A 57,671-nucleotide genomic window follows, 5' to 3' on the forward strand; every position below is an offset into this window, starting at 1 on the left:
CGGCGATGTTGTTGAGGGCCTCCCAGGCCATACCGCCGGTGAGCGCGCCGTCACCGATGACGGCGACGACGTGGTCGTCGCGGCGCAGGACCTCGTTGGCCTTGGCCAGGCCGTCGGCCCAGCCGAGCACCGTGGAGGCGTGGCTGTTCTCGATGAAGTCGTGCTCGGACTCCTCGCGGGAGGGGTAGCCGGACAGGCCGCCCTTCATCTTCAGCTTGGAGAAGTCCTGGCGGCCGGTGAGCAGCTTGTGCACGTAGGACTGGTGGCCGGTGTCCCAGAGGATCTTGTCCTTCGGGGACTCGAAGACCCGGTGGAGGGCGATGGTCAGCTCGACCACGCCGAGGTTGGGACCGAGGTGGCCGCCGGTCTTGGAGACCGCGTCCACGAGGAACGAGCGGATCTCCGCGGCCAGCTGGTCCAGCTGCTCCGGGGAGAGCCGGTCGAGATCGCGCGGGCCCCTGATACGGGTCAGCAGAGCCACCCGTGCCTCCTTGCGTGTTGAGCTGGTCGAGCTGCCGATTTTGTCGAGTCTAATGTTCCGCCCCGGACGGTGGTCATCGGGCGGTGGGTAATACGTCATGCCAATGGCGCAGACGCGAAGATGCCCGGCGCCGGTTGACGGCGCCGGGCATCGGGCTGGTCACACTAGGCGCGACCTGCGGTCTTCTGCGTGCGGCGGGAGACCGAGTCGATCACGACGGCGGCCAGGAGGACGGCGCCGGTGATCATGTACTGGATTTCACTCGCCATGCCGAGCATGTTGAGGCCCTGCTGGATCGACTGGATCACGATCATGCCGAGCAGCGCGGACCAGACCTTGCCGCGGCCGCCGAAGAGGCTGGTGCCGCCGATGACGGCCGCCGCGATGACGAGCATCAGGGTGTTTCCGCCGCCGAGGCTCTTGGTGGCGCCGCCGGAGAGGCTGGCCACGAAGAGTCCGCCGAAGGCGGCGAGCAGGCCCGAGAGGCCGAAGACGACGATCCGGACGCGGTCGACGTTGATACCGGCGCGGCGGGCGGCCTCGGCGTTGCCACCGACCGCGAAGACCTGGCGGCCGAAGGTGGTGCGGCGGGCGACGAAGTCGGCGACGAGCAGGACGGCCAGGAAGAGCACCAGGGCGAGCGGCAGGCCGCGGGCGCCGGCGGGCTCGTTCAGGACGTAGGCGACGACGAAGCAGAGCACCGCGACGAAGCCGGCGCGCAGGACGATCTCGCTGGTCGGGCGGGCGGGCAGGGCGGCGGCCTTGCGGCGCTTGCTGTCCAGCAGGAGCGAGCCGGCGTAGGCGAGGACGGCGACCAGGGCGAGACCGTAGGCGGCGGCCTTGTCCTCGAAGTAGTAGCCGGTCAGGTGCTCGACGACGCTGCCGGTCGGGGCGTTGATGGAGCCTTCCTTGCCCATCAGCCAGATCTGCAGACCGCTCCAGCCGAGGAAGCCGGCCAGGGTGACGACGAACGCCGGGACGCCGATCTTGGCGAAGAAGAAGCCGTGGAGCAGACCGAGCGCGAGGCCCGAGAGGACGGCGATACCGACGGCGAGCCAGTCGTTCATGCCGTTGGTCACGTTGAGCACGGCCCAGACGGCGGCGCCGACGCCCGCGACGGAGCCGACCGAGAGGTCGATCTCGCCGAGGATCAGGACGAAGACGATGCCGACCGCCATGATGCCGAGCCCGGAGGTGTAGACGGCGATGTTGGCGACGGAGCTGGCGGAGAGGAAGTTGCTGTTCTGCGACTGGAAGACGATCGCGATGACGATCAGACCGATGAAGACCGGCAGGGAGCCCAGCTCACCGCCGCGCACCTTGCGGGTGAACTCGGTCCAGTAGCCCTTGAGGCCCTCCTCGCGGACGAGCAGACGCGGGTCGACGGCCGGGATGGGCGCGGCGGACTGCTCCGCGGCGGGTGCCTCGGCGGCGGTGTCCCCGGCGGCGGGGGCCTCGGGGGCGGTGTCCCGGTCCTCGGGAGCGGGGGTCTTGGCGAGGTCGCTCACTTCGCGTCCTCCTTCGTGGCCGTACGCGCCTGGCGGCGGGTCACGGCGTTGTCCGTGGCGCCGGTGATCGCGGCGATGATCTCTTCGTGCGTGGTGTCCTTGACGTTGAAGACACCGTTGTTGCGGCCCAGGCGCAGCACCGCGACGCGGTCCGCGACGGCGCGCACATCGGCCATGTTGTGGCTGATGAGGATGACGCCGTGGCCGCGCTCGCGCAGCCGCTCGACGAGGTCGAGGACCTGGGCGGTCTGCTCCACGCCGAGCGCGGCGGTGGGCTCGTCCAGGATGACGATCTTGGGGTCGCCGATCAGGGCGCGGGCGATGGCCACGACCTGGCGCTGACCGCCGGAGAGCGCCGCGACGGGGATGCGGACGCTGGGGATGCGGATGGACAGGGTGTCCAGCAGCTCCTTGGCGCGCTTCTCCATGGCGATCTCGTCGAGGACGGACGCGCTCTTGAGCTCGCTGCCGAGGAAGAGATTGGCGACGACGTCGAGGTTGTCGCAGAGCGCGAGGTCCTGGTAGACGGTGGCGACTCCGAGGTCCTGGGCGTCGTTGGGCCGGTGGATCCTGACCGCGTTGCCCTCCCACTCGATGGCGCCTTCGTCGATGGGGTGGACACCCGAAATGGTCTTGACGAGCGTCGACTTGCCGGCGCCGTTGTCGCCGACCAGGGCGACGACCTCACCGGCGTGGATCTCCAGGTTCACATCGGTGAGCGCCTGGACGGCGCCGAACCGCTTGGAGACTCCGCGCAACGCCAGCACGGGCGTAGCGGACACGTGAATCATCTCCTTCGCCGCCTGTCCGGCGGGGATGGGGGTGCATCTGGCACTTGGGGAGCACAGAGGGGTGCGAGGAGGAGTCCGGCGGCCCCGCCCGCGCTTGCGGGGCGTGAATGGGGCGGGGCGCCGGACCGGTTCAGGAAGGCCGCGGAAGGGGCCTTGCCTGCGGGGGGTGCGGGTACCGGCTGTTACTTGATGCCGGCGGCCTCGCAGGCCGCCTTGTACTCGGCGGTGCAGATGTCCGCGGCCTTGTAGACCTTGTCGGCGATGATCGTGGAGGCGATGTTGTCCTTCGTCACGATCTGCGCGTCGTACAGCTTGGCCGGGATGCCCTTGAACTCACCGGTGAGGGAGTCGACCTTGACCGGGGTGAGGTCGTCGATCTTCTCACCCTTGAGGAGGCGCACCGCGATCTCGGCGGTGGTCTCGGCCTCCGGCTTGATCTGCTTGTAGATCGTGAACGCCTGGTCGCCCTTCAGGATGCGCTGAAGACCGGCGAGCTCGGCGTCCTGGCCGCCGACGGGGACCTTGATGCCCTGCTTGCTGAGGGCGGTGATGATGCCGCCGGCCATGCCGTCGTTGGCGGAGTAGACGCCCTGGAAGCCGCTCTTGCCGAGCGAGTCGATGGCGGCACCCATCTTCTTGTTGGCCTCGTCCGGGGACCAGTCCGGGATGTCCTGCTCGTAGACGACCTTCTTGACCTGCGTGTCGAGGACGCTGTGGGCGCCCTTCTTGAACAGCGGGGCGTTCGGGTCGGTCGGCGAGCCGTTGATCATGACGACGTTGGAGTCCTTGGCCTTGGCGCCGAGCGCCTTGACCAGGCCCTCGCCCTGAAGGCGGCCGATCTTCTCGTTGTCGTAGGACACGTACGCGGAGATGGGTCCCTCGGCGAGCCGGTCGTACGCGACGACCTTGACGCCCTGCTTCTCCGCCTGCTGCACCCAGGACTTCGTCGCCTTGTAGTCGACCGAGTCGAGGATGATCACCTTTACGCCCTGCGTGACGAGGGCGTCGAACTGCTTCTTCTGGGTCTCGGTGTCCTGCGCGGCGTTGTTGTACTGAACCTTGCAGTCACTGCACAGCTGCTCGATCTTCGCCTCGATGATCGGGCGGTCGAAGGTCTCGTAGCGGGTCGTCTTGTTCTCCGGCAGCAGCAGACCGATGGTCTTGCCGTCGCCACCACTTCCGCCGGCGTTGTCGCCGTCGCCCGCCTTGCCACAAGCCGTGAGGGCGGCGGCCATGGAGACCGCTGCCGTGCCTATGACGATGCGTCGCGTCAATGCGTTCATGTGGGTTGCCTCCCTGACGAGGCCGCGACGTTGCGGCCGAGGTGGCTGGAAGTCAACTCGGCCGCACCCTCGCCGTCAAGGAGTAAATTCTTAACGAGATGACAACGGTGCCATCCGTTCTCTAAGTGAACACAGGCGTCGCCGCGGGGAGGGCGCTCTCAAGAAGGGACGAATCACCCATCTCGCTCAGTACGAGGGCGAGGGCGCCGAGGACTTCGGCGCGCCCCCCGAGGGCCCCGGGAGCCACCGAGAGCTGCCGGGCGGCGCTGGGGATGGCATAGCGCGACACCGAGTCCCTGATGGGCGTCAGGACCAGTTCCCCGGCCTCGGCGAGGTCTCCGCCCAGCACGACCCGGCTGGGGTTGAGCAGGTTGCAGAGGTTGGCGACACCACTGCCGATGTGCCGGCCGACGTCCGCGATCACCCGGCGGCAGCCCGGATCGCCCTCCCTGGCCAGCTGCACGACCCGCTCCATGGTCAGGTCGGGGCCGTGGCTGGGCTGGAGGAGCGGCAGCACGTACCGGGCCGCGGTGAAGGTCTCCAGGCAGCCGCGGTTGCCGCAGCGGCAGACCGGGCCGGACTCGTCGAGGGTGATGTGGCCGATCTCGCCGGCGGTGCCGCCGGGCCCCCGGTAGATCTGTCCGTCGATCACCAGGCCGGCGCCGACACCGCTGGCGACCTTGATGTACGCGAGGTCCTTGACGCCGCGCCCGCTGCCCCAGACCAGCTCGCCCAGAGCGCCGAGGTTGGCGTCGTTGTCCACGTACACGGGCACGCCGAGGCGGCCGGAGAGCTCCTGGCTGGGGTTGATGCCGGTCCAGCCCGGCAGGATCGAGGTGGAGCCGAGGGTGCCGGAGGAGACGTCGATCGGCCCGGGGACGCCGAGGCCGACGCCGACCACCTTGTCGGGGCCGATGCCGGTGGTCTCGATCAGCCGTTTGACCAGGCGTTCCGCCCGGTCGAAGCCCTCTTCGGAGGAGGCGTCGACATCGAGCGGCTCCGACTCCTCGGCGAGCACCTGGTGGGCCAGGTTCCCGACGGCGACCCGCAGGTGGGTGTGCCCGAAGTCGACGCCGATGACGATGCCGGCGTCACCGCTGAGCGAGACGGCGCGGGCCCGGCGGCCGCCGGCGGAGGTCGGGGTGACCTCGACGGTGCCGCCGTCCTTGAGCTCGCGGACGATGTTGGAGACCGTGGCCGCGGAGAGGCCGGTGGTCCTTGCGATCTCCGCCTGGGTGAGCGACCCGGCCAAGCGCACCGCGCGTACGACCCGCTCAAGGTTGGCCCGATGCAGAGATGTCTGCGACCCCGGAGTCTCCATCGACTCTCTCACTCCTGCCGTTTTCTCCAACATGTGAACTCTAAGCTGAGCGTTTTGGGTTGGCCTCCGTCAAGACCTTGAGCGTTGCGAAGCTCCGATGAGCACGCAACGTACGGAAAAATCCGAATTATGCGGTATGTCGAGCATAAAAGCCGTCCACCGGTGCACACGGCGCACCGGTGGACGGCTGGTGGACCGTCCGTTGTGTGCTACTTCAGGGCGCCCGCCGTCAGGCCGGACTGGACCTGCCGCTGGAAGATCGAGTAGACGACGAGCACCGGCAGCATGGCGATCATCATGCCGGCCATGAGCGCGCCCCAGTCGTTCTCGTACCCCTGCTGCAGCGCGATCATCGCGAGGCCCTGGGTGAGGACGTACTTGTCCTCCTGCTGGTTGAGCACCATCGGCAGCAGGTACTGGTTCCACTGCCCCAGGAAGTTGAAGATGCCGATGCTGATCAGGCCGGGCTTGGCCATCGGCAGCATCACCTGGAAGAAGGTGCGGGTGTGGGAGGCGCCGTCGATCATGGCCGCCTCCGCCACCGAGGTCGGCAGCGTGCGGAAGAACGCCGTCATGAAGAAGACGGTGAACGGCAGCGAGTAGGCGATGTAGACGAGGATCAGCCCGTGGTAGGTCGCCAGCAGCGAGCTGCCGGGGAAGTCCCGCAGGACGAAGAAGAGCGGGATGACCAGCATGAAGACCGGGAAGGACATGCCGGCGACGAACAGGTAGTAGATGAGCCGGTTCCCGGGGAAGGTGAACCGGGCCAGTACGTAGGCGGCCATGGACCCGAGCACCATCGTGCCGATGACGGAGCCGCCCACGACGACCAGCGTGTTGATGAAGTACTGGCCCATGTTCGCGTCGTTCCACGCGTTGGACCAGTTCTCCCAGTGCAGGACCGTGGGCAGCCCCCACGGGTCGGTCAGGATGCCGTTGCTGTCCTTGAAGGCGCTCCACAGCACCCACAGCAGCGGTACACCGACCATCAGCGCCCACAGGACGAGGATGCCGTGGGAGAAGACGTTGAGGACGCCGCCCTCGGACGTGCGGCCGCCGGTGGGCCCGAGCTTCCGGGTGACGGTGGCGGGGGTCTCCCGCTTGGCCACCGCTTCGATTTCTTCGGTCGTCATCCGCCCGTACCCCTAGTACTCGATCCGCTCGCGGCGCCCGAGGCGCATCGCGAGCACGGCGAAGGTCATCGTGACAATGAGCATCGCGACGCCCATGGCGGAGGCATAGCCGAACTGGCTGTCGCGGAACGCCGTCAGATAGAGCCTGAGCGGCATGACGTCGGTGGCGCCGTCCGGACCGCCCATGTTCACCGACATGATCTGGACCAGCGCGAACGCGTCCAGGGCGATGATGCCCATGTACACCCAGCCGGTCTGGACCGTGTCCCACAGCAGCGGCAGGGTGATCTTGAAGAAGGTGTCGAAGCGGCTGGCGCCGTCGAGCAGGGCCGCCTCGTAGATGTCCCGGGGGATGGAGGCCATCGCCGCGGAGAACAGCACCACGTAGAACCCGACGTGGCCCCAGACCATGACCGCGCTGATGCACCACAGCGCGAGGCTCTTCTCGCCCAGCCAGGCGTTCTGCAGGGCGTCCAGCCCGACCGCGCCGAGCAGGGAGTTCAGCATGCCGTCGTCCGGGTCGGGGTTGTAGATGTTGAACCAGATGACGGCGATGATCGTGATCGAGATGACCTGCGGGAAGAAGAAGACGAACTTGTAGAACCGCGAGCCGGCCACACCGGTGATGACCTCGTTCTTGCGCCGTCTGCCGCCCACGTTGAGCATGAAGGCGAAGAAGAGGCCGAGCCCGAGCGTGACCACTGGGACGAGCGCCAGCATGTAGACGTTGTGGCGCAGCGCGTTCCAGAAGTCGTCGCTCTCCCAGAGCTTGGAGAAGTTGTCCAGGCCCGTGAACCTCGCGGTGCCCACCAGGCCGGACCAGTCGGTCATGGAGATCTGGAAGGCCTGGACGAACGGCGACACCACGAAGACGCCGTAGATGATCAGAGGCAGGGCCAGGAAGCCCACGATGAATCGGTACTTGCCGTGTTGCACGGTGCTCCCCGGCCCTTCCCTCGTCCGGTCGAACTGTCGGGTCAGGCGGTGCGCTTGAACTTGGTGACGGAATCGTCCTTGGCCACCTTGTCGCATTCCACCTGGGTCTTCTTGATCCAGTCGGCGGCCTTCAGCTCCCCCGCGAGCAGCTGGCCGGTCAGTCCACCGATCTTCTCGTCGGTGAGCGCGGGGTACCACTCCTGCAGCTGAAGGCTGATCAGGTTGTCCCCCGCCTCCTTGAACACCTTGCTGGCGGAGGCGAGGCCGGGCGAGAGGGTCATGCCCTGGGTGGCGTCCATGACACACGTCAGCGACTTCACCTTCCGGGCGAAGTTCTGCGCGTGCTTCTTGGAGAGCATGATGCGCAGCAGCTCCATACCGCCGACCGGGTTCTTTCCCTTGCTGGCGACGATGTACGGCTCGCTCGGCTCGGCGCGCAGGGTGCCGTGCGGCATCTTGTCGCCGGTGCCGTCGAAGAGCGCGCCGACGGCCATGCCGAAGTCCTTCGGCGTGGTCGGCGCGGCCTCGTTCTCGACCCAGGAGCCGTTGGGGATGAAGACGGCCTTGCCCTTGTTCCAGGCGGTCTGGGACTGGATGTGGGTCAGGCCCTGGCTGCCTTCGAGGAAGTACTTCTTGGCGGCCAGCTCCTCGTAGTGCTCGATGACCTCCTTGACCGCGTCACTCTTGGTCCAGGCGTTCGGCTCCAGGTTGTCGATGGCGATCCACCCCTCCATGCCGCCGATCTTGGCGATCTGGGCGAAGAGGTTGAAGTGCACGTAGTAGGGGAATTTGCCGGCGTACGTCCAGGGGGCGATGCCCGCCTTCTTGATCTCGCCGCAGAGCGTGACCATCTCGGACAGCGTCTTGGGGTAGGCCCAGCCCTTGGAGTCGAGGAGCTTCCGGGAGTACCAGGTGCCGTAGATGGTGAAGGCGTAGTACAGCACGTCGAAGGTGTCGCCGTGCTTGCCCTTCTCGATGGTGCTGGGGTGGATCGTGTCCCGGATCTTCTTGTTCGGGTCGTCGATCGAGGCGGCGTCGAGCAGCTCGGCGAGGTCGTGGAGCTGGCCCTGGGTGGACAGCTTGTTCATGTCCAGGTGGTCGGCGCCGGCGTTGTCGATGACGTCCGGCGGGTTGCCGCCGGCGAACCGCGGGGTGAGCTTGGGCCCCACCTGCTGGGTGCCCGTGTGCTTGACGTCCGCCCCGTAGGTGGCCTTGAAGTCGGCCTCCGCGTCCCTGGCGTACTCGTCACCGAGGCCGCCCTTGAAGATGAACGCCTCCAGAGGGGCACCCTGCTTCACCCCGAGCGGGTTCTTCGCGGACTTCTCCCCGCCGGGGGCCTTGGTCTCCTTCTCGCTGGTACCGCCGCCACCGGTGGCACAGGCGGACAGGAAGCTCATGGTCGGGACGGTGATCAGGCCGAGCGCGGCGGACCGCTTGATCAGATCGCGGCGGCCGAAGCCGCCGTCGTTGCGGGCGGACGTGGATCCCATGCTCAAGTCCTCGCCTTCTCCAGGACGCAGGCGGTGTACCGGTCGCCCGTCCGGCTCGCCTGAGGCGAAGGGCCCCGCCACCGCGGTCAGTTGCTGGGTCGTGCAGGTGCTGGGTCATTCAGTGCCGGCTCATGCCGGTCCGCAGTGAGGACAGCCACTCGGACGCCGACAGGTATAGTCCACTTCGCGTCAACTGGGCAAGATCGAAAGCAACTTCGCCCGGGAGTCTTTCCCGAGTTGAGACCTGCGGGAAATGCAGAACGAACCGGTCCGCATTCCCCGCCACCACTCTCGACAGAATGACTGAATCCAGCCTTCCGCTCCCGCCAACACCCTTGACACCCCACACCACTTACTCCCTACTGGTTCCTGCGCAGCTCGCTTGACAACGTTGTCCGGCATTCGGCAGGAGGCATGACACGGGATGCGGTGCAGACCAGGACCTCGTGACGGACACCCCCGAACGGCCGCCCTCGTGGCGGCCGCTTCTCTGCTCGTGGCGGCGACGCCGTCGGCCGCGCACGCCCTCTCCGCCCAACCGGCCGCCGTCGAACGGGAGTTCTTCTCCTCCTTCGAGGCGGACGAAGCCCCGCCGGACTGGCGCAACACCGTGGACACGGACGCCGCCGGCCGGAAGCGGGCGTCCGGAGTCGACGGTGCCTTCGCCTCCGGAATACCGGGAAACGTCACCGACAAGGTGAACGGGCTGCGCGCCAGCGGGGAGAACACCGGAGCCGGGGAGACCAAGGAGAATCTGGTCGACCTCCAGCCCTCCACCAAATGGCTCACCTTCGCCCCCACCGGCTGGGTGGAATTCGACCTGGAAGAACCGGCCAAGGTGGTGACGTACGCCCTGACGTCGGCGAACGACCACGCCCCCCGGGACCCCGAGGAGTGGACGCTCAAGGGGTCGACGGACGGCAAGGAGTGGCAAGTCCTGGACACCCGCTCCGGGCAGACTTTCGAGAAGCGCTTCCAGACGAAGACGTACGACTTCGACAACGCAACGGCGTACGCGCATTATCGGCTGGAGATGACGAGGAATCACGGCGCCGCGGACATCCTTCAGCTCGCCGACGTTCAGTTCTCGAACGGTGACACCTCTCCCCCGGCCCCGCAGGACATGCGCTCGCACGTCGACCGCGGGCCGGCCGGCTCCCCGACGGCCAAGGCGAACGCCGGCTTCACCGGTACGCGGGCGCTGAGGTACGCCGGTACGCACCGGCCGGACCGACGCGCTTACTCGTACAACAAGATCTTCGACGTGCACACGGCCGTGGGCCGCGACACCGAGCTGTCGTACCGGATCTTCCCCGCCATGGCGGAGACCGACCTCAACTACCCGGCGACGAACGTGTCGGTGGACCTGGCCTTCACCGACGGGACGTATCTGAGTGAGCTGCGGGCCGTCGACAGCCACGGCGGAGCGCTGACCCCGCGGGGCCAGGGCGCGGCGAAGCGGCTCTACGTCAACCAGTGGAACCACGTCAGCGCGGCCATCGGTACGGTCGCGGCGGGCCGCACGGTGGACCGGATCCTCGTCGCGTACGACGCGCCGAAGGGACCGGGGAGGTTCCAGGGCTGGGTGGACGACGTCTCACTGAAGCGCCGGGCACCCGAGAAGCCGCCCGGCCGGCCCTCCGACTACGCCTCCACGGTGCGCGGCACCCACTCCAGTGGCTCCTTCTCCCGCGGCAACACCTTCCCCGCGACCGCCGTGCCGCACGGCTTCAACTTCTGGACGCCGGTGACCAACGCCGCGTCCAAGAGCTGGCTGTACGAGTACGCCCGCGGGAACGACGCCGGCAATCTGCCGACCGTGCAGGCGTTCAGCGCCAGCCATGAGCCGAGCCCCTGGATGGGTGACCGGCAGACCTTCCAGCTGATGCCGTCGGCCGCCGCCGGCGCCCCGCCGGCCGGCCGGAACGAGCGCGCGCTGCCGTTCCGCCACGAGCGGGAGGTGGCGAAGCCGCACTACTACGGCGTGACGTTCGAGAACGGGCTGAAGGCCGAGATGACCCCGACCGATCACGCGGCGATGATGCGGTTCACCTATCCGGGCGACAACGCCTCGGTCGTCTTCGACAACGTCACGGAGGAGGGCGGGCTGACGCTCGACGCCGCGGGCTCGTCCTTCACCGGCTTCTCGGACGTCAAGAGCGGGCTGTCCACCGGCGCCACGCGGATGTTCGTGTACGGCGTCTTCGACGCGCCGGTCACCGGCGCCGCGTCGGCCGGCGTCCGGGGACATCTGCGCTTCGACGCCGGGGCGGACCGCACGGTGACCCTGCGCATCGGGACCTCGCTGATCGGCGTCGACCAGGCGAAGAGGAACCTGGCGGCGGAGATCCCGGCGGGAACGGGCTTCGAACACGTCCGGAGCCGGGCGCAGGGCGCCTGGGACGACATCCTCGGCCGGGTGGAGGTCGAGGGCGCCACGCGCGACCAGCTGGTGACCCTCTACTCCAGCCTCTACCGGCTGTACCTCTACCCCAACTCGGGATTCGAGGAGGTCGACGGCAAGGACCGGTACGCCAGCCCCTTCTCGCCGCAGACCGGCCCGGACACACCGACCCGCACCGGGGCGAAGATCGTCGACGGCAGGGTCTACGTCAACAACGGCTTCTGGGACACCTACCGCACGACCTGGCCGGCCTACTCCTTCCTCACCCCCGGCAAGGCGGGCGAGCTGGTCGACGGCTTCGTGCAGCAGTACAAGGACGGCGGCTGGATCTCCCGCTGGTCGTCACCCGGTTACGCCGATCTGATGACCGGCACCTCCTCGGACGTCGCGTTCGCCGACGCGTACGTCAAGGGCGTGGACTTCGACGCGGAGGCGGCGTACGAGGCGGCGCTGAAGAACGCGACGGTGGTGCCTCCCGGCAAGGGCGTGGGGCGCAAGGGCATGGAGACGTCCCCCTTCGTCGGCTACGCCTCGACCGAGACCCACGAGGGGCTGTCCTGGTCGCTGGAGGGCTACCTGAACGACTACGGCCTGGCGAGGATGGCGGCCGCCCTGCACAAGAAGACCGGGAAGGACCGCTACCGGGCGGAGGCGGAGTACTTCCTGAACCGGGCCCGCAACTACGTCACGCTCTTCGACAGGAAGGCCGGCTTCTTCCAGGGCCGGAACGCGAAGGGCGACTGGCGGGTGCCGAGCGAGTCGTACGACCCGAGGATTTGGGGCCACGACTACACCGAGACCAACGGCTGGGGCTACGCGTTCACCGCCCCACAGGACAGCCGCGGCCTGGCCAACCTGTACGGCGGCCGCGCCGGTCTGGCCGAGAAGCTCGACACGTACTTCTCGACGCCGGAGACGGCGAGCCCGGAGTTCGTCGGCTCGTACGGCAGCGTCATCCACGAGATGACCGAGGCCCGTGATGTGCGGATGGGGATGTACGGCCACTCCAACCAGGTGGCCCACCACGTCACGTACATGTACAACGCGGCCGGGCGCCCCTGGAAGACGCAGGAGAAGGTCCGCGAGGTCCTCTCCCGCCTCTACACCGGAAGCGAGATCGGCCAGGGTTACCACGGCGACGAGGACAACGGCGAGCAGTCCGCCTGGTACCTGTTCTCCGCGCTCGGGTTCTACCCGCTGGTGATGGGCGGCGGGGAGTACGCGATCGGCTCGCCGCTGTTCACCAGGGCGACCGTGCGCATGGACAACGGCGCGAAGCTGGTGGTCAGGGCGCCCAGGAACAGCACGCGCAACATCTATGTGCAGGGGGTACGGGTCAACGGCAAGCGCTGGACGTCGACGGCGCTCCCCCACTCGCTGCTCGCGCGGGGCGGCACGCTGGAGTTCGACATGGGGCCGGGGCCGTCGGCGTGGGGCACGGCGCCGGGCGCCGCGCCGGTCTCGATCACCACGGACGACCGGGTGCCGTCGCCCCGCCGGGACGTGCTGGACGGGCCCGGTGAGCTGTTCGACGACACCTCGGCGACCGCTGCCTCGGTGGAGGGCGTGGAGCTGCCGGTGCCGGCCGGCACCCGGGCGGTGCAGTACACCCTGACGTCGTCGGCCCGGGACAGGGCCCCGGCGGGCTGGGTGCTGCAGGGCTCGCGGGACGGTACTTCCTGGCGGGACCTGGACCGGCGGTCCGGAGAGTCGTTCGCCTGGGACCGCCAGACCAGGGTGTTCACGATCGCACGGCCCGGTGCGTACGACCGGTACCGGCTGGTGCCGGACGCGGTCTCGACGCTGGCGGAGGTCGAACTGCTGAGGTAGCCGCAGGACCCCATGCGGAAGGGCCGCACCCCCGTCGCCGGGGGTGCGGCCCTTCCGTGTGCCGGGTCCGGTCAGTTGCGGATCAGGTTGCGCAGCACGTACTGCATGATGCCGCCGTTGCGGTAGTAGTCGGCCTCACCGGGGGTGTCGATGCGGACGACCGCGTCGAACTCGACACCGGTGTCGGTGGTGACCTTGACCGTGCGCGGCGTGGTGCCGTCGTTCAGCTCGGTGACGCCGGAGATGGAGAAGGTCTCCTCGCCGGTCAGGCCGAGCGACTGGGCCGATGCGCCCTCCGGGAACTGGAGCGGCAGGACGCCCATGCCGATGAGGTTCGAGCGGTGGATGCGCTCGTACGACTCGGCGATGACGGCCTTGACGCCGAGGAGCGCGGTGCCCTTGGCGGCCCAGTCGCGGGAGGAGCCGGAGCCGTACTCCTTGCCCGCGAGGATCACCAGCGGGATGCCGGCGGCCTGGTAGTTCTGGGAGGCGTCGTAGATGAAGGAGACCGGGCCGCCCTCGACGGTGAAGTCGCGGGTGAAGCCGCCCTCGGTGCCCGGCGCGATCTGGTTGCGCAGGCGGATGTTGGCGAACGTACCGCGAATCATGACCTCGTGGTTGCCGCGGCGGGAACCGTACGAGTTGAAGTCGCGGCGCTCGACGCCGTGCTCGGTGAGGTACTTGCCGGCCGGGGTGTCGGCCTTGATCGCACCGGCCGGGGAGATGTGGTCGGTGGTGACCGAGTCGCCCAGCTTCGCCAGCACGCGGGCGCCGGCGATGTCGGAGACCGGGGTGGTCTCCATGGTCATGCCCTCGAAGTACGGGGGCTTGCGCACGTAGGTGGACTGCGGGTCCCACTCGAAGGTGTTGCCGGTCGGGATCGGCAGCGCCTGCCACTGGGCGTCGCCCGCGAAGACGTCCTGGTAGGACTTGTTGAACATGTCCTCGCCGATGGCGTTGGCGACGACGTCGTTGACCTCGGCCTCGGTCGGCCAGATGTCCTTGAGGAAGACCGGGTTGCCCTCGGTGTCGGTGCCGATGGCGTCCTTGGTGATGTCCACCTTCATGGAGCCCGCGATGGCGTACGCGACGACCAGCGGCGGGGAGGCCAGGTAGTTCATCTTGACGTCGGGGTTGATCCGGCCCTCGAAGTTGCGGTTGCCGGAGAGCACCGAGGTGACCGCGAGGTCGTGCTCGTTGATCGCCTTCGAGATCTCCTCGTCCAGCGGACCGGAGTTGCCGATGCAGGTGGTGCAGCCGTACCCGACGAGGTTGAAGCCCATCTTGTCGAGGTACGGGGTCAGGCCGGCCTTGTCGAAGTAGTCGGTGACGACCTTCGAGCCCGGGGCCAGGGTGGTCTTGACCCACGGCTTGCGGGTCAGGCCCTTCTCGACCGCCTTCTTGGCCACGAGCGCCGCGGCGACCATGACGTAGGGGTTCGAGGTGTTGGTGCAGGAGGTGATCGCGGCGACGGTGACGGCGCCGTGGTCGATCTCGAAGGAGGAGCCGTCGGCCAGGGTGACCAGGGTGGGCTTCGACGGGGCGCCGTTCGGGTGGTTGGCCGGGGCGTCGGAGGCCGGGAAGGACTCCTTGCCCGCCTCGTCCACGTCGTCCACGTAGTTGCGGACGTCCTGGGCGAACTGCTCGGCGGCGTTGGCCAGGACGATGCGGTCCTGCGGGCGCTTCGGGCCGGCGATGGACGGGACGACCGTGGAGAGGTCGAGCTCCAGCTTCTCGGAGAAGTCCGGCTCGGCGGCCGGGTCCAGCCAGAGGCCCTGCTCCTTGGCGTACGCCTCGACGAGCGCCACCTGCTGCTCGGAGCGGCCGGTGAGCTTGAGGTAGTTCAGGGTCTCGCCGTCGATCGGGAAGATCGCGGCGGTGGAGCCGAACTCGGGCGACATGTTGCCGATGGTGGCGCGGTTCGCGAGGGAGGTGGCAGCGACGCCCTCACCGTAGAACTCGACGAACTTGCCGACGACGCCGTGCTTGCGCAGCATCTCGGTGATGGTGAGCACGAGGTCGGTGGCGGTGGTGCCGGTGGGCAGCTCGCCGGTCAGCTTGAAGCCGACGACGCGCGGGATCAGCATGGAGACCGGCTGGCCGAGCATCGCGGCCTCGGCCTCGATGCCGCCGACGCCCCAGCCGAGCACACCGAGGCCGTTGACCATGGTGGTGTGCGAGTCGGTGCCGACGAGGGTGTCGGGGTACGCCTGGCCGTTGCGGACCATGACGGTGCGGGCCAGGTGCTCGATGTTGACCTGGTGGACGATGCCGGTGCCGGGCGGGACGACCTTGAACTCGTCGAAGGCGGTCTGGCCCCAGCGCAGGAACTGGTAGCGCTCCTTGTTGCGGCCGTACTCCAGCTCGACGTTCTGGGTGAACGCGTCCTTGGTGCCGAACTTGTCGGCGATGACGGAGTGGTCGATGACCAGCTCGGCCGGGGCCAGCGGGTTGATCTTCGCCGGGTCGCCGCCCAGCTCCTTCACGGCCTCACGCATGGTGGCGAGGTCCACGACACACGGCACACCGGTGAAGTCCTGCATGATCACGCGGGCCGGGGTGAACTGGATCTCCTGGCTCGGCTGGGCCTGCGAGTCCCAGTTGCCGAGGGCCCGGATGTGGTCGGCGGTGATGTTCGCGCCGTCCTCGGTGCGGAGCAGGTTCTCCAGGAGCACCTTGAGGCTGTAAGGGAGGCGCGCGGAGCCCTCGACCTTGTCCAGCCTGAAGATCTCGTACGACTCGTCGCCCACGCGCAGCGTGCTGCGGGCGTCGAAGCTGTTCGCCGACACGACAGTCTCCTTCATCAATGTGCGCGTACTGACCGCATCCTGCCGCTACGGCTCCTCGCCGATCCGCTAAGGTAAGACTTAGTTAGGTAACCCTTACCGGCTGGCGCGGCTGCGGTGCGTCTTTCGGCAGATATCTCGATGTCGAGATAACTCTAGTACATGACCGCAGATCGGTCATGCCCGAGCCGCGCCGGACCGGCTTCGGGTCGGGTTCTCGCCGGCCCCTCCCCCGCTCAGCCCTCCGCCGGAGCCGGCACGAGGCCGTCCTCGACCAGCCCGGCGAGCACCGCCTCGCCCAGCGCGTGCACCGCCGACTGCGGCCGCACCATCACCGTGAACTCCTTGATGCGGCCACTCTCGTCGAAGTGCAGCAAATCGATGCCATGGATCCGCTTGCCGTTCACGACGGTCCGGAAGAGCAGCACGGCCGCGGGCGCCTCGGCGCCGTCGGCGCTCGTCTCCGCCGCACCGGCGAACTCTCCGACGTAGTGGAAGTCCTCGAAGACGCGCAACAGCACACCGAAGAGGCCCAGGACCATGGGCTTCCCTTCGAAGGGCGTGAACTTCACCGGGCTGTAGAGCCGGATGTCATCGGTGAACAGTTCGCCAAGGGCGGCGAGGTCGCGGCTCTCGACGGCAGCACGGAAGCGGTCGGCGGTCATGGGTTCCCCTCATCTCATACTCAAAAAAGTGACTAGTCAGATTCTTGAGTACCATGGGGGCACAGCCCGGCGGAAGAGGGACGCGAGAAGCGCCGGGGCGAGGGAAGGAGCGCGATGGCCCTGCGTCACGCCGTACTGGCGGCCCTGCTGGACGAGGAGCTCAGCGGCTACCAGCTCGCCAAGGCGTTCGACCTCGGCGTGGCGAACTTCTGGCACGCGCTGCCGCAGCAGCTGTACGCGGAGCTGGCGAAGCTGGAGGCGGACGGACTGGTCGCCGGCCGCGAGGTCGTGCAGGACACCCGGCCCAACAAGCGACTGTTCCGCGTCACCCACGAGGGGCTCGCCGAGCTGGAACGGTTCGCCGCCGCCGCTTCCAAGCACTCGTTCATGCGCGACGACCTGCTGGTCAAGGTCCAGGCGGCCGACCACGTCGACCCCGGACCGCTGATCGAGCAGCTGCTGGAGCGCGCGGCGGCCGCGGAGGCGAAGGCCGAGTTGTTCGGCTCGCTGCTGCGGCGCATGCGGGGCGATCGGAGCGAATCGGAATTCCTGCGCGAAAGCACGCGTATCGGTCCTTATGTGACGTGCCTGCGGGGACTCGCCTTCGAGGAGGGCAATCGCGACTGGTGCCGGCGCACCGCGGCGATCCTGCGGGACAGGCGGTCCGCCGCCGGTTCGTGAACGGCATCCGGCTCGTTCGGCCGCACCCCGATTGCCGGGCAAAGGGGATACAAGGAGCATCGAAGACATGTTCAGCGGCGCACACGTCATCCTCTACAGCCAGGACGCCGACGCGGACCGGGCCTTCCTGAAAGACGTGTTGGGTTTCGACCACGTCGACGCCGGGCGCGGCTGGCTCATCTTCCGGCTACCTCCGGCCGAGGTCGCCGTACACCCGGCGGCCGGAGAACCCAGACATGAGTTCTATCTCATGTGCGACGACATCCGGGCCACCCTGCGGAAGTTGACCGACCGTGGGGCGGAGGTCGCCCAGTCGCCCAGTGACCAGGGGTGGGGGGTACTCGCCACGGTGCGGCTGCCGAGCGGCGCCCAACTGCCGCTCTACGAACCCCGACACCCCACCGCCCACGGCCTGTCACCCTGATGGAGTACCCGGCAGGCAGTCACATCTCATATCTGAGATAGCCTGCCTCCATGGCAGACGACTACCTCGTACGCATCGGCAAGCTCATCCGTGATGCCCGGCAACACCGCGGCTGGACGCAGACACAGCTCGCCGAAGCGCTGGCCACCAGCCAGAGCGCGGTCAACCGCATCGAGCGCGGCAACCAGAACATCAGCCTTGAGATGATCGCGCGCATCGGTGAAGCGCTCGACAGCGAGATCGTGTCGCTCGGTTACGCCGGGCCCATGCATCTGCGTGTGGTCGGCGGCCGCCGGCTCTCCGGCGCCATCGACGTCAAGACGAGCAAGAACGCGTGTGTGGCGCTGCTCTGCGCCTCACTGCTGAACAAGGGTCGCACGGTGCTGCGGCGCGTCGCCCGCATCGAAGAGGTCTACCGGCTCCTGGAGGTGCTGGGCTCCATCGGTGTCCGCACCCGCTGGATCAACGACGGGATGGACCTGGAGATCGCCCCGCCCGCGCGGCTGGACATGGAGGCCATCGACGCCGAGGCCGCCCGCCGCACCCGCTCGATCATCATGTTCCTCGGGCCGCTGCTGCACCGGCTGCCGCAGTTCAAGCTCCCCTACGCCGGTGGCTGCGACCTCGGTACGCGCACCATCGAGCCGCACATGATCGCGCTGCGCCGGTTCGGTCTCGACATCACCGCGACGGAGGGGCTCTACCACGCGCGGGTCGACCGCGAGGTCACTCCGGACCGCCCGATCGTGCTGACCGAGCGCGGCGACACGGTGACCGAGAACGCGCTGCTGGCCGCCGCCCGCCACAACGGCACCACCGTCATCCGCAACGCCTCGTCGAACTACATGGTCCAGGACCTGTGCTTCTTCCTGGAGGCGCTGGGCGTACGGGTGGACGGCATCGGTACGACCACGCTGACCGTCCACGGCGTGCCGCACATCGACGTCGACGTCGACTACTCCCCCTCCGAGGACCCGGTCGAGGCGATGAGCCTGCTGGCCGCCGCCGTCGTCACGGAATCCGAGCTGACGATCCGCCGGGTGCCGATCGAGTTCCTGGAGATCGAGCTCGCGGTACTGGAGGAGATGGGCCTCGACCACGACCGCTCGCCGGAGTACAACGCGGACAACGGCCGCACGCGGCTGGTCGACCTCACCGTACGGCCCTCCAAGCTGGAGGCGCCGATCGACAAGATCCACCCGATGCCCTTCCCGGGCCTGAACATCGACAACGTGCCGTTCTTCGCGGCCATCGCCGCCGCGGCCCAGGGCCAGACCCTGATCCACGACTGGGTCTACGACAACCGGGCGATCTACCTGACCGACCTCAACCGCCTGGGCGGGCGCCTGCAACTGCTCGACCCGCACCGGGTCCTCGTCGAGGGCCCCACCCGCTGGCGCGCGGCCGAGATGATGTGCCCGCCGGCCCTGCGGCCCGCGGTGGTGGTACTGCTGGCGATGATGGCGGCGGAGGGCACCTCGGTGCTCCGCAACGTCTACGTCATCAACCGCGGTTACGAAGACCTGGCGGAGCGCCTGAACTCGGTGGGCGCGCAGATCGAGATCTTCCGCGACATCTGAGCAGCCTCAGATACAACGCCGCTCATCCCCTCCTGACTTGCACGTATGCGAGCCAGGAGGGGATTCGTCGGCGTCTGTGGGACTTGTCTGGGACTTTGGGTCGGGATCGGGAGATTACCGGCCCCCGGAGCCTGGGGACGCTTGGTCGGTGCTCCATGTGATGCGTCATCGGAATCATGCGGAACAGCCACCCAATCGGAGAAGACCCGGTACAACGAGCTGTCTCCAACTCGGGATGCGCGGCCGTGCGCCCCATGCACCGGCTCAGGTATCCGAGAAGCTTCCAGAAGGCACACTGCCCTGACGCGACATTGCTGAGCCGTGAAGCATGCGCCGAGCCAGCGCGTCGATCTCGGCAAGCAACCCCGCGGACTGCTGCTCCAAGTCAATGGCGTGCTGGTGGAGGACTGTACCGGTATGCCGCACACGGTGGCTGATGTGTGGAGCGTTACCCTTCGCGTACACCAGGTGCCCCTCCGACAGACCCAGGGCAGTGCAGTAGGCCAGCATTTGGTAGAGGTCCTCATTCGGAAAGCCGGGTTTTCTGCGGGCCTTGTACTTGGCGTCCGCGACGATCAGTGGGGTGCCGGACTCTCCGTACCAGACGAAATCAGGTCGCAGGCGGATCGCATCCTCTTCGTCCATGTGGATGTTCCGGGCCTGGAGGACACTTCTGCCACCGTAGGGGCGCATGGCCTCCCGTAGTGCCGTACAGATGAAGTCCTCATAGATGCCATTCATGTCGAACAGAAATCCGTTCATGCGCAGCTGCCCGGGCAGGTGCTCGGCCGACCCTCCCCTCAGCACCGCCTCGGAGAGGTGGAGTGCCGGGTGATAGCGGGTGTTGAGCCGCGTCGGATGCCAAAAGGGTGGTGTCTTCCCCCGGGTGAGCGGTGTGATGTCCACCAGCCGCGCTGTTCGGCACCACGGGCTGGTGCCAGGACCTGGCCGACGCCGCGCAGACCCACGGCGCCACGCTGGTCGAGGAGTTCCTCGCCCTGTTCCCAGGTGGCGGCGACGATGCCGACGGTGGGGTGTCGCCGTACGCGGCGGACGAGCTCAGGGCGTACGCCACCGGCGGCATCGTCCGGGCACTGCAGGAGGCGGAGGAGGACTGGACCGGCCGGCGCGAGGAGCTCCGGCGCAGGATCGCCGCGATCGACGAGGCCGCCGAGCACCTGGTCCGCACGGACGTCGTCCAGGACCGCGAACGCCGGGAACTGCTCGCCGAACGGCGCAGCGCGGGCGACCTGCTGCGGGAACTCAGCCAGTCGAGTGCGCACGGCACCCTGGTGGAGCTCGGACTGCTGCCGAACTACAGCCTCACCGACACCACTACGCAACTGGAAGCGACGCTGTACTGGACGGAGACGCCGGACGACGAGGACATCCGGTCCGAGAACCCCGCGGGGGACCCGGCCAAGCGGGTGTATCGCAGCGAGACGCGGGACTACGAACGCTCCCGCAAGCTCGCCCTGACCGAACTGGCCCCCGGGAACAGCTTCTACGTCAACGGCTACCGGCACGTGGTGCGCGCGCTCGACGTCGGGACCCCGGACCGCCGCGCCTGGGCCGAGTGGCGGCTCTGCCCGGCGTGCGGGTACGTCCGTACGCACGACGCCAGGAAGGACACCAGCCCGTGTCCCCGTTGCGGAGGGCGGGAGATCGCCGACGCGGGCTGCGTGCAGTACGTGCTCCAGCCGCGGCGCGTCGTCTCCCGTGACAAGCGGGACGACGCCCGGGTGCGGGACGACCGCGACGAGCGGGACCGCCGGCACTACGCGGTGCTGACGACGGTCGACGTCGACCCGGAGCGGATCACCCCCGGGTCGTGGCGGCACGAGACGGCCGTCTTCGGCGTGGACTTCACGCGGCACGCGAAGATCCGCACGCTCAACCTGGGTCTCGACCGGGAGGAGGGCAGCAGCACCGTGCCGCTCGCCGGCGCGGACGTGCGGCTCAACCCCTTCTACGTGTGCACCAGTTGCGGCGGCGCGACGGCCGAGGGCCGTCCGGTCGTGGACGTGCCCCAGCACGCGCTGACGGACTCGGGCGCGGCGAGCACCGCGGCCGCCGCCCACCACCTGCTGTGGTGTCCGCGCCGCCGCACCAGGGAAACCCCGGCGGCCGGACCGGCCGAGCAGCAGGGCAAGGGTGAGGACGTGCCGCTGCTGCTCGCGCACGAGCTCACCACGGAGGCGGTGCGCATCCTGCTGCCCGCGTCCGTGGCCCGCGCCAAGGAGCGCCTCGCGTCGTTCACGGCGGCGCTGTTCGCGGGCATCGCGGCGCAGTACGGCGGCGATCCCGACCACATCGACATCGCCGAGGCGACGATGCCCGACCACCTGGGCGCCGACGGCTCCGACTGGCCGCGGCGCTTCCTCGTGGTCTACGACCGCCTCCCCGGAGGCACCGGCTATCTGCACCGGCTCGCGTCCGCCGACGGCTTCCGGAACGTGCTGCTCAAGGCGCGGGACGTCATCGAGGACTGCGGGTGCCGCGAGAAGGGTCTCGACGGCTGCCACCAGTGCCTGCTGCGGCGCGTGCCGGCGGCCGACTACGACAAGGTCAGCCGCAACGAGGTGCGGCAGATGCTGGAGGACCTCCTCGGCGAGGACGGTTCACGCTGGCGGACGTCCCCCGTCGCGACGACCCGGCACATTCCGCTGGAGCGGCAGGCCGAGAGCGATCTGGAGATCCTGTTCATCGAGACGCTCCAGGAGTGGGCGAGGCTCGCCGATTCCGGGGCCACCGCCGACGCGTACACCACGTCGGCCGGCACGTACGCGCTCGACCTGCGGCTGACGAGTGACGACGGGGCGACGGTGAGCTGGCGGGTCTCGCAGCAGCGCGCGCTGGACGGCACCCGGCCCGACATACTTCTCGAGCGCCTCGACGCGCCCGGCCCTCGCGTCGCGGTGTACCTCGACGGCTTCGCCTATCACGCGACCCCGGAGCACAACCGGCTGGCCGACGACGCCACCAAGCGGACAGGTCTGCGCAGCGAGGGCCTGCGGGTGTTCCAACTGTCGTACGACGACGTCAAGGAATGGCGCGAGCGCGTACGGGACACCGGATACGCGGCGGCGGGCCCGGCCGACCCGGTCTGGCAGCCCTACCCCGCGGACGCGCAGAACCGCGCACGCGACTATTACAGCCGCATCGGCGGAGGACTGCCCGGCGAACTGTCCGACGCCGTCTGGGTCAACCCCGCCCGGCTCCTGCTCGCCTATCTGCGGGCGCCCGACGCCGCACGCTGGCAGCGGCGGGCCGAAGCCGCCGCCGCGGGACTCGTCGGCGCGGCCGGCGTCCGCGCCACCGCCCTCGGGACGGACGGCCTCGGGCCGGCCCTGCTGTCGGCGCTGGGCGGCGGGACGGTCACGGGTCAGGCGGGACCGGTCCGGCTCGTGTACGGGCCCGACGCCTCCGGCTGTCGACTCGTCCTCGCCGCGGACGGCCGGCGTACCCCGCCCGTATGGACGGGCCTGACCGTGCTCGACGACAGCACCGAGGCCATGGCCGACGCGCGGGCCCACCGGAGGCGCTGGCGGGCCTGGTTGTACTGGAGCAACGTGCTGCAGTTCCTGGACCACGCGGGCGGCGACAGCGCCCAGCTCACCACGAGCCTCGTCGACGGCTTCGCCACCGAAGCGCTGACCGTGACCGGCGGCGAGGGATGGCTGCAGTCCGCCCGGACCGAGATCCCCCGGGAGGAGTCGGCACCGGTCGCGGCCGAGGCGGCGGCGGTCGAGGTCGGCGCCGTCCGGGAGGGCACACCCGCGGCCGCGGTCGCCGTAGCCGCGGCCTCCGCCGGAGTGACGGCAGCGGCCGCCGAGCCGGTCGCGGCAACGGCGACCGGTCAGGACCCGGGCTGGGACCCGGTGCTCAAATTCCTCGATCCCGACGAGGTGGGCCTGGCCGAGCTGGCCCTGGCCCTGGCGGAGGCCGGGGTGCCCGCGCCGGAGGACGGTTACGAGCTCGACGAGCGGGGCTGGCAGGCCGAACTTGCCTGGCCCGCGGCCCGCGTCGGCGTGGTCCTCGCCGCCCGCGACGACGGCCCGGAACCTGACCACGAGGCCGCGGACCGGGACAAGGCCTTCGCGGCGGCCGGCTGGGACGTCCGTACGGCGACGGCCTGGGACGCTGCCGAACTGGCCGCCCGCCTGCTCGAACGGGGCCGGGACACGAACCACGACAGCACCAGTGACGGGGAGCACACACGATGACCGCCTCGGGCGTGACGCTGCGCCTGCTCGACAAGGCCGACAAGGAGATCCTCAAACTCCCCCGCACGGTCAAGGGCGCCTTCTTCGACTTCCAGCACAAGTTCAAGATCAACCCGCACACCACCGGCCTCAAGCTCCAGCAGCTCAAGGGAGACAGCCGCCTGTGGTCTGCGCGCGTCAGCGACGACTACCGAGCCCTGCTGATCCGGCTCGCCGAGGACGACTGGCTGATCGTCTCCGTCAAGCACCGCAAGGATGTCTACGACCGGCTGTCGGCGCAGGTCAACCAGGTCACTGGTGGCATCGAGTACGTCGACCTGGAAGTCGTGGAGGAGAGCGTCCTCCGCAGGCTTCCCGCCCCGCCCGCCCCGGCGCCGGCCCTACCCGAAGCCACCGCGCCCGAGGCTCCCGCGCCCGAAGCGGCCAAGCCGCAGGAGTTCTTCGCGGCCTGGACCGACGCCCAGCTGTCGGAGCTCGGCGTCGCCGAGCCGCTGCTCCCGGTCATCCGGACGCTCACCACCGAGGACCAGCTCCTCGGCCTCGTCGAGTACGCGCCCCAGCTCACCGGCGAGGTCCTGCTCGCCCTCTTCGACGGCAAGTCGTACGACGAGGTCCTCGACCAGGTGACGGCGCCCGTCGCCGTCACCGAGCCGGTCGACCCCGACGACTTCCAGGCCGCGGCGCAGCGCCCGGCCACGGTCGTCACCACCTCCGACGAGGCCCTCCGCGAGGCCCTGGAGGGCGGCGACTTCAGCCGCTGGAAGGTCTTCCTCCACCCCACCCAGGCCAAGCTCGTGGAACGGCGCTACTCGGGTCCGGCCCGGGTCGGCGGCGGGCCCGGCACGGGCAAGACCATCGTCGCCCTGCACAGGGTGCGTCATCTGGTGCGGCAGCTGCCGCCCGGCCGCGACAAGCCGGTCCTCCTCACCACCTACAACAAGAACCTCGCCGCGGACCTGCGCTCCCGCCTACTGGAACTGGGCGGCGAGGAGCTGCTGGCCCGGGTCGAGGTCAGCCACGTCGACCAGCTGGCGCTGCGCATCGTGCGCGAGGCCGAACCGGGCAGCGGCAAGCAGGTGATGGACGACAGTCAGGCCGTACGGGAATGGCGGGCGCTGCTCGACGAGCTGGGCGAGGAAGGCTGGGACCCCGAGTTCCTGCACGACGAATGGACCCAGGTGATCCTGGGGCAGGCCGTCGCCACGCGCACCGACTACTTCCGCGCCCGGCGGGCCGGCCGCGGCCGGAACGTCACCCGGGGCGAGCGCGCCGAGATCTGGCAGCTTGCGGAACGCTTCACCCAGCGCCTGGAGCGGCTCGGACGCCAGACCTGGGACCAGGTCGCCGAGCGCGCCGCCCGCCTGGAGATGGGCCGCGAACAGCGGATCCTCTCCCTCGCACGGCAGCGGGAGGAGGCCGGCGGCCTCGACAACATCCACGTCGCGGACGGCTCCGGCGGCTGGCTGCGCTACCGGTACCGGCACATCGTGGTGGACGAGGCCCAGGACCTGCGCCCGGCGCACTGGAAGATGTTGCGCGCGATGGCGCCTCGGGAGGCGGACGACCTGTTCCTGGTCGGTGACACCCATCAGCGCATCTACAAGAACCAGGTGACGCTGGGCAGCCTGGGCGTCAACATCCGGGGCCGGTCGTCGAAGCTGAGCCTGAGCTACCGCACGACGCGCCAGATCCTCCGCTCGGCGCTCGACGTGCTCGGCGAGACGGACTACGACGACCTCGACGGCGACAAGGAGACGCTGGCGGGCTACCGGTCCGTGCTCAGCGGACGGCAGCCGTCAGGGCATTCCTACCCGGACTGGGCCGCCGAGCGGGAAGGCATCGCGGCCCTCATCGCGGGCTGGGACGCCGACCCCGATCTGGCCATTCCGCACGAGCAGATCGCCATCTGCGTGCCGACGAACCAGATGGCCGCCGAGATCGGCTACACGCTCGGCACGCACGGCATCCGGCCGGTGGAGATCCGTGCCGACGGACCGCAGGGCGACGGCGGCGTGCACATCGGCACGATGTTCCGGTTCAAGGGACTCGAATACCAGCGGATGATCATCGCGGGCGTCTCGGACGGCCTGGTGCCGCGCGAGGCGGTGAGCCGGCTGCGCACGAGCGATCCGGTGCGGTACCGCCACGAGATGCAGCGGGCCCGGTCGCTGCTGTTCGTGGCGGCCACCAGGGCTCGGGACAGCGTGGATGTCTTCTGGCATGGCAACCCCAGTCCGTTCCTGGGACCCGGGCTGACGCAACGGGAGTAGAGCGGGGCTGGGCGAGAGTCCACGAACACGCCCGATGGGAGCTCTCTGGGACGTCTCCGGGACTTTCGGCCGCGTCAACGGGCACGACCGTGAAACAGCCGAAAGACGATCTGCCCAGATCAGTCACTCAGGGAGAGTGAACGCGGCAGGTCACAGAACCGTCAAATCCTTTCCACGACATCTGACACCCGCCCGGTCGAGGCGACTTCTTCACCTTCCGGGCCGTCTGGGGCCGTCGACGGTACCGCTTCCCTCGGGGAGCACCCTGTCGGCGGCCCCTTCGCGTCCCGCCCGGCCGTTCGGTGCCGGAGGCGTGGGGGGCGCGGGACGCAGCCGAGGATCCTCCCTCCCGGGCTCTGACCCTTGGGCGATGTTGCGTCAGTAGGCGGCCGGACTTCGCATCGCCGATGACACCCCGGATCCCGCGGGCGACACCCATGGAGGGCGTTTTCCAGCCAATCAATGGCATAAAACCGGCCACTTCAGCGCGCTATCTTCACAGGCTTCACACAGGCCACACCGCTCATGAGCTTGCGGTTTTGCCGCGGCGCACCACGGGAACTGGCGCAACCGCCTTGTCCGGGCTCGCCCGCGCACGGCGGCCTCGCCTTGTCGCGCCCCGGCGGCCTGGGGCTATGGTGAGCGCCGCACGCGAAGGGATCTTGACCAATCCCGCCATGACGCGCGCATGCCATTCGGCGGCCGGGGGGACGGCGCCGCCACGGGGGGGAAGGACGCATCGCCATGCCGCTGTGCCGGATCACGGTGAACACCGCTTGTGCCGAGTGCCGCAGGCCGGCCCTGCCCTCGCACCGGAACGGCTGACCGACCCCGCCTTCCACGCCACCGCTCCCTCTTCTGGCGACACCACCTCCAGCTGCCCACATTCGCTGTGAAGGACGCGCTCTTGCGACTCAGACCGGGGTTGCTCAACCCCAGATCACGTTCATCCACCGCTCTCACCACCGCCATCACGTCCGTCGCCGCCCTGGCCGTCCTCGGCGGCCTGGCCGTGCAGCCCGGCGGGGTCGACCAGTCGGCCGGACACCGCATGGCGCCGGTGGGAGACGACTACGACTGGTACACGGACACCGCCGCCGAGCAGCTGCGCCAGGACCAGTGCCTGATGTCCGAGGTACTGCGCCTGGGCGGCCCGACCATGGCCACCACCGCGCAGGACGGCCTCAACCAGCCGCAGGACAAGCTGCACGAACTCGCCAACCGGCAGCACTGGGAGGACACTCCGCTCGCCCTGGCCTACGAGAAGGACCGGGCCGCGGCGTCCAAGGAGCTGGACGCCCTCCATGCCGTACGGGACACCTGGAAGAAGCCGCTCGACGGGCTCGAGACTCCCGGCGGCTTCACCGTGACCGATTTCCACTGGCCTCCGGGTACGACTGACGGCAAGCAAGACTTCTACGGACAGACCGGGCTCACGAAGTGGGTCGCTGACCGGTTCTGGAAGAACGACAGCGACTTCTACGAGGACCCCACGCCCAAGGCCGACGCGGCGACGGCCCAGGCGGTCAAGAACATCGGCGCACCGCTGTACGGCAAGGACCCCAGCACGCAGCTGCCGGAGTGGGAGCGTCAGCGCGCCGAGCACGGCGCGTACGAGCACCTGTCCGCCTGGTCCCTGGAGCCAATGGGCGCGGACAACGCCCGACTCTTCCTGGCCGCGGGCGGGTTCCCCCGTACGGCGCCCCAGCCGGGTTCGGCCGAGCACCGCATCGCGGTGGAGGACCTGAAGACCCGCTTCGCGTCGTGTGCGTGGCGCGATCCGATCGACCCGAACAAGGTCGCTGGCGACGCCTCCGCCACGGCCGCCCAGGAATGGCAGCAGGAGATCGCCTCCCAGGCGGCCCAGCGCAACCAGATCCTGGCCTCCAACAAGAACGCGACCACGTCCCTCGCCGCGGGTGCGAAGGCGCTGGGCGACCTGCTGGGTCACTCATGGGTGGCCGACCGTCTGGCCCGCTGGCAGGACTACTGGTCCGCGGGCGGCGTCGGCTGGATCGGCGACAGCTATGTGACGATCGAGGTGCCCGGGGCGCGAGGTCATTGCCTGGACGTCCAGGGCGCCGGCAAGACCAACGGCACACCGGTCCAGATCTACACCTGCAACGGCGGCGCGGCGCAGCAGTGGACGCTCGAAGGCGCGGAGGACGACCTCCATCTGCGCAACGTCGCTTCGTCCAAGTGCCTCGACGTGGCGGGCAACAGTTCCACGAACGGCACGAAGATCCAGATCTTCGACTGCTACAAGTCCGCCGGCCAGTCGTGGAAGGGTGACGTCCGGGCGGCGTCGCCGCTGAAGAGCGTGTCCACGGGCAAGTGCCTGGATCTGAGCGCGTTCACCAAGAGCACCGACGCGCGGCTGTGGGACTGCAAGGACGCCAGTGCGCAGAAGTTCCTGATCAAGCCGTCCGGTCACAAGGGCACGGACAGCCTGTCGTATCCGGACAAGGCGCAGTTCGACAAGGCGAAGACGGGTGTCACCAGCACCCAGGCGGCGGCGAAGAAGCAGCTCGCCACGCTGAAGGCGCAGCTGGAGAGCGTCAAGAAGGCGGCCACGTCGTCCGACGCCGCCGAGCAGGCGGCGTACGGCATCGCTGACGCGGCCGGTGCGCCGCGCGGTCGTGGTCTGCTGGTGGGTCAGCAGAAGGCCCAGGTCACCAAGGGCGCCGTCGCGGCGCTGACGGCGATGGTGAAGGCCGGCGAGACCGCGGAGGCGGCCACCCGGGCGTCCGCCGGTGACAGTGAGACGATCACGCAGCGCGCGCTGGCGCAGGCCGCGCAGGTCAACGCGGAGTTCCGCAAGGAAGCCGCCCACAAGGCCGAGTTGCAGGCGAAGGCGGCGGCGGACGCGGCCAAGCTGCACCGGGACAACGCCAAGAAGGACAAGGAGACGGCGGAGGCCAAGCTCTCCGTCGCGCTGAAGGCGGAAGCGGACGCGAAGGCCGCCGCCGCCGACGCGCACGCCAAGCGGCTCGCCGCCGAGGCCGAGGAGAAGACGGCCAAGGCGGAGAAGGAGACCGCCGCCGCCAAGCAGGCCGAGGCCAACCAGCACAAGCAGACCGCGCAGACCGAGGCGGCCAACGCCAAGAACGCCAAGGACAAGGCGGAAGCCGCCGAAGCCACCGCGGTCGCCCGCAAGAACGACGCGATCACCGCCCGCGACAACGCCAAGGCCAAGCGGGACGACGCCTGGGACGCCGAGCAGAAGGCCGACGTCGCCCGGGCCAAGGCCGACGCGAAGGGCGCCTACGCCGACTCGCTGGAGGCGGGCGATGCGGCGGACGCCGCACGCGCCGCCGCCAACGAAGCGGACAGGCACGCGGATGACGCCGAGGCGGCGGCGCGCCGGGCGCGGACCGCGGCGGACGCCGCGACGAAGGCAGCGGCCGAGGCGGACGCCGCGGCCACCCGCGCCGAAGCGGCCGCCAAGCGGGCCCGCTCCAACGCCGACGGTGCCCAGGCCGCCAAGCTGCGCGCCGATGCCGCCGTCAAGACCGCCACCAGCGCCGTGGCCGACGCCATCAAGGCCTCCGAGCACGCCTTCGCCGAGGCCAAGACGGCCGTCAAGCTCGCGGAAGAAGCGGAGAAGCTGGCCAGGACGGCCAAGTCCCACGCGGACGAGGCGAACAAGGAGGCCGCCAAGGCACTGGCCGCTTCGGCCAAGGCGGCCGGTTTCGCCCACGTCACCGCCCAGGCCGCCGTCGACGCGGGCAACTCCGCCGCCCAGGTGGCGAAACCCGCCAACGACGCCATCCAGCTCGGTTCGCCGTACGTCACCACCGACGCCGCCGCGAGCCTGGTCGTACTGACCGGCCAGGCCTCGAAGTCGATCGCCGACCAGCAGAAGGCCGTCGCCGACGCCCACGCCAAGAACGCCCAGGCCGAGGCCGCGGCCGCCAAGAACCTCGCCGCCCAGGCGACCGGCGACGCGAAGATCGCCTACCAGCACGCGGCCAACGCCGCCGGCCACGCCGCCACCGCCCGCACCTACTCCAAGGAGGCCCTCGGCTACGCGGCCGATGCCGCCAAGGCGGCGTCGGCGGCCTCGTCCTCGCTGGCCCGCACCATCGAATACGACCGCAAGGCCACCGCGGACGCCACAGCCGCCGACCAGGCGGCCGGACGCGCCGAAGGCTACGCCCAACAGGCCCGTGCCTCCGCCGACCAGGCCGCGCTCGACGCCCAGGCCGCCCGTGAGGCCGCGGCCGCGGCCGAGCAGGCCGCCAAGGACGCCCGCGCCGCCGCCGACCGCGCCGCCGCCGCCGCCACCGAGGCCGAACAGGCGGCCAAGGACGCCGAGAGGTACGCCAAGGAGGCCCAGGAGGCGGCCGACAGGGCCGAGAAGGCCGCGAACGCCAAGCAGATCGACACCGGAACCGTCGTCGACGAGGCCGGCGGCTCCATCGGCAGCATGTTCTACGTCATCGACCACATCGTGAAGGTCGGCGACCCGGAGGTCGTGAAGAAGACGGCCGGCTGCGACGGCTGGATCGACCAGCTCTTCTACCGGGGCGACTGCACGGTCACCGCGAAGATCCGGTACAAGGCCGTCGTCGATCTGTACATGTGCACCGCGCAGGACCTGGACCCGATGAAGTACACGTGCCCCTCCGGCGCGACGGTGTACCTGGGACAGCACACCACCAAGGAACTGTCCCAGCAGGTCACGCACAACATCACGATGGCCGAGTACCAGAAGGGCGTCGATCCGATCGACATCCTCTTCGGCAGCTGGATCAAGTGTGCCCAGAAGCTCACCCCCGGCGGTGAGAACGGCAGCTGGGGCGGATGCGCCTGGGCGGCCGTGGATGTCGCGGCACTGTTCGCGGGGAAGATCCTCAGGCCCATCGCCGACGCCGTGACGGCCATGGACGCCGCCGCGAAGACGGGCATCGGCTTCACCAACGCCTACAAGGGCCTGCGTGCCCTCGGCCTGTCCGAAGAGGTCATCGCCGGCATCAGCAAGACGCAGTTCCTGCGGCTGAGGTCGACGTGCCTGACGACTCCGGCTCTGGCGCCGTCCAAGGCGCGGGCGCTGCCGGCCGGTGTGGGTGCGCAGCGGTCCCGGGCGGCCGCCAGTGCCAAGTGCCCGGACTACGTCGACGTGTCGCCGAGCGGATTGGGCATCGTCGCGGGCATCGACAGCAAGGGCATCGTGATGATGACCGTCAAGAAGGGCAAGGACACGCCGAGTGGTGGCGAAATGTTCAACGCAGCCATCGCGCACTTCGGCGACAAGGTCAAGGGTGTGCAGGCGTACTGGCAGAACGGTGGAGAACTCAGCGACAACCTGAACGACTTCAACAAGGCGGTGCGCAGTGGCCAGTACGCGTCACTCGAAGAAGCCGCCCTGCGGGGAACGTTCACCGGACACATGTCCGCGAAGCACGGTTTCACCAACGTGGACATCGTCGAACTTCGTGGGATGCCGGGTGAGTACACCAACGTCGGTGTGGTCTTCTCGTAGGACGTCTTCCGTGCAGGGCGCGGGATGATGGAGCGGGTACGGGGGCGGGTCCCACACGACGTGGGGCCCGCCCTCGCCGCGGTCGATGCTCGGAACAGAACGGAAAGTCAGGTGTGCGATGGGTGACGTGGAAAAGACGGCGGACGAACTGAGGGCCGCTCACGCGGAAGGCAAGGGCGCTGTGGAACTCGCCCTGCTCTGCAGGGAGAGGTTGGGTCCGGCGTTCGGTGTCATTTCGTTCATCGCCGCGTTCCGTGCGGCGTTCGACGTTCCGCTCCCCGTGCTTCAGCGGGCACAGGCGTGGCAGCGTTTCGGCTGGGGAGGCGCGCAGATCTCGGACCAGGAGTTTTCCGCCCTCCTCTCGCCCTGGATCACACACTGACGCACCCACCGCATGCCGGCGAGCGGCGAGGCGCCACGGGCGTCACCCAGTGACGCGGGCCGCTGCGGGCCCGTCGCCGGACAGCCCGGGGCGCCCGACACTTCCGGCCACTGACCTGTCCGGCCGGACAGGTCAGTGGCCGCGTCGCGCCACTGCGGGCGGTGCGGACGGTGCGGGCGGTGACGAGGGTGCGGGCGAGGCCGCCCTGGACCGGGGGACTCCCGCCTGCCGGGGCCGGCGGCCCTGGGCCGGGGTGCCCGTCTCCTCCCGGCCCTCCGCCCACAGCGAGCGGACGTGCCCGAGGTGCCGGGCCATGCACGCCTCGGCCGCCGGCGCGTCCCCGGAGAGCATCAGGTCGAGCAGCTCGTGGTGCTCCTGGGCGGAGGCGACGAGCAGGCCCCGCTCGTCGAGTGCCGTCAGGCCGTAGAGACGAGAGCGTTTACGCAGGTCACCGACGGTCTCGACGAGGCGTTCATTGCCGGAGAGGGCCAGGAGCGAGAGGTGGAAGCGGCGGTCGGCGTCGAGGTAGCCGATGAGGTCGTGGTCGCGGGCGCTGGCGACGATCTCCTCGGCGACCGGCCGCAGTTCCTCCAGCTGCCGGCGGGTGGCCGAGGCGGTGACGGTGCCCACGGTGGGCACCTCGATCAGGGCGCGCAGCTCGGTGTACTGGTCGAGGTCGCGTTCGCTGACCTCGGTGACCCGGAAGCCCTTGTTGCGCACGGGCTCGACCAGGCCCTCGCGGGCCAGGTCGAGCATCGCCTCGCGCACCGGGGTGGCGGAGACGCCGAAGTCGGCGGCCAGGGCGGGCGCCGAGTAGACCTCTCCGGGGCGCAGCTCCCCGGAGATGAGTGCGGCGTACAGGGCGTGCGCGACCTGGTCGCGCAGGCGCGTCTGGGTGGTGATGAGGGTGTGCTGCTTCAGGTGGCCACCCATGGCGCTACCTCCGTGACTGCGTGACAGTTCTGCGTACGATCTCATGAGCTCACGCGGTCAGAGCAGGAAGCCCGCGGGGAAGGGGTCTTCCGGGTCGAGGAAGTACTGGGCGGTGCCGGTGATCCAGGCGCGGCCGGTGACGGTGGGGACGACGGCGGGCAGTCCGCCGACCGTGGTCTCGCCGACGAGCCGGCCGGTGAAGCGGGTCCCGATGAAGGACTCGTTGACGAAGTCGGTCCGCAGGGCCAGTCGTCCGCGGGCGTGCAGCTGGGCCATGCGCGCGGAGGTGCCGGTGCCGCACGGGGAGCGGTCGAACCAGCCGGGGTGGATGGCCATGGCGTGCCGGGAGCGGACGGCGTCCGAGCCGGGCGCCGCCAGATAGACGTGTTTGACTCCGCCGATGCCGGGGTCCTCGGGGTGGACCGGCCGGTCGGTGCTGTTGATGGCGTCCATGACGGCGAGTCCGGCGGCGAGCAGGTCGTTCTTGCGGTCCCGGTCGAAGGGGAGGCCGAGGGCGTCGAGTTCGACGAAGGCGTAGAAGTTTCCTCCGTAGGCCAGGTCGTAGGTGACGGTGCCGTATCCGGGGACGGTCACTTTGCGGTCGAGGGCGGGGCAGAAGGCGGGGACGTTGGTGAGGGTGACGGAGGTGGCGGCGCCGTCCTCGACGTGGACGTCCACGGCGACCAGGCCGGCGGGGGTGTCGAGGCGGACGGTGGTGACCGGTTCGGTGACGGGCACCATGCCGGTCTCGACGAGGACGGTGGCGACGCCGATCGTGCCGTGTCCGCACATCGGGAGCAGCCCGGAGACCTCGATGAAGAGCACGCCGTAGTCGGCGTCGGGGCGGGTGGGCGGCTGGAGGATCGCGCCGCTCATCGCGGCGTGGCCGCGCGGCTCGTACATCAGGAGTGTCCTGAGCCGGTCCATGTGCGCGGTGAAGTGCAGCCGCCGCTCGGCCATGGTGGCACCGGGGACGGTCCCGACACCGCCGGTGACGACGCGGGTCGGCATGCCCTCGGTGTGGGAGTCGACGGCGTGGAAGACATGGCGCGTGCGCATGGTCAGCCGAGCCCTTCCGCGAGTGCCTTCTCGGTGGCCGCGCGGACGGCGGCGTCCTGGGCCTCGGTGAGGGACGTGCGCGGCGGCCGGACGGGGCCGCCGTGGCGTCCGGCGATGTCCATGGACAGCTTGATGGCCTGGACGAACTCGGTCCTGGAGTCCCAGCGCAGCAGCGGGTGCAGGGACTTGTAGAGCGGGAGCGCGGTGTCGAGGTCGTGGGTGACGGCCGCGTGGTAGAGGGCGGCGCAGGCGGTCGGCAGGGCGTTGGGGTAACCGGCGATCCAGCCGACGGCTCCGGCCAGGGCGAGTTCCAGCAGTACGTCGTCGGCACCGATCAGCAGATCGAGCCCGGGAGCCAGTTCGGCGATCCGGTAGGCGCGGCGGACGTCGCCGCTGAACTCCTTGACGGCGACGATGGTGCCGTCGCCGTGCAGCCGGGCGAGCAGCTCGGGGGTCAGGTCGACCTTGGTGTCGTAGGGGTTGTTGTAGGCGACGACGGGGAGGCCCGCCCGTGCGACCTCGGCGTAGTGAGCGCGTACGGAGCGCTCGTCGGCGCGGTAGGCGTTGGGCGGCAGCAGCAGGACGGAGCCGGCCCCGGCCTCGGCGGCTTGGTCGGCCCAGCGGCGGGCCTCGGCGCTGCCGTAGGCGGACACGCCGGGCATCACACGCGCGCCGTCCCCGGCGGCTTCGACGGCGACCCGGACGACACGGGATCGTTCGTCGTCGGTGAGGGTCTGGTACTCGCCGAGGGAGCCGTTGGGCACGACACCGTCGCAGCCCTGGGCGACGAGCCGGGAGACGTGCTCGGCGTACGCGTCGTAGTCGACGGAGAGGTCGTCGCGCAGCGGCAGGGCGGTGGCGACCATGATGCCGTGCCAGGGCTGGCGGCGGGCGGCGGTGTTCATCATTCGGCTCCTGGTGGTTGTGCCAGATGACTGAGCGGTACGGGGCAGGAGAGCGGGCGCCGGTCGGGCGCGGGGTCCTCCCCCGCGAGGCGGGCGACGGCCTGGCCGCACACGCGGCCCTGGCACCAGCCCATGCCGGCGCGGGTGAGGAGCTTGACGGTGCGTGCGTCGCGGGCGCCGAGGTCGGTCACGGCCTGCCGGACACGGCCCGCCGTGACCTCCTCGCAGCGGCACACCTCGGTGGTGTCGTCGAGCCAGCCGGTCCAGCCGGGGCCGGGCCGGTGGGCGGCCGCCATGGCGTCGGCGAAGGCCCGCAGCCGGGCGCGGTGGCGCAGCAGCCGCCCGGGAGGGCGGGGGGTGCCGGTCAGGGCGTGGGCGATGGAGAGGGCGGCGAGTTCGCCCTCGGTGCGGGCCAGGGCGGCGCCGCCGACGCCGCCGGTCTCGCCGGCCGCCCAGATGCCGGGTACGGAGGTGCGCAGTTCGTCGTCGACGGCGAGGGCGGGGGTGTCGTCCGGAGTGCGGCGGGTGGCGCAGCCGAGCCCGGTGGCGAGCTCCAGCTGCGGTACGAGGCCGTGGCCGACGGCGAGCGCGTCGCAGGGGATCCGGCGGGAAGTGCCGGGGACGGGGCGCCAGTCGCGGTCGAGGCGGGTGACGGTGACGGCTTCGACGCGGGTGGTGCCGTGGGCCGCCGTGACGGCGTGCCGGGTGAGCGGCCGGGTGGCGTGGCGGAGCAGGGCGCCTGCGTGGACCGCGCCCTCGGCGAGTTTGCCGGGGTTGCGGGCGAGGGCGGGCAGGTGGCGGGCGTACGCCGTGTAGTCGGCGGCTTCGACGAGGGCGGGCACACGGGCGCCGGCCGCGGCGAGCGATCCGGCGACGGCGAGCAGCAGGGGCCCGCTGCCGGCGACGACGATACGGCGGCCCGGCAGCACGAGCCCGGACTTGAGCATCGCCTGGGCGCCGCCCGCGCCGACGACGCCGGGCAGTGTCCAGCCGGGGAAGGGAAGCTGCCGTTCGTACGCGCCGGTGGCGAGGAGGACGGTGCGGGCGCGGACGGTGGCGGGGGTTTCGTCGGGTCCCGCGACGGCGTGCAGCAGCCAGGTGTCCCCGTCGCGCACGACGGTCCAGACATGGTGGGCGGGCAGGTGGGTGACGTCGCGCATCCGGTGGAGTGCGCGCCTGACCCGGCGGGGTGCGGTGCCGAGCCCGGGCGCGGGGTGCCGGTGGATCTGGCCGCCGGGCCGCTCCCCCGCGTCCAGCAGGGTGACGGTCAGCCCGAGCCGGGAGGCGGTGGTGGCGGCGGCGAGTCCGGCGGGCCCGGCGCCCACGACGGCGAGGTCGGTGATCTCCTCCCCGGCGCCGGCGGGCCCGGGGGATGTGCCGGACGCGGGGGACGCGGCGGGGGCAGGTGCCACGGAGGCGGAGGCGGACGTGGTGGAGTCAGCGGGCGGTGTCGGCATGTCCGGTGCCCTCCTGGGTGGTGATGGTGTCGCCGGGGCGGGCGGGCAGCAGGCAGGCGCGCTGGTTGGGGCGCCCGTTCACCGTGGCCAGGCAGTCGTGGCAGGCGCCCATGCCGCAGAACGCGCCGCGCGGGGCGCCGTGGTGACGGGTGGTGCGCCAGGTGAGGATGCCGGCCGACCAGAGGGCGGCCGCGACGGTCTGGCCGGGCAGTGCGGTGATGGTCCGCCCGTCGAAGGTGAGGGTGAAGGGGGCCGGTGTCATCGGGCGTCGCCTCCTGGGTGCGCGAAGCGGTCGGGACGGAACGGCTTCGGGTCCAGGGCCGGTGGCTCGCCGCCGAGGGCCGCGGCCACGAGCAGCCCGGTCGCCGGGGCGAGTCCGATTCCGGCGCCCTCGTGGCCGCAGGCGTGGAGCAGGCCGGGGACGCGCGGGTCGGGGCCGATCGCCGGGAGGTGGTCGGGCAGGTAGGGCCGGAACCCGTGGTAGGTCCGGATGGCCCGGACGCCCGCGAGCACCGGGAACAGCGCGGTGGCCTGAGCCGCGAGCCGCCGCAGCGCCTCGGTGGACAGCGACCGGTCGAAGCCGACGCGCTCCCGGGTGGCGCCGATGAGGACCGGCCCTGAGGGGGTGCCCTCGACGACGGCGGAGGACTGGAGGGCGGCGGAGCCGCTGGCGACGTCGGCGATGTAGTCCGCGGCGTACACCTTGTGCCGGACGAGCCGGGGCGGCAGGGGTTCGGTGACGAGGACGAAGCCGCGGCGGGGCATGACGGGAAGGTGGGTGCCGGCCAGGTCCGCGACCCGGCCGCCCCAGGTGCCCGCGGCGTTGACGACGGCGGGCGCGAGGAGGTCGCGGTGCGGGGTGCGGACACCGCGGACGGCGCCGCCCGGGCCGGTGAGGACGGCGGTGACCTCCTCGCCGAGGACGAGCCGGGCTCCGGAGGCCCGCAGCAGCTGGGCCGCGGCCATGGCGGGCTGGACCTGGGCGTCCTGCGGGTAGTGGAAGCCGCCGGCGAGGCCGGGCGCGAGGTGGGGTTCCACGTCACGCAGTTCACCGGCGCCGATCTCGTGCGCTTCGACGCCCGCGGTGCGCTGTCCGGCGGCGAAGGCCCGCAGTGCGGTGAGGGCGGCCCCGTCGGGTGCGACGACGAGACCGCCCTTGGGCTCGTACTCGGCCTCCGGTGGGAGGGTTTCGGCGAGCTCGCGCCACAGTCGGGTGGACAGCAGCGCGAGGTCGAGCTCGGGGCCCGCCTCCTTGTCGGAGACGAGCAGATTGCCCTCCCCGGCGCCGGTGGTGCCGCCCGCGACGGGGCCGCGGTCGACGACGGCGACGGAGAGGCCGGAGCGGCCCGCGTAGTAGGCGCAGGCCGCCCCGACGACTCCGGCGCCGATGATGACGGCGTCCAGGGCCTTGGGCAGGTGTGTCACATGTCTCGTGGGCACGGCCAGTAATATTTCACATAGTACTGACCGTGTACAGGGGCGTGGGCCGGTGAATATGCCCTCGGCCCCCACGAGTTCAGGTGCGCAGCGGCCCCTCGCAGGTGTACGGGGCGGTGCCGGCGCGCCGGCTGCTCCAGATCTCCACCTCGCCGAACGAGCAGTTCATGTCGGCCAGGTTGGTGGAGGCGGTGCCGGCCCGGTCGAGCAGGAAGTGGTCGACGGTCTCGGACATGTCCTTGAAGACCTGGTCGGGACTGTTCGCGTCGCTCAGGTTCGCGGTGATGCGGCCGGTGCAGACGAAGCGCCGCTTGACCGTGTCGCCGTTGTCCGTGCAGCGCGGGTCCGACCAGGTGGCGGCGGCGAACGAGGCACGGACGGCCTCGGCGGTGGTGTCCCTCAGCCGGTCGTTGGGCGTGTAGGTGGTGTGGGGCACGAACAGGTCGTCGACCTTGGCGATCTGCTCGTCGAGGAAGGCGTCGTACGCCCGCTGGAGCGCGGCGTCCCGGCCGAGGCGGCCGCGCCAGGCGTCGAACGCGGCCGGGTCGTCGGCCCGCAGATGCCGGTACATCTCGCGCAGCAGGGAGGGCTGCCGGGTCCACAGGAACTCGAAGAACGTGCCGGCGTAGGCGTAGAAGCGGAAGCCGTCGCCGTCGTAGGTGGCGTGCAGCAGCCGGTTCACGCTCATGCGCGGGCCGCCGCCGGCGGTGTCCGAGATGACGCTCCTGACCAGCGACTTGCGGACGGCGACGCCGTCGTCGCGGGTGGCGCCGTCGAAGAACTCGGCGGTGCCCTCGTCCATGGCCGTGGTGCGGTCACCCTGGTACCAGGGGCCCTCGCCGAAGTAGCCGGGGACCGCGAAGCGGCCGTTGAGGTAGTGCACGTACTCGTGGCGGAAGAGCTCTTCCAGGGTGAGGGTCGAGTCCTGGGGGACGCGCCGCTGGTAGGTGTAGAAGGTCGCGCCGCGCTCGATGTAGATGCCGCCGTTGTTGGTGTCCATCCCGGTCAGCAGCGGGTGGTAGTTCTCGTAGTCGGCCCGGGACGCGTACAGCACGATGGTGAGAACGGTGTTGGTGTCCCCGGTGAGCGGCGCCTCGGTTCCGAGGACGCGATGGAACTGCGCCTTGACCTGCTTGCTCGCGTAGTACAGCTGGTCGACGGTGGCGCGGTCGAGTCCGGTGCGGACCTTGATGGCACCGCGGTCGTAGACGTACGTGTGCGGGAAGATCTGCCGCTCGATGTCGTCCTTGCAGACGCCGTAGGGCTTGCAGGCCTCGTAGAAGACGAGCCAGCCGGCGAGCTTCGCCCACGGGGCGCTGCCCCGGCCGAAGTTCCGTACGACCGGGTCGAGCAGCGCGCCGACGTCCGGGACGATCGAGGTCTTGATGGCGTCGATCTGGCCGAACCGGCCGTACTCGCCGAGCGCGTCGCGCACCACCCACTCGTTGGGCGTGCCCTTGAGGTGCGTGTATCCGGAGAAGGCGCGGAAGGACGCGCGGTACGTGGCGTTCCGGGCGACCAGGGAGTGGAAGACGGTGTCCCGGTTGCCCGGGTAGACGCCGAGGTAGTTGACGGAGAGCGCGGCGAGCGCGGCCCCTCCCCAGACCGGGTCGCGGTGCGTCGTGGGGTGGTACCGGTCCATGGTGGCGAGCACCTTCTGGATCAGCCCCAGCTGGGAGTGGCGCAGACCGGGGGCGCTGCCCGCGTAGAGCGCCTCGCGCAGGGTCTCGGCGTTGGTGCGGGTGACGTCGAAGGTCCGGGCGGCGGTGCCGAAGGCGTGGACGGCCCGGCGCATGGCCTCGGTGGTGGGGGCGTCGGTGACGTCGATCTCGTCGCGCGAGAAGTCGTGGTAGGCGACGGCATGGAGGTAGGTGAACATCTCCAGCAGATGGCTGCCGTTGCGGCCGTCGTGGGTGGCCGCGAGGGTCGAGGCCCGCCGGGAGACGGCCTGGACGTGGGCGTCGGACATGACCGGCGCGAGGCGCGCGTCCCAGGTCCAGATGAGGCCGCGGAGACAGCCGTCGGCGGTGACGCCCGGGTCGGCGAGGAAGTCCGCCAGCTGGTCGGGGCCGAGGCGGGTGACGCCGTCGAGAGTGCAGGGCACGGCCGGCGCCGCCGCGGCACGGGCGGCGGGCGACCGGGGCGTCTGCGGCCCGGGAACACGCGCGTCGGTGCGACCGCCGGGAGCGGCGGCGGGCTCCGGGGTGAATCTGGGCGCCCGCGCGAGGCGTTCCACTTCGTCGTGGGGGTGGGGGCTCGCCGTGACGCCCGCCGGCTTCGCGCCGGGCGCCGGGCCGGGCCGGGCGGCGGCCGGCGCGCTGAGGCTGCCCGCGCCGAGGAGGGTCGCGGCGGCGACGGCGGCGGCTATGAGCGCTCTGCGCGGTGATCTGGATGGTGGTTGCTGGGACACCAGTTGCTCCTGTGTGGAGGTGGGGAGTGGTCCGTTCAGCGGTGCGGACGGGCCGAATGCCCGTGTGCGCGGCGGCAGTTGGGGTTCCTTGAAGGGTTCATGCCACTGCAATGTGAGCTGTAACATAGTAATGTGAAATTGCACTGACAACCCCTGTGCACCCTCCCGCGAGAATTTCCCCGGTGCTTCGCCGCGTGCGGCTCGGCCGTGACCTCCCGGGCGACTCCCCCTGCGGCTTCCCTGCGGCTCCCCTGCGACTTCCTTGCGGCTGCCGGGAGCCGGCCCGTCACGCCGGGAGTCCGCGGACCGGCACGTGCCCGAGATGCACCCCGTCGACGAACGGAGGGCGACCGGTGCGGCCCTCCGGTCCGTCATGCCCGCGGAGTCGGCCCGCTCCGTGTCCCCGGCGGCCGGGAACCCGCGCGCCTCCCAGCCGCATCCACGGGCAGACACACCACGTCACCCCGGCCCACCGCGCCCGGCTGCCCGGGTGCCGGGTGCCGCCGGCAGCCCGCGCGCCCCGGACCGGGCGGGCAGTCCCACCGGGGCTGCCCCTGGTCGAGGCCCTGTTGTCGCAGCGGTCGCACCGCCTCTCCTCGACCGGGCGGGGAAACCGAGACCCCCGCACCGCCCGCATCACCGCACCCTCCACCCTGGCGGGCCGCTTCTGCTCGTCAAGGGCCCCGGCGGGCCGTCGAACCCGCGCGCCTGACGGGTCGGCGGGACCGGCCGTCGACGGGGTCGGCCGTCAGCCGGTCGTCCACGGCCGGAGCTTCTCGGGGTTGAGCACGGCCCAGATCCGTCGGATCCGGCCGTCCGCGATGTCGAACGCGTACACCGACACGACGACGCCGTCCAGGCGGGCCACCAGACCGGGCTGGCCGTTGACCGTGCACTCCCCGACCGCCAGTCGGCCCGGACGGGTCCGGCCCGCGAAGAAGCGGGCGACGCGCTCGGCGCCCTCGATCGGGTGGGGCAGGGCCGTGACGATGCCGCCGCCGTCTCCGACGGCGGTGGCATCGGGGTCGAGAAGGCCGATGAGGGCGCTGATGTCCTGGGTCTCCCACGCCTGCTTGAACTCCCTGACGACACGGGCCCGCTGGGCCGTCGGTGACAAGGGAGCACGGGAGGCGTCGACGCGGCGGCGGGCCGAGGACGCCAACTGGCGGCAGGCCGCCGGGGTGCGGCCGACGATGTCGGCCACTTCGGCGAAGGGATAGCGGAAGACGTCGTGGAGGACGAACGCCACGCGCTCGGCCGGAGTCATCGATTCGAGCACGACGAGGAAGGCCATGCTGACCGACTCGTCGAGCGTGACCCGGTCGGCCGGATCGGCCGTACCGCCGTCCGTCGCGCCGACGGGCCACTCGGTGCGCCCGGGCAGCGGCTCGGGAACCCATTCCCCCACATAACGCTCCCGCCTGGCGCGTGCCGAGCGGAGCACGTCGAGGCAGATACGGCCGGCGACCTTGGTCAGCCAGCCGCCGGGGGACGCCACCGCCTCCTGCTGCGTTCGGGACATCGCGTACCAGCGGGCGTACGTCTCCTGGACGACGTCCTCGGCCTCCACCAGGGAGCCCAGCATCCGGTAGGCGAGGTTGATCAGCCTGCGGCGTTCAGCGGTGACCTCGCTCGGAACCGGGTCGAGCCGGCCGTCTTCCGGCGCGGTCGAAATGGTCGTCATGGTCTCGCGGCTCCCTCGGTCGGATCTCTTCTCACCTGTATGACGGGACAACACCCCGGAATGTGAGACCGGCGCTCCGCCTCACATTCCGCCCGGCCGTCTCGTCGTACCGGACAACGGAACGCCGCCCCCGCCGGCGCGGAAGCAAACGGAGGTACACGGCATGGAGCCCGTGAACGTCGCAGTCATCTACTACAGCACCAGTGGCAATGTGCACGCCCTGGCGCAAGCAGCCGTCGAGGGCGCCGAGAAGGCCGGCGCGTACGTCCGGCTCCGCAAGGTCGCCGAGACGGCCCCGCCCGAGGCGATCGACGCCCATCCGGCCTGGACCCGGCACCACCAGGACACCGCCGATGTCACCGAGGCCGGGCACGGCGACCTGGAGTGGGCGGACGCCGTGCTGTTCGGCACCCCGGCCCGATTCGGCAACCCGGCCGCCCCGCTGCGGCAGTTCATCGACACCACCGGACCCCTGTGGTTCGAGGGCCGGCTCGCGGACAAGGTGTACTCGGCCTTCACCGCCTCCAACAGTGCCCACGGAGGCCAGGAATCCACCCTCCTGGCGCTCGGCAACACCTTCTACCACTGGGGCGGGATCATCGTGCCTCCCGGCTACACCGACCCGGTCCAGTTCAAGTCGGGCAATCCCTACGGCACTTCGCACGTCGTCGGCGACGGGGCACCTGGCGAGGTGAGCCTGGAGGCAGCTCGTCACCAGGCCCGCCGTGTCGTCGGTGTCGCCACCGCGCTCAAGGCCGGCCGCGCCGCCTGATCCCGTCCCGCCGGCCCCGTCCCGCTGATCCAGTCCCGCTGATCCAGTCCCGCAGAACACACACGACCCGAAGGAGTACGCGATGACCGCCCACGAGTCCGAGATCCGGGCGCTCCTGGCGAGCCGCGCCGAAGCCCAGCAGACGAAGGACATCGACCGGCTCATGTCCTTCTACGCCGACGACGCCGTCTACTACGACGTCGTCCCCCCGCTGCGGTTCACCGGAACCGACGAGATCCGCCGCAACTTCCTGCGCTGGTTCGACGGATACGTCGGCCCCATCAGCCTGGAGACGCACGACCTCACCCTCGCGACCAGCGGCGACACCGCGTTCGCGCACATGCTCCACCTGGACTCCGGGGAGCGCAAGGGCGGTCTCCAGGCCTCGATATGGGTGCGTGAGAGTGTCTGCCTCCGGCGGTCGAACGGAACGTGGTCGATCACGCACGAACACGTGTCGATTCCGATCGACCCGGCGACCATGCAGGTCTGGCTCCCGTCCGACAAGGACCAGCCCGCCTGATCCTCGGCCGATACGGGCCGCGCGGGCGCCGTCGAGGGCGTCAGGGCAGGACCGCGATGCCGTCCAGTTCCACCATCGCCTGCTCGTCCCAGAGCCGGACCGCGCCGATGACCGCCATCGCCGGGTAGTCGCGGCCCGCCAGGCGGCGCCAGATGCGGCCCAGTTCGGCGACGCGGCCGCGGTAGTCGGCGACGTCCGTCGCGTAGACCGTGACGCGGGCCAGATCCGCCGGGGTGCCGCCGGCGGCTTCGAGGGCGGTGAGGAGATTGGTCAGGGCCTTCTCGAACTGCTCGGGCAGTGTCTCCCCGACCACCTTGCCGTCACCGTCGAGCGCGGTCTGGCCCGCGAGAAGGACCAGGCGCGAGCCGGTGGCGGTGACGGCGTGCGAGAAGCCCCGCGGCGGGGAGAGGTCAGGGGGGTTGATGCGCTCCAGGCTCATCGGGACGGCTCCTCCTCGCGGGTCGCGCCCGCCGCGTACAGCTCCTTGGCGATGATCGTGCGCTGGACCTCGGTGGCGCCCTCGTAGATGCGCGGGGCGCGGACCTCGCGATAGAGGTGCTCCAGCAGATGGCCGCGCTGGAGAGCCCGGGCGCCGTGCAGCTGGACGGCGGCGTCGACGACGTACTGCGCGGTCTCCGTGGCGAGCAGCTTCGCCATGGCAGAGCGCTTGGGTACGTCGTCGGCGCCCGCGTCGTACGCCGCGGCGGCCGCGTACACGAGCAGTCGTGCGGCCTCGGTGCGGGTGGCCATCTCGGCGACCTGGTGGGAGACGGCCTGCAGGTCCTTCAGCATGCCGCCGAAGGCGGCCCGTTCGGCCGTGTGGGCCGTCGTCGCGTCGAGCGCCGCCTGCGCCATGCCGACGGCGAACGCGCCGACGCTGGGACGGAAGAGGTTGAGGGTGCCCATGGCGACGCGGAAGCCGCGGTCGGGCTCCCCCAGGACGTCGTCCCCGGTCACCGGCACACCGTCGAAGAGCAGGCTGCCGATGGGGTGGGGGGAGAGCATGTCGAGGTGGCTGCCGGTGAGGCCGGGGCGGTCGGCGGGGACCAGGAAGGCGGTGACGCCGCGGGCCCCGGCGCCCGGGGTCGTCCGGGCGAAGACGGTGTAGAAGTCGGCTTCCGGGGCGTTGGAGATCCAGCACTTCTCGCCGGACAGCCGCCATCCGCCGCTGCCGGCCCCGGCCCCGGGGTCCGGTACGGCCTCCAGGGCGAGCGCGGCAGCGTCCGAGCCGGCGTCCGGCTCGCTCAGCGCGAAGGCGGCGACCGCCCGGCCCGCGGTGACCTCCGGCAGCCAGCGGGCCCGCTGTTCCGGGGTGCCGCACGAGGCGACCGGATGGGCGCCCAGGCCCTGGAGCGCGAGGGCGGTCTCGGCCTCCGTGCAGGTCCGGGCGAGGGACTCGCGCATCAGGCACAGGTCGAACGCACCCGCATCGAACAGCCGCGCCAGCAGGCCGAGCTCCCCCAGCGCGGCGACGAGCGGGCGGTTGAGCCGGCCGGGCTCGCCCTTCTCCGCGAGTGGCCGCAGCCGTTCGGCCGCCAGCGTGCGCAGCGCGGCGCACCAGGCGGTCTGTTCCGGATCGAGCGAGAATACGGGCATTCGTGCCCCCTCAGGAATCCGTCTCAGGAATCCACCTCAGGTTATCGCGGACCGTTGACTGTCGTCACCTTCACGATACGCTCGTGAGGCGTTCCCACCACGACAAGGGGGGCGAACATGGAGCTGACTGAATCGGCCCACCACGACAGCTTTGCCCGGGACCACCTCCCGCCGCGCGAGCAGTGGCCGGAGCTCGTCTTCGATCTGCCCGAACTGCGTTACGCCGACCGGCTCAACTGCGGCGAGGAACTACTGGACCGCACGGTCGAACGGTTCGGCCCGGACCGGCCCGTCTTCCGGGACGGCACGGGCGGCGTCTGGACCTACGGCGAGCTGCGCCGCAGGGTCGACCGCATCGCCCACACCCTCAGCTCCGACCTGGGGGTCGTGCCGGGCAACCGGGTCCTGCTGCGCGGCCCGACGACCCCCTGGCTCGCGGCCTGCTGGCTCGCCGTCATGAAGGCGGGGGCCGTCGCGGTCACCGTCCTGGCCCAGCAGCGGGCCCAGGAGCTGTCGGTGATGTGCGAGATGGCCGGCGTCAGCCACGCCCTGTGCGACATCCGGGCGGTCGACGACCTGGTCAAGGCGGAGGTGCCGGGCCTGCGGGTCACCGCCTACGGCGGTGACGCGCCGGACGACCTGCTGCGGCTCGCGGCCCGCCACCCCGGCTCGTTCGACGCGGTGCGGACGGCCGCCGACGACGTGGCGCTGATCGCGTTCACGTCGGGCACCACGGGCCGCCCCAAGGGATGCATGCACTTCCACCGCGACGTCCTGGCCGTCGCCGACACCTTCTCCGCCCATGTGCTGCGGCCGGAGCCCGACGACCTCTTCGCGGGCAGCCCGCCACTCGGTTTCACCTTCGGCCTCGGCGGCCTGGTGATCTTCCCGATGCGCGCGGGTGCCTCGGCCCTGCTGCTGGAGCAGGCCGCGCCCCGGCAGCTGCTCGCCGCGGTGGCCCGGCACCGGGTGACCGTGCTGTTCACGGCCCCGACGGCGTACCGGGTCATGCTGGACGAGGTCGACACCCATGACACCGGCTCGCTGCGCCGCTGCGTCTCGGCCGGCGAGAACCTGCCCGCCGCCACCTGGCGCGCCTGGCGCGAGCGGACCGGGCTGCGCATCATCAACGGCATCGGCGCCACGGAGCTGCTGCACATCTTCATCTCCGCCGCCGACGGCGCGATCAGGCCGGGCACGACCGGGGTGCCGGTACCGGGGTGGCACGCGCGCGTGGTGGACGCCTCGGGGCGGCCGGTGCCCGACGGCGAGGAGGGGCTGCTGGCCGTGCGCGGCCCGGTCGGCTGCCGCTATCTGTCCGACCCGAGGCAGCGGGAGTACGTCCGTGACGGCTGGAACCTCACCGGCGACACCTACGTCCGTGAGCCGGACGGCTATCTGCGCTATGTAGCCCGCGCGGACGACATGATCATCTCGGCGGGGTACAACATCGCGGGCCCGCAGGTCGAGGAGGCGCTGCTGGCCCACCCGGATGTGGTCGAGGCGGCCGTGGTGGGCCGCCCGGACGAACTGCGCGGCCAGATCGTGGTGGCCTACGCGGTGCTGCGCGACGGCGTCCCGCACGACGACGCCACGGCGGAGGCGCTGCGTTCGTTCGTGAAGGACCGTCTCGTCCCGTACAAGTGCCCGCGCCGGATCGTCTTCCTGGACGCGCTGCCCCGGACCGCCACCGGGAAGCTGCAGCGCTTCCGGCTGCGCGGCTGAGGATGTGCCGGGACGCCCTTAGAGTGATCACGTGGTCGAGCAGCACACTCCGCGGTCCCTGATCGTCTCCCTGTACGGCGCGTACGGGCGGACGCCCGACAACGCCCCGCTGCCGGTCGCCGAGCTCATCCGGCTGCTGGCGGTGCTCGGCGTGGACGCTCCGTCGGTGCGCTCCTCGGTGTCCCGGCTGAAGCGGCGCGGGCTGCTGGAGCCGCGCAGGACTGCGGACGGGGCCGCCGGGTACGCCCTGTCGGCGGACGCCCGTCAGCTCCTGGACGACGGCGACCGGAGGATCTACGGCACCCGGGAGCCCGAGCTCTCCGAAGGCTGGGTGCTCGCGGTGTTCTCGGTGCCCGAGGCCGAGCGGCACAAGCGGCATCTGCTGCGCTCACGACTCGGGCGCCTCGGGTTCGGGACGGCCGCGCCGGGGGTGTGGATCGCGCCTGCCGCGCTGTACGAGGAGACACGGCACACCCTGCAGCGGCTCCAGCTCGATCCGTACGTGGACCTGTTCCGCGGGGAACACCTGGGCTTCGCGGCGACGGCCGAGTCAGTGGCGCGCTGGTGGGACCTGGCGGCGATCGCCAAGCTGCACGAGGAGTTCCTGGATCTGCACGAGCCGGTGCTGCGGGCCTGGTCGAAGACGGCGGGCGGCTCGCCCGAGGACGCCTACCGGGACTACCTGTTCGCGCTGGACACCTGGCGCCGGCTGCCGTACGCGGATCCCGGCCTGCCGACCGGGCTGCTCCCCGCGGGCTGGCCGGGAGGACGGGCGGCGGCCGTCTTCGCCGGGCTGCACGACCGCCTGCGGGACCTGGGGGCCGGGTTCGTCAGCGGCTCGCGGGACCGGCCGGCGCCGCCGTCAGAGTGAGGCGTGGTTTGGGGGCGTCGGTGCGGCCCGTCGGCGGTTTCCGGCTGCCCGCGCGGTACGGCGGGGGCCAGACGGCGCCGGGGCCCTCGTACCCCTGTTCGGCCGCGGCGTGCAGCGTCCAGTGCGGGTCGTACAGGTGCGGGCGGGCCAGGGCGCACAGGTCGGCCCGGCCGGCGAGCAGCAGGGAGTTCACGTCGTCCCAGGAGGAGATGGCGCCGACCGCGATGACCGGGACGCGCAGCGCGTTGCGGATCCGGTCGGCGTACGGGGTCTGGTACGAGCGGCCGAATTCGGGACGCTCGTCGGGTACCACCTGGCCGGTGGAGACGTCGATGGCGTCGGCGCCGTGCTCGGCGAACGCGCGGGCGATCTCCACCGCGTCGTCGGCGGTGGTGCCACCGGGCGCCCAGTCGGTGGCGGAGATGCGGACGGTCATGGGGCGCTCGCCGGGCCACACCGCGCGCACCGCGTCGAAGACCTCGAGCGGGAAGCGGAGTCGCTTGGCGAGCGAGCCGCCGTAGGCGTCGGTCCGCCGGTTGGTGAGGGGCGAGAGGAACCCGGAGAGCAGGTAGCCATGGCCGCAGTGCAGTTCGAGCAGGTCGAATCCGGCGCGTACGGCGCGGCGGGCGGCGGCCGTGAACTGCTCACGGATGTCGGTGAGCGCGGCGCGGTGCAGTTCGTGGGGGACCTGGTTGACGCCGGGGCGGTAGGGCAGTGGTGAGGCGGCGGCGACGGGCCAGTTGCCGGTGTCGAGCGGCTGGTCGATGCCTTCCCACATATGCTTGGTGGAGCCCTTGCGGCCGGAGTGGCCGAGCTGGAGGCCGATGGCGGTGCCGGGGGCCTGCTGGTGGACGAAGTCGGTGATGCGGCGCCAGGCGCCGGTCTGGACGGGGGTGTAGAGCCCGGCGCAGCCGGGGGTGATGCGGCCCTCGGGGCTGACGCACACCATCTCGGTCATGACGAGCCCGGCGCCCCCGAGGGCGCGGGCGCCGAGGTGGACGAGGTGGAAGTCGCCGGGTACGCCGTCGGCGGCCGAGTACATGTCCATGGGCGAGACGACGACCCGGTTGCGCAGGGTCAGTCCGCGCAGCCGGAAGGGGGTGAACATCGGGGGTGTGGCGGGCGGGCAGCCGAAGTCGCGCTCGACGGCGTCGGTGAAGGCCGGGTCGCGCAGCCGCAGGTTGTCGTGGGTGACGCGGCGACTGCGGGTGAGGAGGTTGAAGGCGAACTGGCGGGGCGGCTGGTCGACGTACCCGGCGAGTTCCTCGAACCAGCGCAGGCTGGCGGCTGCGGCGCGCTGGGTGGACTCGACGACGGGCCGGCGTTCCTCCTCGTACGCGGCGAGGGCGGCGGGGAGGTCGGGTTGTTCCTCGACGCAGGCGGCGAGCGCGAGGGCGTCCTCGACGGCCAGCTTGGTGCCGGAGCCGATGGAGAAGTGGGCGGTGTGGGCGGCGTCGCCGAGCAGGACGGTGTTGCCGTGGGACCAGCGGTCGTTGACCACGGTGCGGAAGGCGATCCAGGAGGATGCGTTGGAGCGCAGGGACCGGCCCCGGAGGGCGTCGGCGAAGATCTTGGCGCAGCGCTCGACGGACTCCTGTTCGTCGAACTCGTCGAAGCCGGCCGCGCGCCACACCTCCTCGCGCATCTCGACGATGACGGTGGAGGCGCCGAGTGCGGGCTGCCGTCCGGAAGGGCCGGGTGCCGGGTGCTGTCCGGCGGGGCCCGGTGCGGGGTGGTCGGGAGCCGTGCGGGCGTAGGGGTAGGCGTGGAGCTGCATCACGCCGTGCTCGGTCTCGGCGATCTCGAACCGGAAGGCGTCGAAGGCGAAGTCGGCGGCGAGCCAGATGTAGCGGCAGCGGTGCGTGGTGAGGTGCGGCCGGAACGCGTCGGCGTGCGCGTCGCGGGTGCGGCTGTGCACTCCGTCGGCGGCGATGACCAGGTCGTGGGTGGCGGCGAGCTCGGCGGCCGGCGGGGCCTCCGTGCGGAAGCGGAGCCGTACGCCGAGGCCTTCGCACCGGTCGCGCAGGATTTCGAGGAGCCTGCGGCGGCCGAGGGCGGCGAAGCCGTGGCCTCCGGAGGTGAGGATGCGGCCGCGGTGGACGATGTCGATGTCGTCCCAGCGCACGAACTCGTCCTGCAGCGCCCCGTACACGACGGGGTCGGCGTGCTCGATTCCGCCGAGGGTCTCGTCGGAGAGGACGACGCCGAACCCGAAGGTGTCCTCGGGGGCGCCGCGCTCCCAGACCGTGATGTCGCGGCCGGGGTCGAGCCGTTTGAGCAGGGCGGCGGCGTAGAGCCCGCCGGGCCCCCCGCCGATGACGGCGACGCGCAGGGGCGGCCGTGCGGGGCCCGCGGTGCTCATCGGCCTTGCCATTTCGGCGGGCGCTTCTCGGTGAAGGCGGCGTGGAACTCGGCGTAGTCCTCCCCGGTCATGAGGAGGGCCTGGGTGGCGGCGTCGAGTTCGACGGCGGCGGCGAGCGGCATGTCGAGTTCCGCGGTGAGCAGCGCCTTGGTCTGGGCGTGTGCGAGGGCGGGGCCGTCGGCGAGGCGGCGGGCGAGCTCGGCGGCACGGGTGCCCGCCCGGCCGTCCTCGGTGAGTTCGCTGATCAGGCCGATGCGCTCGGCCTCGGGGGCGCGGACCGCCTCGCCGAGCATGAGCAGCCGGGTGGCGTGGCCGAGGCCGACGACGCGGGGCAGCAGATAGGCGGCGCCCATGTCGCCGCCGGAGAGGCCGACGCGGGTGAAGAGGAAGGCGAAGCGGGCGGTGGGGTCGGCGACGCGGAAGTCGGCGGCGAGCGCGAGGACGGCGCCTGCGCCCGCGGCGACCCCGTGGATCGCCGCGATGACGGGGAAGGGGCATTCGCGGACGGCGCGCACGACCTGTCCGGTCATCCGGTTGAAGTCCAGGAGCTGCGCGGTGTCCATGGCGAGGGTGGCGCCGATGATGTCGTCGACGTCGCCGCCGGAGCAGAAGCCGCGCCCCTCGCCGCCGAGGACGAGGGCGCGGACGGCCCGCTCCCTGGACAGCTCGGCGAGCAGGTCGCGCAGGTCGGCGTAGGCGCCGAAGGTCAGCGCGTTGAGCTTGGCCGGCCGGGCGAGGGTGACGGTGGCCACGCCGTCGTCGACGGCGAGCCGCAGATGCCGCCACTCCTCGGTGCGGGGCACGGAACCGGTGAACGGGCTCATGGGGGCGGCCTCCCTCAGCGAGCGGGCTGCTGATGCCTGCATTCAGAAGCTATCACTCGTGCGTGACTTCCGTCACGACTGCGCGATAAACTCGCCGGTAAGGGGGCGTCGTGTCACATCTGTCCGGAACCGGCGAAGGTCCTGTACCAGCTGTGGCACAGGTCCCCGGCAGGTGGGCGGGCGCCCCTGGTTCGGCTGCTTGCTCTTCGTAGGGTTGGCCTCGGGACCTCAGCAACCTCACCCGTCACAGAGGTCCATACTTCCCGAACGAAACACCGGAAACGGACCCCCCGCCGTGCTCGAAGCCTCCGGCCCAGCCTTCTGGCGTATCGCGCTGCCGCACAGCACCGCCGCAGTGCCGATCGCCCGCGCGCTGATACGGACGGCGCTGGCGGATCTGGACGCGCCGGCCGACGGCGACACCGCGGAGCTGCTCACGGCGGAGCTCGTCGCCAACGCGGTGGAGCACACCTCCGGCGACGGCCCCATCGAACTGGTGGTGGAACTGCTGCCGTGGGGCTGTCAGGTCGAGGTGCACGACGGCGACCCGTCGCCGCCCGGCGATCTGGCCCGCCCGGGGCCGCTCGGGCCGCCCGACCCGTGGCAGGAGCACGGGCGCGGGCTGCTGCTGATCCGTACGCTCAGCTCGGCGTGCGGGCACCGCCCCACCCCGCAGGGCAAGGCGGTGTGGTTCACCCTGCCGAGGTGACGAGGGCCTTGTCCTCCCGCTCGCCGTCCGCCGGCGCACCGGCGGCGAGCCGCGAGTTGCGACGCCCGTAGAACAGGTACACCAGCGCGCCGGCCACCAGGAACACCGCGAACTGCGCCCAGGTCTCCCAGCCGGTGCCCCACATCAGGTAGAGGCAGAAGGCCACGCCGAGGGCCGGGCTGAACGGGTAGAGCGGCACCCGGAAGCCGGTCTCGGTACCGGGGTAGCGGCGGCGCAGCGCGATCACCGCGATGTTGACCACGGCCATGACGGCGAGCGTGCCGATGGTGGTCAGGTTCATCACCACGTCGAGCGGGACGACGGCCGCCGGGACGGCGAAGACGAGGGCGACGATCCAGGTGTTGGCGACGGGCGTCGAGGTCTTCGGGGAGACACGGGCGAAGACGCCCGGGATCAGGCCGTCGCGGGACATCGACATCAGGACGCGGGTCTGGCCGTACATCACGGCGAGGACCACCGAGGCGATGGCGACGACGGCGCCGAAGGCGACGACTCCGCCACCGATCGCCGAACCGGTGACCTTGTCGACGATCAGGGAGAGCGCGGCCGGCTGGTCGGCGACGTCACCGGCGGACATGGCGCCGATGGCGGCGATCGCGACCAGGCAGTACAGCAGCGTGACGACACCGATACAGATCATGATCGCCAGCGGGATGTTCCGGCGCGGGTTCTTCACCTCTTCACCGGCGGTGGTGATCGCGTCGAAGCCGATGTACGAGAAGAACGCCAGCGAGGCACCCGAGGTGACGCCCATGAGCCCGTGCGAGGCGAACGGCGAGAGGTTGTCGGAGGTGAAGGCGGTGAAGGCGATCCCGCAGAACAGCACGAGGACGGCCAGCTTCACCACGGCCATGGCCGCGGTCGCCCGGGCGCTCTCGCGGACGCCGCGGACGAGCAGCAGGGCGGCGAGCGCGATCACCACGACGGCGGGGACGTTGACGACGCCGCCGTCCCCGGGCGGGCTGGAGAGCGCCGCGGGCAGCTGCCACCCGGTCAGGCTGCCGAGGAGCTCGTTGAGGTACTGGCCCCAGCCGACCGCGACGGCGGAGACGGAGATGCCGTACTCCAGCAGCAGGCACCAGCCGACGAGGAAGGCGACGCGCTCGCCGAGTGTGGCGTAGGCGAAGGAGTAGGAGCTGCCCGAGACCGGGATCGCGCTGCCCAGCTCAGCGAAGGAGAAGGCGGTGAAGATGCAGGTGATCGCGGCGAGGACGAAGGAGACGACGACCGCGGGGCCGGCCTCGGCGACGCTGTCGGAGAGGCCGACGAAGATTCCGGTGCCGACGATGGCGCCGACGCCGAAGCACACGAGCTGGAAGAGGCCCATGGTGCGCTTGAGGCCATGACCCTCCAGGTCGGCGCCGGATTCGGCGACCAGCTGGGCGGGAGTTTTGATGCGCGGTCCGGTGGGACGCATGGGGTGGTTCTCTTCTCTGGGCCGTACGGTCGTGCACACGCGAAGTGGGGTCCGGGCGTGCGAGCCCGAACCCCACCATTTGCGCCGATGCTAACCGGCCGAACGCATATTCACCCAATCGGTCGCATGCTCATCCCTCAGGGCGCGGCGAGCGTGGCGACCAGGACGGCCTTGATCGTGTGCATCCGGTTCTCCGCCTGGTCGAAGACGACCGAGTGCCCGGACTCGAAGACCTCGTCGGTGACCTCCAGCTCGGTCAGGCCGTGCCGCTCGTGGATCTCCCGGGCGACCGCGGTGCCGAGGTCGTGGAAGGCCGGCAGACAGTGCAGGAACCTGACCCGGTCGTTGCCGGTGGCGCGCAGGACGTCCATGGTGACCCGGTACGACGCGAGGGCGGCGATGCGCTCGTCCCAGACCTCCTGCGGCTCACCCATCGAGACCCAGACGTCGGTGGCGACGCAGTCGGCGCCGCGGACACCCTCGGCGATGTCCTCGGTGAGCGTGACCCGTGCACCGCTGGTCGCGGCGAGGTCACGGGCCCGCCCCACGATGTCGTCGCCCGGCCAGTACGCCCGCGGGGCCACGATCCGGACGTCCATGCCCAGCAGGGCGCCGGTGATCAGATAGGAGTTGCCCATGTTGTAACGGCCGTCGCCGAGATAGGCGAAGGCGATGGTCTCCAGGGGCTTGCCGGTGTGTTCGGCCATGGTGAGCACATCGGCGAGCATCTGGGTGGGGTGCCAGACGTCGGTGAGCCCGTTGTAGACGGGCACGCCCGCGTGGGCGGCGAGCTCCTCGACGGTGTCCTGGGAGGCGCCCCGGAACTCGATCGCGTCGAACATCCGGCCGAGCACCCGGGCCGTGTCCTTCGCGGACTCCTTCTTGCCGAGGTGGGAGCCGGACGGATCGATGTACGTGGTGGAGGCACCCTGGTCGGCGGCGGCGACCTCGAACGCGCACCGCGTACGGGTGGAGGCCTTCTCGAAGATCAGCGCGATGTTCCTGCCGCGCAGCCACTGCACCTCGGAGCCCGCCCTCTTGGCCGCCTTGAGCTCGGCCGCCAGCTCGATCAGGCTGCGGAACTCCTCGGCGGTGAAGTCCAGCTCCTTGAGGAAGTGCCGGCCGGTGAGATCGGTGGCCATGGGTGCTCCTGGGTTCCCGGATACGAAGACCATGGAAGTGTATACGAGGAATAGAATTTATATGCGGACCGGGTCGTCCTGGAAGAGTCCACCGTACGAAAGGGACGAAGCGTCGCCGAGGACCGTCGCTACGCCGCGTCCCGCTCGACGGGGCAGCTCATACAGCGCGGGCCGCCGCGGCCGCGGCCCAGCTCGCTGCCCGGGATCTCTATCACCTCGATGCCCTGCTTGCGCAGATGCGTGTTGGTGGTCACATTGCGCTCGTACGCGACGACGACGCCCGGCTCCACCGCCAGGACGTTGCAGCCGTCGTCCCACTGCTCCCGCTCGGCCGCGTGCACGTCCTGCGTCGGGGTCAGCACCCGGATGCCGGGCAGACCCAGCGCATGGGCGATCGCGCTGTGCATGTGCTGCGGCGGATGGTCGGTCACCTTCAGCCCATGATCGCGCTCGCCCGGCTCGATCGTGTACGAGCGGAGCATCCCCAGCCCGGCGTACTGCGTGAACGTGTCGTGGTCGACCATCGTCATCACCGTGTCCAGGTGCATGAGCGCGCGCCGCTTCGGCATGTCGAGCGCCACGATCGTACGGGCCGAGCCGGCCGCGAACAGTCCGCGGGCCAGCATCTCCACCGCCTGCGGGGTGGTGCGCTCGCTCATCCCGATCAGGACGGCGCCGTTGCCGATGACCAGGACGTCGCCGCCCTCGATCGTCGAGGGGTAGTCGTCCTGCCCCTCCGACCAGTGGTGGAAAGGGCCCGCCTCGGGGCCGGTGAACAGCGGGTGGTGTTTGTAGATGGCCTCGAAGTGGACCGTCTCGCGCTGCCGCGCGGGCCAGCGCATGGCGTTGATGGAGACCCCGTCGTAGATCCAGGCCGAAGTGTCCCGGGTGAACAGGTGGTTGGGCAGCGGCCGGAGCAGGAACTCGTCCATCTCCATCACATGGAACCGCACGGACGTCGGCTCGGGGTGACCGGCGAGGAACTCCCGCTTCGTCATCCCGCCGATCAGCGCCTCGACCAGCTCTCCGGTCGCCATCCCGTCGAACACCGCTCTGAGGTGGTCGGTGGCCAGCGGTCCGTACTCCTTCTCGTCGAAGACCCGGTCCAGGACGAGCTTCCTGGCCTCCGGAATCTCCAGCGACTCGTGCAGCAGATCCCCGACGAGGTGCACGGCCACCCCGCGGTCACGCAGCACATCGGCGAATCCGTCGTGCTCGTGGCGGGCCCTCCGCACCCACAGCACGTCGTCGAAGAGCAACGCGTCCTTGTTGCTCGGTGTCAGCCGCTTCAGTTCCAGATCGGGCCGGTGGAGGATGACGCGGCGCAGGCGCCCGGTCTCGGAATCGACATGGAATCCCATGCCCCCATCCTCGCCGCGTCCGACCCTCTTCACCCGGCAAACGGCCGGAGCTTCTCCAGACGGAGCTCGCACTGCAGCGCGTCGTGCAGGGCGTCGGCGGCCAGATCGCGCCGTTCCTCGTCGGTGAGCTCCGGGAGCTCCCGTTCCACCAGCCGCCGCAGCACCCGCCAGGTGCTGTTGCCGCGCGGTGGGTGACCACTGACGTTCCCCCTGATCATCCGGCGGATGTCGTACGGGATGTGGAGCCGCTCCTGCTCGTCCGGCGCGGCCAGCAGCGCGGCCGCCCGCTCGGAAGACATGTCCTCGATGCCGCACCGCGCCGCGAGCTCCCCCGCGAGCAGACGCACATGATCGGCTCGCAGGGCCTGCTCCACGGCCTCCCGGAAGGTCCCGGCCGGGTCGCCCGCCGCGAACGGCTCGACGTGCACCAGCAGGGTGAGCAGCGCGTACAGCGCCCCTGACCCGCCCTCCGTCTCGGTCAGGCGCCGCTGCTGGGCCTCGAGCCCCCGGCCCATCAGGTCACGCAGCCTCGCCGAGCGGACGAGACCGCGGACGGCCTTCTCGGAGAAGGCGAGCGGGTGCGTCCCGGGCACCAGGGTGGCGTCCACCACTTCCTCGCAGATCAGTTCCGCATGCACGCACTCGGCGAACCGGGGCTCCTCGAGCAGTTCCTCCACGACGCCCGGGCCGCGCCGCTCCAGCCACGGGACCACGCCCAGACGGAGGTCCCCGTCGGGGTCCTCGAGCGGTACCCCGGCGCGGATCAGCGCCACCAGGGCCGCCAGATCGGGCGTCTGTGGCCAGGGTCCGTCGCCGCGCCGGGCCACCAGCGCCCGGACGGTCCCGCGCCGGTCCCCCGCCTGCCGCATCCGCCCGGCGATCGCGACCAGCACCGGCTCCAGCGCGGCGACGGGCGGACGCTCCCGCTGGAACCGCTGGAGGTAGAGGTCGAGCCACTGGTGGACGGATGCCAGCGGGAGCACTTCGGTGCCGCCGGCGCGGCCGGTGATCCGGTCCAGTACGCCGGTGGCGTCCAGCAGAGTCAGCCAGTACCCGGCGGCCGTGTCCACGGCGGCGTGCGACGAGCCGCGGGGCACCGGCGGCAGCCGCAAGAGGTGGGTGCCGAGGTCGGGCCGCTCCCCCACCAGCCGCTCCAGGACCGGAAGCCAGGCCGTCCACACCGCGACGGTGGCCTTCTCCATGCCGCCACCGCGCAGGAGTTTGGCCAGGATCTCCGCATGGTCGTCATCGGCCGGCAGCGGTCCGTCCGCCGTCGCGGCCAGCTCGTCGGCGAAGGTCTGCGGAGTCGCGCCGCCTCTGCCGCACCACACGAGCACCAGGTCGCGGAAGCGCCGCAGCGCCTCGTCCGCCGGGAGCCGCGCGGACAGGCCCTTGCTGTACTCCCTGACCATCCTGTCGGTGATCACGCCCAGCGCGGTGAACTCGGCCATCAGCCCGGCCAGCGTGTTCTCGTCGACCTGCTTGCCGGCCTGCCGCTCCAGCTCCCTGGCCTCCGTGAACAGCGGCCGCGCCATCGCCGGGCTCCCCGCCCCGGCGATCAGCCGGGCTCCCTCGTCCAGCGCGTACGGCAGCAGTTCGGGCATGTCGGCGGTGAGTTTGCCGACCCTGTCCCGCAGTTGTCCGGCCGCGCGGCCCGGCTTGGCGACCGCGGTGCCGGCGCAGGCGCGCAGCGGCGCGAGCAACGCCATCGCGCGCCGCGCGTGGTGAGGGTGGTCACGGCAGACCTGGGCGAGGAAACCGAGCCCGGTGGCCAGGACCCGGCCCACCGGTGTGCCGGGGCCGCCGGCGGGGTCGAGGCCGAGCGCGCGGGCCACCACGTCCTCGGCGGCACCGGCCCGCTCGGGCACCAGGCGCACGATCTCCTGCCCCTCGTCGAGCGCTCCCCATGCGTACCGCCGGGCCGTGAGGCACTCCTGGCGTGCGTCGGCGGGACTTCCGGCGAGCACCGCGCCCGCCGACAGCAGCCGGCCGTCGCTCACGGGCTGCTGATGCCACTGGGGCGGCCGGACGGGCCGGTCGCCGGGCGGCTGTGCGCCGTACGCCGCGCAGTCGGCGAGGAACGCCTGGTAGGCCGCGGCCGAGTCGGCGTGCTCCGGCCGGTGCCCGGGCAGCGCGCGCTCCTCCCGGTCCCGCTCGTCGTAGAGCGTGGCCAGCGCCCGCAGGCCCTCGGACCACACGGCGGGTGGAATGAAGTCGTACGCGCCCGGACCGAGGCGATCGCGGGTGCCGACCCACCAGAAGTCATTGATGCCGACGACCGACATCGGGCCCTGATAGCGCAGGTCCACCCGCAACTGGTACTGCCGGCCCCGGTCTTCGAAGGTGTACATGGCGTGTTCGCCCTCGACGCGTCCGCCGAACCGGGACACGACGCGCTCGAAACGGGCCCCGGTGTGGTACTCCGCGCCGTCGAACATGCGGATCTGCAGATGGCCGGCGTGCGGATGCGGAGCGGGGGACGACGCGGGCCTGACGTACACCGCGCGGTGCAGCTGCTCGATGTGCTGCTCCCCGCCGAACTCGTCCAGCAGAGCCCGCCACCTGGCCGGCCGTCCGGTGCCGCGCGGGTCGAGCAGCGCCGGATGCACCAGCCCCACCGTGCCGCCGGTGAGGACGACGGGGCCGTCGGTGCCGGTCAGCTCGATCCGGGTGCCGTCGACGCCGGTGAGCAGCCCGGCCCGGCCGACGTCCGGGCCCTCGGGGCCGTACGGCGCGACGACGGCGAACCTCAGGGCCCGCTGCCAGTAGGGGTCGGTCCACACCGCG

The 57,671-nt window shown here is 70.9% G+C and carries 40 protein-coding genes (1 of these 40 running past the window's edge); 13 read left to right on the forward strand and 27 right to left on the reverse strand.

The window, feature by feature from the left end:
* From ACY34K_RS20360 to ngcE, 8 genes are all read right to left on the reverse strand, one after another.
* Positions 1–481, reverse strand: a 481-nt coding sequence (locus ACY34K_RS20360; protein ID WP_462749043.1) for a 1-deoxy-D-xylulose-5-phosphate synthase N-terminal domain-containing protein, incomplete at its 3' end; no start/stop codon positions are given.
* Between the two features lie 164 nt (positions 482–645).
* Complete coding sequence (locus tag ACY34K_RS20365; RefSeq protein ID WP_462749046.1) at positions 646–1,989, reverse strand: sugar ABC transporter permease; 1,344 nt, start codon at positions 1,987–1,989, stop codon at positions 646–648.
* Positions 1,986–2,780, reverse strand: a complete 795-nt coding sequence (locus ACY34K_RS20370) for an ATP-binding cassette domain-containing protein (RefSeq protein WP_462749048.1) — start codon at positions 2,778–2,780, stop codon at positions 1,986–1,988. Before ACY34K_RS20370 ends, ACY34K_RS20365 begins: the two co-directional genes overlap by 4 nt.
* A 182-nt stretch (positions 2,781–2,962) precedes the next feature.
* A complete protein-coding gene (locus tag ACY34K_RS20375) occupies positions 2,963–4,063 on the reverse strand; it encodes a substrate-binding domain-containing protein (RefSeq protein ID WP_462749050.1) in 1,101 nt (366 codons plus the stop codon).
* Between the two features lie 121 nt (positions 4,064–4,184).
* Complete coding sequence (locus ACY34K_RS20380) at positions 4,185–5,384, reverse strand: ROK family transcriptional regulator (protein WP_462749052.1); 1,200 nt, start codon at positions 5,382–5,384, stop codon at positions 4,185–4,187.
* Between the two features lie 209 nt (positions 5,385–5,593).
* Entirely contained in the window at positions 5,594–6,517 is a 924-nt protein-coding gene (locus ACY34K_RS20385; protein ID WP_462749054.1) for a carbohydrate ABC transporter permease, read from the reverse strand.
* A 12-nt stretch (positions 6,518–6,529) separates the two neighbouring features.
* Complete coding sequence (locus tag ACY34K_RS20390; RefSeq protein ID WP_462749056.1) at positions 6,530–7,453, reverse strand: carbohydrate ABC transporter permease; 924 nt, start codon at positions 7,451–7,453, stop codon at positions 6,530–6,532.
* A gap of 41 nt (positions 7,454–7,494) precedes the next feature.
* Positions 7,495–8,943, reverse strand: coding sequence for an N-acetylglucosamine/diacetylchitobiose ABC transporter substrate-binding protein (gene ngcE / locus ACY34K_RS20395; RefSeq protein ID WP_462749059.1), 1,449 nt, complete (start codon positions 8,941–8,943; stop codon positions 7,495–7,497).
* 424 nt (positions 8,944–9,367) lie between these two features.
* On the opposite strand from ngcE, the gene ACY34K_RS20400 reads away from it, so the two are divergent.
* Positions 9,368–13,177, forward strand: a complete 3,810-nt coding sequence (locus tag ACY34K_RS20400; RefSeq protein ID WP_462749062.1) for a GH92 family glycosyl hydrolase — start codon at positions 9,368–9,370, stop codon at positions 13,175–13,177.
* A 71-nt stretch (positions 13,178–13,248) separates the two neighbouring features.
* Here ACY34K_RS20400 and acnA read toward each other — a convergent pair whose 3' ends face one another.
* Entirely contained in the window at positions 13,249–15,966 is a 2,718-nt protein-coding gene (gene acnA / locus ACY34K_RS20405; RefSeq protein ID WP_462749064.1) for an aconitate hydratase AcnA, read from the reverse strand.
* A 233-nt stretch (positions 15,967–16,199) separates the two neighbouring features.
* Entirely contained in the window at positions 16,200–16,628 is a 429-nt protein-coding gene (locus ACY34K_RS20410; RefSeq protein ID WP_462749066.1) for a nuclear transport factor 2 family protein, read from the reverse strand.
* A gap of 114 nt (positions 16,629–16,742) precedes the next feature.
* Here ACY34K_RS20410 and ACY34K_RS20415 point away from each other — a divergent pair, with 114 nt between their 5' ends.
* From ACY34K_RS20415 to ACY34K_RS20425, 3 genes are all read left to right on the forward strand, one after another.
* A complete protein-coding gene (locus tag ACY34K_RS20415) occupies positions 16,743–17,309 on the forward strand; it encodes a PadR family transcriptional regulator (RefSeq protein ID WP_462749067.1) in 567 nt (188 codons plus the stop codon).
* Between the two features lie 67 nt (positions 17,310–17,376).
* Positions 17,377–17,733 carry a VOC family protein gene (locus ACY34K_RS20420; RefSeq protein ID WP_462749070.1) on the forward strand — a complete coding sequence of 119 codons (357 nt, stop codon included), beginning with the start codon at positions 17,377–17,379 and terminating at the stop codon, positions 17,731–17,733.
* Positions 17,734–17,783: 50 nt separating this feature from the next.
* The gene (locus tag ACY34K_RS20425; RefSeq protein WP_462749072.1) at positions 17,784–19,313 is read left to right on the forward strand and encodes a helix-turn-helix domain-containing protein; all 1,530 of its coding nucleotides are present in this window, start codon (positions 17,784–17,786) and stop codon (positions 19,311–19,313) included.
* 264 nt (positions 19,314–19,577) lie between these two features.
* Here the strand turns inward: ACY34K_RS20425 and ACY34K_RS20430 are convergent, their stop codons facing one another.
* The gene (locus ACY34K_RS20430; protein WP_462749074.1) at positions 19,578–20,219 is read right to left on the reverse strand and encodes a 5-methylcytosine restriction system specificity protein McrC; all 642 of its coding nucleotides are present in this window, start codon (positions 20,217–20,219) and stop codon (positions 19,578–19,580) included.
* Positions 20,220–20,347: 128 nt separating this feature from the next.
* Between ACY34K_RS20430 and ACY34K_RS20435 the strand changes: the two genes are divergently transcribed.
* The 4 genes from ACY34K_RS20435 to ACY34K_RS20450 all read left to right on the forward strand — a co-directional run bounded on the left by ACY34K_RS20435 (position 20,348) and on the right by ACY34K_RS20450 (position 31,676).
* On the forward strand, positions 20,348–23,539 hold the full coding sequence (locus tag ACY34K_RS20435; protein ID WP_462749076.1) for a DUF1998 domain-containing protein: 3,192 nt from the start codon (positions 20,348–20,350) through the stop codon (positions 23,537–23,539).
* On the forward strand, positions 23,536–25,809 hold the full coding sequence (locus ACY34K_RS20440; protein WP_462749078.1) for a UvrD-helicase domain-containing protein: 2,274 nt from the start codon (positions 23,536–23,538) through the stop codon (positions 25,807–25,809). Before ACY34K_RS20435 ends, ACY34K_RS20440 begins: the two co-directional genes overlap by 4 nt.
* 907 nt (positions 25,810–26,716) lie before the next feature.
* The gene (locus ACY34K_RS20445; protein WP_462749080.1) at positions 26,717–31,294 is read left to right on the forward strand and encodes an RICIN domain-containing protein; all 4,578 of its coding nucleotides are present in this window, start codon (positions 26,717–26,719) and stop codon (positions 31,292–31,294) included.
* Between the two features lie 118 nt (positions 31,295–31,412).
* Positions 31,413–31,676, forward strand: a complete 264-nt coding sequence (locus tag ACY34K_RS20450) for a hypothetical protein (RefSeq protein ID WP_462749082.1) — start codon at positions 31,413–31,415, stop codon at positions 31,674–31,676.
* Positions 31,677–31,808: 132 nt separating this feature from the next.
* On the opposite strand, the gene ACY34K_RS20455 is transcribed toward ACY34K_RS20450, so the two are convergent.
* The 8 genes from ACY34K_RS20455 to sigJ all read right to left on the reverse strand — a co-directional run bounded on the left by ACY34K_RS20455 (position 31,809) and on the right by sigJ (position 41,561).
* The gene (locus tag ACY34K_RS20455; RefSeq protein ID WP_462749084.1) at positions 31,809–32,609 is read right to left on the reverse strand and encodes a GntR family transcriptional regulator; all 801 of its coding nucleotides are present in this window, start codon (positions 32,607–32,609) and stop codon (positions 31,809–31,811) included.
* 57 nt (positions 32,610–32,666) lie between these two features.
* Positions 32,667–33,668, reverse strand: a complete 1,002-nt coding sequence (locus ACY34K_RS20460; RefSeq protein WP_462749086.1) for a proline racemase family protein — start codon at positions 33,666–33,668, stop codon at positions 32,667–32,669.
* A 2-nt stretch (positions 33,669–33,670) separates the two neighbouring features.
* Entirely contained in the window at positions 33,671–34,576 is a 906-nt protein-coding gene (locus tag ACY34K_RS20465; protein WP_462749087.1) for a dihydrodipicolinate synthase family protein, read from the reverse strand.
* Positions 34,573–36,030, reverse strand: coding sequence for an FAD-dependent oxidoreductase (locus tag ACY34K_RS20470; protein WP_462749089.1), 1,458 nt, complete (start codon positions 36,028–36,030; stop codon positions 34,573–34,575). The genes ACY34K_RS20465 and ACY34K_RS20470 overlap by 4 nt, the downstream gene beginning before the upstream one ends.
* On the reverse strand, positions 36,011–36,292 hold the full coding sequence (locus ACY34K_RS20475) for a (2Fe-2S)-binding protein (protein ID WP_462749091.1): 282 nt from the start codon (positions 36,290–36,292) through the stop codon (positions 36,011–36,013). The genes ACY34K_RS20470 and ACY34K_RS20475 overlap by 20 nt, the downstream gene beginning before the upstream one ends.
* Positions 36,289–37,470 (reverse strand): NAD(P)/FAD-dependent oxidoreductase, encoded by a 1,182-nt coding sequence (locus ACY34K_RS20480; RefSeq protein WP_462749092.1) that lies wholly within the window; start codon positions 37,468–37,470, stop codon positions 36,289–36,291. Before ACY34K_RS20480 ends, ACY34K_RS20475 begins: the two co-directional genes overlap by 4 nt.
* Positions 37,471–37,546: 76 nt before the next feature.
* On the reverse strand, positions 37,547–40,003 hold the full coding sequence (locus ACY34K_RS20485; RefSeq protein WP_462749094.1) for a collagenase: 2,457 nt from the start codon (positions 40,001–40,003) through the stop codon (positions 37,547–37,549).
* 622 nt (positions 40,004–40,625) lie between these two features.
* Positions 40,626–41,561, reverse strand: a complete 936-nt coding sequence (sigJ, locus tag ACY34K_RS20490; protein WP_462749096.1) for an RNA polymerase sigma factor SigJ — start codon at positions 41,559–41,561, stop codon at positions 40,626–40,628.
* Positions 41,562–41,724: 163 nt separating this feature from the next.
* On the opposite strand from sigJ, the gene wrbA reads away from it, so the two are divergent.
* Together wrbA and ACY34K_RS20500 are read left to right on the forward strand one after the other, a co-directional pair.
* A complete protein-coding gene (gene wrbA, locus ACY34K_RS20495) occupies positions 41,725–42,333 on the forward strand; it encodes an NAD(P)H:quinone oxidoreductase (RefSeq protein WP_462749098.1) in 609 nt (202 codons plus the stop codon).
* An 82-nt stretch (positions 42,334–42,415) separates the two neighbouring features.
* Positions 42,416–42,856: a YybH family protein gene (locus tag ACY34K_RS20500; RefSeq protein WP_462749101.1), complete on the forward strand. Its 441-nt coding sequence runs from the start codon at positions 42,416–42,418 to the stop codon at positions 42,854–42,856.
* A 40-nt stretch (positions 42,857–42,896) separates the two neighbouring features.
* Here ACY34K_RS20500 and ACY34K_RS20505 read toward each other — a convergent pair whose 3' ends face one another.
* Both ACY34K_RS20505 and ACY34K_RS20510 read right to left on the reverse strand, forming a co-directional pair.
* A complete protein-coding gene (locus tag ACY34K_RS20505) occupies positions 42,897–43,295 on the reverse strand; it encodes a RidA family protein (RefSeq protein ID WP_462749103.1) in 399 nt (132 codons plus the stop codon).
* Positions 43,292–44,452, reverse strand: a complete 1,161-nt coding sequence (locus tag ACY34K_RS20510; RefSeq protein WP_462749105.1) for an acyl-CoA dehydrogenase family protein — start codon at positions 44,450–44,452, stop codon at positions 43,292–43,294. The genes ACY34K_RS20505 and ACY34K_RS20510 overlap by 4 nt, the downstream gene beginning before the upstream one ends.
* A 117-nt stretch (positions 44,453–44,569) precedes the next feature.
* On the opposite strand from ACY34K_RS20510, the gene ACY34K_RS20515 reads away from it, so the two are divergent.
* Complete coding sequence (locus ACY34K_RS20515; RefSeq protein ID WP_462749108.1) at positions 44,570–46,177, forward strand: AMP-binding protein; 1,608 nt, start codon at positions 44,570–44,572, stop codon at positions 46,175–46,177.
* Positions 46,178–46,208: 31 nt separating this feature from the next.
* A complete protein-coding gene (locus ACY34K_RS20520; protein WP_462749110.1) occupies positions 46,209–47,048 on the forward strand; it encodes a PaaX family transcriptional regulator in 840 nt (279 codons plus the stop codon).
* Here ACY34K_RS20520 and ACY34K_RS20525 read toward each other — a convergent pair.
* Complete coding sequence (locus ACY34K_RS20525; RefSeq protein ID WP_462749112.1) at positions 47,008–49,410, reverse strand: oxidoreductase; 2,403 nt, start codon at positions 49,408–49,410, stop codon at positions 47,008–47,010. The two genes, ACY34K_RS20520 and ACY34K_RS20525, sit on opposite strands and share 41 nt — an antisense overlap.
* Positions 49,407–50,234 carry an enoyl-CoA hydratase family protein gene (locus ACY34K_RS20530; RefSeq protein ID WP_462749113.1) on the reverse strand — a complete coding sequence of 276 codons (828 nt, stop codon included), beginning with the start codon at positions 50,232–50,234 and terminating at the stop codon, positions 49,407–49,409. Before ACY34K_RS20530 ends, ACY34K_RS20525 begins: the two co-directional genes overlap by 4 nt.
* 295 nt (positions 50,235–50,529) lie before the next feature.
* Here ACY34K_RS20530 and ACY34K_RS20535 point away from each other — a divergent pair, with 295 nt between their 5' ends.
* Positions 50,530–50,943 carry an ATP-binding protein gene (locus ACY34K_RS20535; protein WP_462749115.1) on the forward strand — a complete coding sequence of 138 codons (414 nt, stop codon included), beginning with the start codon at positions 50,530–50,532 and terminating at the stop codon, positions 50,941–50,943.
* On the opposite strand, the gene ACY34K_RS20540 is transcribed toward ACY34K_RS20535, so the two are convergent.
* From ACY34K_RS20540 to ACY34K_RS20555, 4 genes are all read right to left on the reverse strand, one after another.
* Positions 50,927–52,381 carry an amino acid permease gene (locus ACY34K_RS20540; protein ID WP_462749117.1) on the reverse strand — a complete coding sequence of 485 codons (1,455 nt, stop codon included), beginning with the start codon at positions 52,379–52,381 and terminating at the stop codon, positions 50,927–50,929. The genes ACY34K_RS20535 and ACY34K_RS20540 overlap by 17 nt on opposite strands.
* 137 nt (positions 52,382–52,518) lie before the next feature.
* On the reverse strand, positions 52,519–53,523 hold the full coding sequence (gene argF, locus ACY34K_RS20545) for an ornithine carbamoyltransferase (protein ID WP_462749119.1): 1,005 nt from the start codon (positions 53,521–53,523) through the stop codon (positions 52,519–52,521).
* 128 nt (positions 53,524–53,651) lie between these two features.
* Positions 53,652–54,884 (reverse strand): arginine deiminase, encoded by a 1,233-nt coding sequence (locus tag ACY34K_RS20550; protein WP_462749121.1) that lies wholly within the window; start codon positions 54,882–54,884, stop codon positions 53,652–53,654.
* A 29-nt stretch (positions 54,885–54,913) separates the two neighbouring features.
* Positions 54,914–57,671: the 3' portion of a DUF4132 domain-containing protein gene (locus tag ACY34K_RS20555; protein ID WP_462749124.1), read on the reverse strand. Its footprint extends 263 nt past the window's final position; only the last 2,758 of its 3,021 coding nucleotides appear in the window; its start codon lies beyond the right edge, outside the window; the stop codon is at positions 54,914–54,916.

The sequence above is a fragment of the Streptomyces sp. STAM6 genome, from assembly GCF_054963715.1.

What these genes read in the sequence shown, in the direction of transcription:
- ACY34K_RS20370 (WP_462749048.1), bottom strand. Translation starts at nt 2,780, where the DNA reads ATGATTCACGTGTCCGCTACGCCCGTGCTGGCGTTGCGCGGAGTCTCC.
- ACY34K_RS20375 (WP_462749050.1), bottom strand. Translation starts at nt 4,063, where the DNA reads ATGAACGCATTGACGCGACGCATCGTCATAGGCACGGCAGCGGTCTCC.
- ACY34K_RS20380 (WP_462749052.1), bottom strand. Translation starts at nt 5,384, where the DNA reads ATGGAGACTCCGGGGTCGCAGACATCTCTGCATCGGGCCAACCTTGAG.
- ACY34K_RS20385 (WP_462749054.1), bottom strand. Translation starts at nt 6,517, where the DNA reads ATGACGACCGAAGAAATCGAAGCGGTGGCCAAGCGGGAGACCCCCGCC.
- ngcE (WP_462749059.1), bottom strand. Translation starts at nt 8,943, where the DNA reads ATGGGATCCACGTCCGCCCGCAACGACGGCGGCTTCGGCCGCCGCGAT.
- ACY34K_RS20400 (WP_462749062.1), top strand. Translation starts at nt 9,368, where the DNA reads ATGCGGTGCAGACCAGGACCTCGTGACGGACACCCCCGAACGGCCGCC.
- ACY34K_RS20410 (WP_462749066.1), bottom strand. Translation starts at nt 16,628, where the DNA reads ATGACCGCCGACCGCTTCCGTGCTGCCGTCGAGAGCCGCGACCTCGCC.
- ACY34K_RS20415 (WP_462749067.1), top strand. Translation starts at nt 16,743, where the DNA reads ATGGCCCTGCGTCACGCCGTACTGGCGGCCCTGCTGGACGAGGAGCTC.
- ACY34K_RS20420 (WP_462749070.1), top strand. Translation starts at nt 17,377, where the DNA reads ATGTTCAGCGGCGCACACGTCATCCTCTACAGCCAGGACGCCGACGCG.
- ACY34K_RS20425 (WP_462749072.1), top strand. Translation starts at nt 17,784, where the DNA reads ATGGCAGACGACTACCTCGTACGCATCGGCAAGCTCATCCGTGATGCC.
- ACY34K_RS20440 (WP_462749078.1), top strand. Translation starts at nt 23,536, where the DNA reads ATGACCGCCTCGGGCGTGACGCTGCGCCTGCTCGACAAGGCCGACAAG.
- ACY34K_RS20450 (WP_462749082.1), top strand. Translation starts at nt 31,413, where the DNA reads ATGGGTGACGTGGAAAAGACGGCGGACGAACTGAGGGCCGCTCACGCG.
- ACY34K_RS20455 (WP_462749084.1), bottom strand. Translation starts at nt 32,609, where the DNA reads ATGGGTGGCCACCTGAAGCAGCACACCCTCATCACCACCCAGACGCGC.
- ACY34K_RS20460 (WP_462749086.1), bottom strand. Translation starts at nt 33,668, where the DNA reads ATGCGCACGCGCCATGTCTTCCACGCCGTCGACTCCCACACCGAGGGC.
- ACY34K_RS20465 (WP_462749087.1), bottom strand. Translation starts at nt 34,576, where the DNA reads ATGATGAACACCGCCGCCCGCCGCCAGCCCTGGCACGGCATCATGGTC.
- ACY34K_RS20470 (WP_462749089.1), bottom strand. Translation starts at nt 36,030, where the DNA reads ATGCCGACACCGCCCGCTGACTCCACCACGTCCGCCTCCGCCTCCGTG.
- ACY34K_RS20475 (WP_462749091.1), bottom strand. Translation starts at nt 36,292, where the DNA reads ATGACACCGGCCCCCTTCACCCTCACCTTCGACGGGCGGACCATCACC.
- ACY34K_RS20485 (WP_462749094.1), bottom strand. Translation starts at nt 40,003, where the DNA reads ATGTTACAGCTCACATTGCAGTGGCATGAACCCTTCAAGGAACCCCAA.
- sigJ (WP_462749096.1), bottom strand. Translation starts at nt 41,561, where the DNA reads ATGACGACCATTTCGACCGCGCCGGAAGACGGCCGGCTCGACCCGGTT.
- wrbA (WP_462749098.1), top strand. Translation starts at nt 41,725, where the DNA reads ATGGAGCCCGTGAACGTCGCAGTCATCTACTACAGCACCAGTGGCAAT.
- ACY34K_RS20500 (WP_462749101.1), top strand. Translation starts at nt 42,416, where the DNA reads ATGACCGCCCACGAGTCCGAGATCCGGGCGCTCCTGGCGAGCCGCGCC.
- ACY34K_RS20505 (WP_462749103.1), bottom strand. Translation starts at nt 43,295, where the DNA reads ATGAGCCTGGAGCGCATCAACCCCCCTGACCTCTCCCCGCCGCGGGGC.
- ACY34K_RS20510 (WP_462749105.1), bottom strand. Translation starts at nt 44,452, where the DNA reads ATGCCCGTATTCTCGCTCGATCCGGAACAGACCGCCTGGTGCGCCGCG.
- ACY34K_RS20515 (WP_462749108.1), top strand. Translation starts at nt 44,570, where the DNA reads ATGGAGCTGACTGAATCGGCCCACCACGACAGCTTTGCCCGGGACCAC.
- ACY34K_RS20525 (WP_462749112.1), bottom strand. Translation starts at nt 49,410, where the DNA reads ATGAGCACCGCGGGCCCCGCACGGCCGCCCCTGCGCGTCGCCGTCATC.
- ACY34K_RS20530 (WP_462749113.1), bottom strand. Translation starts at nt 50,234, where the DNA reads ATGAGCCCGTTCACCGGTTCCGTGCCCCGCACCGAGGAGTGGCGGCAT.
- ACY34K_RS20540 (WP_462749117.1), bottom strand. Translation starts at nt 52,381, where the DNA reads ATGCGTCCCACCGGACCGCGCATCAAAACTCCCGCCCAGCTGGTCGCC.
- argF (WP_462749119.1), bottom strand. Translation starts at nt 53,523, where the DNA reads ATGGCCACCGATCTCACCGGCCGGCACTTCCTCAAGGAGCTGGACTTC.
- ACY34K_RS20550 (WP_462749121.1), bottom strand. Translation starts at nt 54,884, where the DNA reads ATGGGATTCCATGTCGATTCCGAGACCGGGCGCCTGCGCCGCGTCATC.